The organism is Nostoc linckia z4 (genome assembly GCF_002608075.1).
GTDB lineage: Bacteria > Cyanobacteriota > Cyanobacteriia > Cyanobacteriales > Nostocaceae > Nostoc > Nostoc linckia.
Window position 1 is genome coordinate 1 of the sequence record NZ_LAHA01000046.1, and the last position, 57,671, is coordinate 57,671.

The 57,671-nt window shown below is 40.9% G+C and carries 48 protein-coding genes, 1 pseudogene and 2 riboswitches; of the genes and pseudogenes, 28 read left to right on the forward strand and 21 right to left on the reverse strand.

The window, feature by feature from the left end:
- Nucleotides 1–84: 84 nt before the first annotated feature.
- The 10 genes and pseudogenes from VF06_RS27510 (at nt 85) to VF06_RS27555 (ending at nt 10,593) form a co-directional block, all read left to right on the forward strand.
- On the forward strand, nt 85–951 hold the full coding sequence (locus VF06_RS27510) for a fructosamine kinase family protein (protein ID WP_099069233.1): 867 nt from the start codon (nt 85–87) through the stop codon (nt 949–951).
- A gap of 293 nt (nt 952–1,244) precedes the next feature.
- Entirely contained in the window at nt 1,245–1,862 is a 618-nt protein-coding gene (locus tag VF06_RS27515; protein ID WP_099069232.1) for a 2OG-Fe(II) oxygenase, read from the forward strand.
- 389 nt (nt 1,863–2,251) lie between these two features.
- Nucleotides 2,252–2,506, forward strand: coding sequence for a helix-turn-helix domain-containing protein (locus tag VF06_RS27520; protein WP_099069231.1), 255 nt, complete (start codon nt 2,252–2,254; stop codon nt 2,504–2,506).
- Nucleotides 2,496–4,505, forward strand: coding sequence for a PAS domain S-box protein (locus VF06_RS27525; RefSeq protein ID WP_099069230.1), 2,010 nt, complete (start codon nt 2,496–2,498; stop codon nt 4,503–4,505). Before VF06_RS27520 ends, VF06_RS27525 begins: the two co-directional genes overlap by 11 nt.
- Nucleotides 4,502–4,978, forward strand: coding sequence for a response regulator (locus tag VF06_RS27530; RefSeq protein WP_099069229.1), 477 nt, complete (start codon nt 4,502–4,504; stop codon nt 4,976–4,978). Before VF06_RS27525 ends, VF06_RS27530 begins: the two co-directional genes overlap by 4 nt.
- The gene (locus VF06_RS27535; protein ID WP_099069228.1) at nt 4,978–6,945 is read left to right on the forward strand and encodes a hybrid sensor histidine kinase/response regulator; all 1,968 of its coding nucleotides are present in this window, start codon (nt 4,978–4,980) and stop codon (nt 6,943–6,945) included. Before VF06_RS27530 ends, VF06_RS27535 begins: the two co-directional genes overlap by 1 nt.
- A gap of 599 nt (nt 6,946–7,544) precedes the next feature.
- On the forward strand, nt 7,545–9,059 hold the full coding sequence (locus VF06_RS27540) for a serine/threonine-protein kinase (RefSeq protein WP_218964157.1): 1,515 nt from the start codon (nt 7,545–7,547) through the stop codon (nt 9,057–9,059).
- 187 nt (nt 9,060–9,246) lie between these two features.
- Nucleotides 9,247–9,798: pseudogene (locus tag VF06_RS27545) on the forward strand (Rpn family recombination-promoting nuclease/putative transposase); the annotation flags it as partial.
- Nucleotides 9,799–9,866: 68 nt separating this feature from the next.
- A complete protein-coding gene (locus VF06_RS27550; protein ID WP_099069226.1) occupies nt 9,867–10,139 on the forward strand; it encodes a DUF2281 domain-containing protein in 273 nt (90 codons plus the stop codon).
- Nucleotides 10,140–10,146: 7 nt separating this feature from the next.
- Nucleotides 10,147–10,593, forward strand: a complete 447-nt coding sequence (locus VF06_RS27555) for a type II toxin-antitoxin system VapC family toxin (RefSeq protein WP_099069225.1) — start codon at nt 10,147–10,149, stop codon at nt 10,591–10,593.
- Nucleotides 10,594–10,635: 42 nt separating this feature from the next.
- Here VF06_RS27555 and VF06_RS27560 read toward each other — a convergent pair whose 3' ends face one another.
- From VF06_RS27560 to VF06_RS27575, 5 genes are all read right to left on the reverse strand, one after another.
- Nucleotides 10,636–11,889 (reverse strand): M20 metallopeptidase family protein, encoded by a 1,254-nt coding sequence (locus tag VF06_RS27560; RefSeq protein WP_099069224.1) that lies wholly within the window; start codon nt 11,887–11,889, stop codon nt 10,636–10,638.
- Nucleotides 11,890–12,095: 206 nt separating this feature from the next.
- Complete coding sequence (locus VF06_RS41330) at nt 12,096–12,239, reverse strand: hypothetical protein (RefSeq protein ID WP_180267394.1); 144 nt, start codon at nt 12,237–12,239, stop codon at nt 12,096–12,098.
- On the reverse strand, nt 12,220–12,462 hold the full coding sequence (locus VF06_RS27565; RefSeq protein WP_099069223.1) for a hypothetical protein: 243 nt from the start codon (nt 12,460–12,462) through the stop codon (nt 12,220–12,222). The genes VF06_RS41330 and VF06_RS27565 overlap by 20 nt, the downstream gene beginning before the upstream one ends.
- A 15-nt stretch (nt 12,463–12,477) precedes the next feature.
- Nucleotides 12,478–13,692, reverse strand: a complete 1,215-nt coding sequence (locus VF06_RS27570) for a DUF790 family protein (protein WP_099069222.1) — start codon at nt 13,690–13,692, stop codon at nt 12,478–12,480.
- Nucleotides 13,622–15,217: a DEAD/DEAH box helicase gene (locus tag VF06_RS27575; RefSeq protein WP_099069241.1), complete on the reverse strand. Its 1,596-nt coding sequence runs from the start codon at nt 15,215–15,217 to the stop codon at nt 13,622–13,624. The genes VF06_RS27570 and VF06_RS27575 overlap by 71 nt, the downstream gene beginning before the upstream one ends.
- Nucleotides 15,218–15,337: 120 nt before the next feature.
- Here VF06_RS27575 and VF06_RS27580 point away from each other — a divergent pair, with 120 nt between their 5' ends.
- Together VF06_RS27580 and VF06_RS27585 are read left to right on the forward strand one after the other, a co-directional pair.
- A complete protein-coding gene (locus tag VF06_RS27580) occupies nt 15,338–16,633 on the forward strand; it encodes an adenylate cyclase (RefSeq protein ID WP_099069221.1) in 1,296 nt (431 codons plus the stop codon).
- Nucleotides 16,634–16,870: 237 nt separating this feature from the next.
- Complete coding sequence (locus tag VF06_RS27585) at nt 16,871–18,709, forward strand: tetratricopeptide repeat protein (RefSeq protein ID WP_099069220.1); 1,839 nt, start codon at nt 16,871–16,873, stop codon at nt 18,707–18,709.
- A 264-nt stretch (nt 18,710–18,973) separates the two neighbouring features.
- On the opposite strand, the gene VF06_RS27590 is transcribed toward VF06_RS27585, so the two are convergent.
- Both VF06_RS27590 and VF06_RS27595 read right to left on the reverse strand, forming a co-directional pair.
- Entirely contained in the window at nt 18,974–19,264 is a 291-nt protein-coding gene (locus VF06_RS27590; protein ID WP_099069219.1) for a hypothetical protein, read from the reverse strand.
- Nucleotides 19,265–19,748: 484 nt separating this feature from the next.
- Nucleotides 19,749–22,844, reverse strand: a complete 3,096-nt coding sequence (locus VF06_RS27595) for a hypothetical protein (RefSeq protein WP_099069218.1) — start codon at nt 22,842–22,844, stop codon at nt 19,749–19,751.
- Between the two features lie 836 nt (nt 22,845–23,680).
- Here VF06_RS27595 and VF06_RS27600 point away from each other — a divergent pair.
- Together VF06_RS27600 and VF06_RS27605 are read left to right on the forward strand one after the other, a co-directional pair.
- Nucleotides 23,681–23,893 (forward strand): chlorophyll a/b-binding protein, encoded by a 213-nt coding sequence (locus VF06_RS27600; RefSeq protein WP_099069217.1) that lies wholly within the window; start codon nt 23,681–23,683, stop codon nt 23,891–23,893.
- Between the two features lie 41 nt (nt 23,894–23,934).
- Nucleotides 23,935–24,147: a chlorophyll a/b-binding protein gene (locus VF06_RS27605; protein WP_096537391.1), complete on the forward strand. Its 213-nt coding sequence runs from the start codon at nt 23,935–23,937 to the stop codon at nt 24,145–24,147.
- Between the two features lie 71 nt (nt 24,148–24,218).
- On the opposite strand, the gene VF06_RS27610 is transcribed toward VF06_RS27605, so the two are convergent.
- The 5 genes from VF06_RS27610 to ntrB form a co-directional block, all read right to left on the reverse strand.
- The gene (locus tag VF06_RS27610; RefSeq protein ID WP_099069216.1) at nt 24,219–25,556 is read right to left on the reverse strand and encodes an ArsB/NhaD family transporter; all 1,338 of its coding nucleotides are present in this window, start codon (nt 25,554–25,556) and stop codon (nt 24,219–24,221) included.
- Between the two features lie 112 nt (nt 25,557–25,668).
- A complete protein-coding gene (locus tag VF06_RS27615; protein ID WP_099069240.1) occupies nt 25,669–26,289 on the reverse strand; it encodes a universal stress protein in 621 nt (206 codons plus the stop codon).
- 236 nt (nt 26,290–26,525) lie between these two features.
- Nucleotides 26,526–26,745, reverse strand: a riboswitch (cyclic di-AMP (ydaO/yuaA leader).
- Nucleotides 26,746–26,782: 37 nt separating this feature from the next.
- Nucleotides 26,783–27,619, reverse strand: coding sequence for an ABC transporter ATP-binding protein (locus tag VF06_RS27620; protein ID WP_099069215.1), 837 nt, complete (start codon nt 27,617–27,619; stop codon nt 26,783–26,785).
- Between the two features lie 170 nt (nt 27,620–27,789).
- Nucleotides 27,790–29,232, reverse strand: a complete 1,443-nt coding sequence (locus VF06_RS27625; RefSeq protein ID WP_099069214.1) for an ABC transporter substrate-binding protein — start codon at nt 29,230–29,232, stop codon at nt 27,790–27,792.
- A 234-nt stretch (nt 29,233–29,466) separates the two neighbouring features.
- The gene (ntrB, locus tag VF06_RS27630) at nt 29,467–30,318 is read right to left on the reverse strand and encodes a nitrate ABC transporter permease (RefSeq protein WP_180267393.1); all 852 of its coding nucleotides are present in this window, start codon (nt 30,316–30,318) and stop codon (nt 29,467–29,469) included.
- Nucleotides 30,319–30,416: 98 nt separating this feature from the next.
- A riboswitch (cyclic di-AMP (ydaO/yuaA leader) is annotated at nt 30,417–30,657 on the reverse strand.
- Between the two features lie 467 nt (nt 30,658–31,124).
- Between ntrB and VF06_RS27635 the strand changes: the two genes are divergently transcribed.
- Nucleotides 31,125–32,324, forward strand: a complete 1,200-nt coding sequence (locus tag VF06_RS27635; RefSeq protein WP_099069238.1) for a sensor histidine kinase — start codon at nt 31,125–31,127, stop codon at nt 32,322–32,324.
- A 62-nt stretch (nt 32,325–32,386) separates the two neighbouring features.
- Here VF06_RS27635 and rnc read toward each other — a convergent pair whose 3' ends face one another.
- Entirely contained in the window at nt 32,387–33,070 is a 684-nt protein-coding gene (rnc, locus tag VF06_RS27640) for a ribonuclease III (RefSeq protein ID WP_099069213.1), read from the reverse strand.
- 100 nt (nt 33,071–33,170) lie between these two features.
- Complete coding sequence (locus VF06_RS27645; protein ID WP_099069212.1) at nt 33,171–33,404, reverse strand: HNH endonuclease; 234 nt, start codon at nt 33,402–33,404, stop codon at nt 33,171–33,173.
- A 620-nt stretch (nt 33,405–34,024) separates the two neighbouring features.
- Between VF06_RS27645 and VF06_RS27650 the strand changes: the two genes are divergently transcribed.
- On the forward strand, nt 34,025–34,282 hold the full coding sequence (locus tag VF06_RS27650; RefSeq protein ID WP_099069211.1) for a type II toxin-antitoxin system ParD family antitoxin: 258 nt from the start codon (nt 34,025–34,027) through the stop codon (nt 34,280–34,282).
- Complete coding sequence (locus VF06_RS27655) at nt 34,279–34,575, forward strand: type II toxin-antitoxin system RelE/ParE family toxin (RefSeq protein ID WP_099069210.1); 297 nt, start codon at nt 34,279–34,281, stop codon at nt 34,573–34,575. The genes VF06_RS27650 and VF06_RS27655 overlap by 4 nt, the downstream gene beginning before the upstream one ends.
- 132 nt (nt 34,576–34,707) lie before the next feature.
- On the opposite strand, the gene VF06_RS27660 is transcribed toward VF06_RS27655, so the two are convergent.
- A complete protein-coding gene (locus VF06_RS27660; protein WP_099069209.1) occupies nt 34,708–37,410 on the reverse strand; it encodes an MGH1-like glycoside hydrolase domain-containing protein in 2,703 nt (900 codons plus the stop codon).
- A gap of 547 nt (nt 37,411–37,957) precedes the next feature.
- A complete protein-coding gene (locus tag VF06_RS27665) occupies nt 37,958–38,656 on the reverse strand; it encodes a YdcF family protein (protein WP_180267392.1) in 699 nt (232 codons plus the stop codon).
- A 312-nt stretch (nt 38,657–38,968) separates the two neighbouring features.
- On the opposite strand from VF06_RS27665, the gene ctpB reads away from it, so the two are divergent.
- From ctpB to VF06_RS39615, 4 genes are all read left to right on the forward strand, one after another.
- Complete coding sequence (gene ctpB / locus VF06_RS27670; RefSeq protein ID WP_099069208.1) at nt 38,969–40,312, forward strand: carboxyl-terminal processing protease CtpB; 1,344 nt, start codon at nt 38,969–38,971, stop codon at nt 40,310–40,312.
- Nucleotides 40,313–40,667: 355 nt separating this feature from the next.
- Nucleotides 40,668–41,636: a glycosyltransferase family 2 protein gene (locus VF06_RS27680; protein ID WP_099069207.1), complete on the forward strand. Its 969-nt coding sequence runs from the start codon at nt 40,668–40,670 to the stop codon at nt 41,634–41,636.
- Between the two features lie 370 nt (nt 41,637–42,006).
- The gene (locus VF06_RS27685) at nt 42,007–43,992 is read left to right on the forward strand and encodes a sensor domain-containing protein (RefSeq protein WP_099076464.1); all 1,986 of its coding nucleotides are present in this window, start codon (nt 42,007–42,009) and stop codon (nt 43,990–43,992) included.
- Nucleotides 43,986–44,237 carry a hypothetical protein gene (locus tag VF06_RS39615; protein WP_143861778.1) on the forward strand — a complete coding sequence of 84 codons (252 nt, stop codon included), beginning with the start codon at nt 43,986–43,988 and terminating at the stop codon, nt 44,235–44,237. Before VF06_RS27685 ends, VF06_RS39615 begins: the two co-directional genes overlap by 7 nt.
- Before the next feature lie 13 nt (nt 44,238–44,250).
- Here the strand turns inward: VF06_RS39615 and VF06_RS27690 are convergent, their stop codons facing one another.
- The gene (locus tag VF06_RS27690; RefSeq protein WP_099069235.1) at nt 44,251–44,826 is read right to left on the reverse strand and encodes a Uma2 family endonuclease; all 576 of its coding nucleotides are present in this window, start codon (nt 44,824–44,826) and stop codon (nt 44,251–44,253) included.
- 192 nt (nt 44,827–45,018) lie between these two features.
- Here VF06_RS27690 and VF06_RS27695 point away from each other — a divergent pair, with 192 nt between their 5' ends.
- Entirely contained in the window at nt 45,019–45,714 is a 696-nt protein-coding gene (locus VF06_RS27695; RefSeq protein ID WP_099069206.1) for a response regulator transcription factor, read from the forward strand.
- 600 nt (nt 45,715–46,314) lie between these two features.
- On the opposite strand, the gene VF06_RS27700 is transcribed toward VF06_RS27695, so the two are convergent.
- Nucleotides 46,315–46,599 (reverse strand): Npun_R1517 family heterocyst differentiation transcriptional regulator, encoded by a 285-nt coding sequence (locus tag VF06_RS27700; RefSeq protein ID WP_099069205.1) that lies wholly within the window; start codon nt 46,597–46,599, stop codon nt 46,315–46,317.
- 965 nt (nt 46,600–47,564) lie between these two features.
- On the opposite strand from VF06_RS27700, the gene VF06_RS27705 reads away from it, so the two are divergent.
- The 5 genes from VF06_RS27705 to VF06_RS27725 all read left to right on the forward strand — a co-directional run bounded on the left by VF06_RS27705 (nt 47,565) and on the right by VF06_RS27725 (nt 53,575).
- Nucleotides 47,565–47,924: an NAD(P)H-quinone oxidoreductase subunit M gene (locus VF06_RS27705; RefSeq protein WP_099069204.1), complete on the forward strand. Its 360-nt coding sequence runs from the start codon at nt 47,565–47,567 to the stop codon at nt 47,922–47,924.
- Nucleotides 47,925–48,040: 116 nt separating this feature from the next.
- Nucleotides 48,041–48,436 (forward strand): hypothetical protein, encoded by a 396-nt coding sequence (locus tag VF06_RS27710; RefSeq protein ID WP_099069203.1) that lies wholly within the window; start codon nt 48,041–48,043, stop codon nt 48,434–48,436.
- A gap of 371 nt (nt 48,437–48,807) precedes the next feature.
- Complete coding sequence (locus VF06_RS27715; protein WP_099069202.1) at nt 48,808–51,054, forward strand: protein phosphatase 2C domain-containing protein; 2,247 nt, start codon at nt 48,808–48,810, stop codon at nt 51,052–51,054.
- 147 nt (nt 51,055–51,201) lie between these two features.
- Entirely contained in the window at nt 51,202–52,782 is a 1,581-nt protein-coding gene (locus VF06_RS27720) for a CHAT domain-containing protein (protein WP_099069201.1), read from the forward strand.
- 145 nt (nt 52,783–52,927) lie between these two features.
- Complete coding sequence (locus VF06_RS27725) at nt 52,928–53,575, forward strand: hypothetical protein (protein ID WP_099069200.1); 648 nt, start codon at nt 52,928–52,930, stop codon at nt 53,573–53,575.
- Nucleotides 53,576–53,909: 334 nt separating this feature from the next.
- Here VF06_RS27725 and VF06_RS27730 read toward each other — a convergent pair whose 3' ends face one another.
- The 3 genes from VF06_RS27730 to VF06_RS27740 form a co-directional block, all read right to left on the reverse strand.
- Nucleotides 53,910–55,292 carry a PrsW family glutamic-type intramembrane protease gene (locus VF06_RS27730; protein WP_099069199.1) on the reverse strand — a complete coding sequence of 461 codons (1,383 nt, stop codon included), beginning with the start codon at nt 55,290–55,292 and terminating at the stop codon, nt 53,910–53,912.
- A 534-nt stretch (nt 55,293–55,826) separates the two neighbouring features.
- Entirely contained in the window at nt 55,827–56,429 is a 603-nt protein-coding gene (locus VF06_RS27735; protein ID WP_099069198.1) for a DJ-1/PfpI family protein, read from the reverse strand.
- A gap of 270 nt (nt 56,430–56,699) precedes the next feature.
- Nucleotides 56,700–57,152, reverse strand: a complete 453-nt coding sequence (locus VF06_RS27740) for a nitrate reductase associated protein (protein ID WP_099069197.1) — start codon at nt 57,150–57,152, stop codon at nt 56,700–56,702.
- A 59-nt stretch (nt 57,153–57,211) separates the two neighbouring features.
- Between VF06_RS27740 and VF06_RS41335 the strand changes: the two genes are divergently transcribed.
- Nucleotides 57,212–57,493: a hypothetical protein gene (locus VF06_RS41335; protein ID WP_180267391.1), complete on the forward strand. Its 282-nt coding sequence runs from the start codon at nt 57,212–57,214 to the stop codon at nt 57,491–57,493.
- The last annotated feature ends 178 nt before the right edge of the window (nt 57,494–57,671 follow it).

Consider the following 57,671-nt stretch of genomic DNA (forward strand, 5'->3'; position numbering starts at 1 on the left):
CATCCCCATCCCCCCATCCCCCAACCATGTGGACTCAAATCGACGCGCATATTACCCACATCCCCATCCCCCCATCCCCCAACCATGTGGACTCAAATCGACGCGCATATTACCCAAATAACTGGTAAAACATTTCAAAGTCAGCAACGGCGATCTGTTGGTGGCGGGTGCATCAATCAAGGTTATGCTGTCTCTAATGGTGAAATAACCTACTTTGTCAAGCTAAACCAAGCCTCACAAGTTGCAATGTTTGAGGCGGAGGCGCTTGGTTTAGAGGAAATGTTATTAACAGCTAGTATTCGGGTTCCTAAACCTATTTGTTGGGGTGTAGCTGATAATTCTGCTTACATCGTCCTGGAATGGCTAGAAATGGGAAGCGGTAACACCAAATCATGGGAAGAAATGGGACGCCAACTAGCGGCGATGCACAAAGCTAGCAGTAGTGAAGGTTTTGGTTGGAAAATTAATAATACCATTGGTTCCACGCCACAAATTAATACTTGGACAGCAGACTGGGTGGAATTTTATGTAAAACATCGTCTGGGTTATCAATTTCAATTAGCAAGGCGACGGGGAGGGAGTTTTCCCCAACAAGAACGGTTATTAGCAATAATTCCCGAATTGTTAGCAAATCATCAAGTACAACCTTCCTTGGTACATGGTGATTTATGGGGCGGAAATGCTGGGTGTACTGTGTCAGGAGAACCGGTGATATTCGATCCTGCAACTTATTTTGGCGATCGCGAAGTTGATATTGCCATGACAGAATTGTTTGGTGGGTTCCCAGCAGCCTTTTACAAAGGTTATAACCAAGTGTTTCCTTTAGATGACGGTTATGAGCAGAGAAAAACACTTTATAATCTTTATCACATTTTGAATCACTTCAATTTATTCGGTGGTGGTTATGCTTCCCAAGCCAACCGCATGATTGACAAAATTTTACAAGGCTAAATCAATTGCTATTAATTGTACTTACTCAATTACTAACTAATCTGGAGTCACCCCACCCCGGTTTTGTCTAAAGCCAAAACCTCCCAGGGGATTGAGGGATGGGGTAAAACGGCTGTGGCACAAGAGTTTAAGCTTAAGTGGACACCAATGGCATCCTGCCCGCCCGGACGGGTGAGGACACCCATCCCACAATAAAATCTATTGCGACATTTAAGGCTTGTCACGCCACTACGTAGGGCTTGCAGAAATAAAATATGAGTTTCTATAAAGTAAATTACTGATTTTAACTTAGTATGAAACACTATCAACAACAAGCTAATGCATTTCCTGATGATTACTTAAATAATTTGTGGGGAGAAATCCAAGCTTGTCCTTATTTTTCCATCAACAACCTCAACCGTGATTTTATCGCCACTAAAGGATTTTCAGTAGTATTTCAGCGTTCTGGATTAGCAACAGTAGAAGAACAATTTCCCTACTTTAAGCTTTATTTGGATTTAGCTCTCCAGCCAAATTGTAATGCTTTTTACCTCAATCCTTTACAGTTAAAAGCAGGTTCCCGTGTCGATCCGCACATCGATCGCTCTTTACGTTCCTACTGCAAAACCATTGCACCACCTTTAGTTGTGAGTGTGCTTTATGTGCGAGTTCCTAGCAATATGGAAGGAGGAGAATTAGTACTGCGATCGCACAAACGTCAACTGGGACAAATCAAGCCACAGATTAATACTTTACTATACTTTCAAGGAGATTTAACTCATTCTGTAAACGCTGTCAAAACTTCTGGCGATCGCCTCAGCTTGGTTTGCGAACAATATAGTTTAACTGACGATGAACTCGAAGAAATCCCCCAGTTTACTATTGAGTCTAGAAAAACTCAATCTGCAAGTAAAAAAAGAAAATATACTTGAAATTTTGGGAAGAATTCAGCACTCAGGAGCCAGAATTCAGAATTTATAAAGAATTTAGTATAACTAGTATGATTTATTGATTATTGAAGAAGAATACAGAATTCAGAATTCAGAATTCAGAATCAAGACGCTCTCTACGAGACGCTACGCGTAGCTTGCTTAAGAGCAGGGGTACGCGGACACGGCTTAGCTGCGCTATCCGCCAGTCGTATAAAATACCCAACTGAATTCTGACTCCTGACTTCTGAATTCTGTTTTGATAAATCATTCAGAAGGTGGCAATCAACAGCCAACAATCAACAATTAACCTCAAAAATATTCCCTAAGTAAGAGACAAATGATAGGACAAGTGTCCTATTTTAGTCATACCATAGGAGTAGGAAAAGGAGATGTCCCCCACAAAACGATTAGAAATTTTAGATTTAATCCGGCAATTGCGGCAGCAACTCAACCTTTCTCAAAAACAGTTTGCTGCAAAATTAGGAGTATCATTTAAAACGGTCAATCGTTGGGAGAATGGCCATACAGTGCCTTCACGGTTAGCGCTAAAACTCATAGAAGAAATGATACGCCAAATGGGCGAACCCGGCAAAAGGCTGTTAAATCAGTATTTTCCAGAAGCAGAATCCGGTTATGATTCATAAAATGAGGGTTTTTCAACCCGAAAACACCCTTGTTGCTAAAGCAAAAAAAAGCAAAGTTATTCGAGAGCAGTTGCTACACTATTTTGTTGCTTTTTTATCTGTTGTCTTAGCATTAGGAGTCACTTTGTTGCTGAATCCATATATCAGCTCGACTCCTGCGGCGCTGCTTTTTGCGGCGGTAATGGTGAGTGCTTGGTATGGTGGCTTGCTTCCGGGATTATTCGCAACAATTTTGTCTACTTTGGCACTGGATTATTTTTTCTTGAGGCCGCTTTATCGAGACAGTACTACAAATCTCAATAGTCTAGTTCCTTTGGTTGTGTTCATACTGGCAGCCGCCATCATCAGCTACCTCAATGAATCACGGCGCACAGCTCAAGGTAAAGCCGAACAAAACTTAAAGTTTCTTTGGGACAGCAAAGCAAAATTCGATCGCTTTGTAGAGTCTAATGAAGAAGTACTCCGGCAACGGGAAACAGAACTGCGCTTAATTACTGATACACTGCCAGTTTTAATTTCCTTTGTGGATTCACAACAGCGCTACCGCTTCAACAATCGAGCTTATGAAGAGTGGTTCGGGGAACCGGCAGCAGAAGTCTATGGTAAGCATCTTTGGGAAGTTTTGGGCGAAGCCGCCTATGAAGTAGTTCGTCCCTATGTGGAACAAGTTTTAGCAGGAGTGCAGGTTAGTTTTGAAACTGAAATTTCCTATAAAGATGGCGGGACACGCTATATTAATGCAATTTACGTTCCCCAGTTTAATCAACAGGGAATCGTTGAAGGATATGCAGCATTAGTTAGCGATATGAGCGAACAGCAAGCAGCGTTACGCCATCGCCTGTTAGCGGAAGAAGCTCTGCGCGAGAGCGAAGAACGGCTGAGATTTGCCTTACAATCGGCACAATTAGGGGACTGGGATTTAGATTTGAGGACTCAAATTGCTCACCGTTCGGTACGACACGACCAAATCTTTGGCTACGATTCTCTGCTACCGGAATGGAGTTATGAAATGTTCCTGGAACACGTCTTACCTGAGGATCGCCCTTTGGTGGAAGCAAAATTTTTGAGTGCTTTAACTCATAATGAGATGTGGGATTTTGAGTGCCGCATTCGCCGCGTTGATGGAGAGTTACGCTGGATTTGGGGGCGCGGTCAAGTTTATTATAATGCTCAAAGAGAAGCAGTGCGGATGCTGGGACTAGTGGGCGACATTAGCGATCGCAAACAAGCCGAAACTCAACTACAACAATTAAATGAAACCCTAGAGCAACGCATTCAAGAACGCACAGCCCAGTTAGAAGCCGCCAACAAAGAATTAGAATCCTTCTCGTATTCAGTTTCCCACGACTTGCGAGCGCCATTTCGCCACATCGCCGGATTTGTAGAATTGCTTGCCAAGCAGCCTAGCTCTAAAAATCTAGATGAAACCAGTCAGCGCTATTTGAAGATCGTCGCCCAAACCGCAAAACAAGCAGGAGTATTAATTGATGAGTTGCTGACATTTTCCCGCATGGGGCGCGCTGAGATGCGTTATGCCAGCTTGAATATTGAAGAACTAGTGCAAGAAATCAAACGGGATTTGCTCGCAGAAACTCAAGAACGCGCGATTAATTGGCACATCGAGTCATTACCCCTAGTGCAGGGCGACCCGTCGATGTTGCGGTTGGTACTCCACAACTTGATGAACAATGCCGTTAAATATACTCGAAATCGCTCCACAGCCGAAATCAGCATTGGCAGTATCGATAATGAAAACGAAATAATCTTTTTTGTGCGAGATAACGGCATTGGCTTTAATATGCTATATGCCCACAAGCTATTCGGAGTATTTCAACGCCTGCACAGCGACCCAGAATTTGAAGGCACTGGTGTGGGATTAGCAAACGTGCAGCGAATTATTCATCGACATAATGGTCGAGTTTGGGGAGAGGGTGAAGTTGACACAGGAGCCACCTTCTATTTCTCACTGCCAAAGTTGTGGAAGAAGGAGAGGGAATGACAGAACTGAAGAGAATTCTGCTGATTGAAGACAGTGCTAATGATGCAGAATTAATATTGGCTGCCTTGTCAGAAAACCATCTGGCAAATGAAGTGGTGGTGGTACGTGATGGAGAAGAAGCCTTAGATTATCTTTATCGTCGCGGACTTTTTCGGTTGCGGATGGAAGGACATCCTGTTGTGGTGCTACTGGATTTGAAATTACCTAAAATCGATGGACTAGAGGTGCTAGCACAACTGAAATCTGACCCTGTAATGCAAGTAATTCCGGTGGTGGTGCTTACTTCTTCCCGTGAGGAACCGGATTTAGTTCGATGCTACAAATTAGGTGTTAATGCTTATGTTGTCAAGCCAGTAGATTATTATGAATTTGTCGATGCCATTAAGGGTGTGGGACTGTTTTGGGCAGTAATTAATCAGCCCCCCATTGGCGCTTTACCTCCTGCACCTAATCGTCAACAGGAGAGCAACTGATGAATGTCCTTCGTTTCCTCCTTTTAGAAGATAGTCTGTTGGATGCAGAACTAGTCCAAGCGATGCTAACCGAAGGAGGAATTAATTGCCAAATCATCAGAGTGGAAACTGCGGCTGAGTTTTTGGCTGCGATTTCCACAGAGGTTTTCGATTTAATCCTTGCCGATTATGTTTTGCCTACTTTTGATGGCATTTCTGCCTTGCAAATTGCTCGAAACAACTTTCCAGAGATTCCTTTTATTTTTGTTTCTGGGGTATTGGGTGAAGAATTAGCCATCGAAGCTTTAAAGAATGGTGCAACAGATTATGTTTTAAAGCAACGGCTGGGGCGGTTAGTTCCCTCCGTGCAACGGGCATTGCGGGAAGCCAAAGAACGCCGCCATCGCCAGTTCATAGAAGAATCTTTACAAAAAAGTGAAGCCAAGTATCGCCGAATTGTCGATACCTCCTATGAGGGAATTTGTACCATCGACTTCCAAGGACGAATCGAGTTTGTGAATCAGCGGATGTCACAAATGTTGGGCTATACAGCACAAGAAATGCTCGGTCGTTCCATATTTGATTTTATCGAGCGAATTGATGGTATTGATGTCCAACAACAACTCCAATGGCTCCAGAAACAAGAAAGTGATTTAAAAGAAGGTAGATGGCGCTGCAAAGATGGTTCTTACATTTGGACGTTGATTTCTGCCAGAGCTACTTTTAACGAAGAAGGTGAATTTTTAGGTGCGATCGCCATGTTAACCGACATCACCGATCGCAAACGCACCGAAGAAGAACGCGATCGGCTTTTGGAATTGGAAAAATCAGCACGTGCGGAAGCAGAAGCCGCCAACCGCATCAAAGATGAATTTTTGGCGGTGCTTTCCCATGAATTGCGATCGCCTTTAAATCCCATTCTCGGTTGGGCAAAACTCTTGCAGAGTCGTAAATTTCCCGACACAGCCCTGAAAAAAGCACTCTTAACCATTGAGCGCAATGCCAAATTACAAGCTCAACTAATTGAAGACTTGCTGGATGTTTCTCGCATCCTCCAAGGTAAACTCAACCTGAAAATGGCATCAGTGGATTTAGTATCCACCATTGAAGCTGCAATGGAAACAGTGCGTTTAGCAGCAGAGGCGAAAAGCATTGACATTCAAACAACCCTAGACCCCGCAGTGGGCAGCGTTTTGGGCGATCCCGCCCGCTTACAACAAGTGGTTTGGAATTTATTATCCAATGCCGTAAAATTTACACCTACAGGTGGACGAGTACATGTGCGATTGGAGTGCGTAGATGCTGACGCTCAAATTACCGTCATTGACACAGGTAAGGGAATTAGTCAAGACTTCCTACCACATGTGTTTGACTATTTCTGTCAAGACGACAATACAACAACCAGAAAATTTGGTGGATTGGGATTAGGATTAGCGATCGCTCGTCACTTAGTGGAAATGCACGGCGGTATAATTTGGGTTCAAAGTCCTGGTGAAGGAGAGGGAGCCACCTTCACAGTTAGCTTACCACTGATAGAGAACAGTGGAAAAATTAACTATATCAATACCAATTCTGTCACAAATGCCGTTTCTGCCTTTTCTCCCCTCACAGGGATACAAGTCTTGGTTGTAGACGACAATGACGACACCCGCGACTTTTTAAGCTTTGTACTAGAAGAGTTTGGAGCTATTGCAATGTCAGTTGCATCAGCAACTGAAGCATTAGAGACTCTAGCAAAATCAAAACCAGATATCTTACTCAGCGATATTGGAATGCCAGAAATGAACGGCTATATGCTGATAGAAGAAATACGCACCTTTGAGGTACAAACCGGGAGAGAAAAAATTCCCGCCATCGCTTTGACTGCTTATGCAGGGGAAATCAACGAACAACAAGCATTGCAAGCCGGGTTTCAACAGCACCTCGTTAAACCCGTGACACCAGAGGAATTACTCATGGCGATTTCCAGTTTAATTAATCAAACATAAGTGACTTCCAAGTAAAAAAATATTCCACAGAAGACTGTTAACTGTTGACCGTTGACCGTTGACCGTTGACACTCAGCAGTCAACAGTGAACAGTCAACGACCTGAATCGGAATAATTTATTTGCTTCCACGTTGCCTTAGCTGGGTAATGGTACGGAGTAAAACCCAACAAAGATAGGATTTTGAGGTGTTGGGTTGATTGAATTCGGGACATCGTTGATTGAATTCGGGATATCGTTKATTGAATTCGGGACATCGTTGATTGAATTCGGGACATCGTTGATTGAATTCGGGACATCGTTGATTGAATTCGGGACATCGTTGATTGAATTCGGGACATCGTTGATTGAATTCGGGGTATCGTTTATTATTTTTGTTCAATTTTAATTTGAGGAGGATAAAATCCTCAAAACTCAACAAACCTTAAATTGTAGTGGCGTGACAAGGCTAAAATGTCGCAATAAAATTTCTTGTGGGGTAAGCTCTCTAGCGCCCCGGACGGGCGAGACGCCCATCCCACAAGAGTCAAGCTAATGCACTATTTTAGCTGTGTCAGTCCACTACTTAATATTTACTTTATAAATAGGCTCTAATGTACATGTGTACGCCCCTACAGCCTTATTCAGCAACGCCAACCACCATAACCAACAAAAGCGTGTCAAAATCAACATTAGGCATCAACAAATCTGGTATATGTTCTGGCAAGACGGACAGCTAATATACAACGGTAAATACAAAATAGAAAAATACTTAGGCGGTGGCGGTTTTGCAGTCACCTACCAAGCAATGCACACCAAGCTAAACCGCCGAGTCGTCATCAAAACCCCCAACATTAGCGTCCAACAAGATCCAGAATATCCCAAATATATTGAACGCTTCAAAAAAGAAGCCCAAATGCTAGCAAAGTGTTGCACAGACTCACATCCTCATATTGTGCAAGTATTCGACTTTTTTGAAGCAGATGGCCGTTACTGTTTAGAAATGCAATACATAGCAGGCCAGAGTTTGTGGGACTATGTGCAACGCCAAGGCGCATTACCTGAAACTGAAGCTGTAAAATATATCCGCCAAATGGGTTTAGCTTTGGTAGAGGTACATCAAAAAGGAGTCTTACATCTCGATGTCACTCCTGTTAATATTATGCTCAACTTTAATTCAGCGATTCCTAACTCAGGTAAAGCAGTATTGATAGACTTTGGTATTGCTGGCGATATGTCCCCACCTAGTACGCTTTCCAGGTCTTTTGGTAACAAAGCATTTGCGCCTTATGAGTTAACATACAAAGGAATTCGTCATCCAGCAGTTGATGTCTACTGTTTAGCTGGATCATTGTACTATGCCATCACTGCACAACGCCCCACTTATTCGTTTAACCGCAAGTATGAACAAGAGGAATTAGTATTACCAAAGCAACTTGTCCCCAGTCTTAGCGATGCGGTAAATCAAGCGATTCTGCAAGGCATGGCATTAGAAGCAAAAGACAGACCCCAGACAATGGAAGAATGGTTGAATTTACTCTCCTCCTGCCAAGATAAAAATCAAACGATTCTGCAAGGAATGGCATTAGAGGCAAAAGACAGACCCCAGAGAATGAAAAAATGGTCAAATTTACTTTCCTTCTGGCAAGCTAATCTAACAAAAGTGATATTAGCTTCAGATGTAGGAATAGATTACCAAAACCTAGAGAATTTACTCAAAGTAGGGGAATGGAAAGCAGCAGACGAGGAAACCACCAGACTTATGCTGAAGGTAGCCAAAAGAGAACAGCAAGGCTGGCTTGATTATGAGGACATCGAAAATTTTCCCTGCACAGACTTACGCACCATTGACCAATTGTGGGTAAAATACAGCAATGGCCATTTTGGCTTTAGCGTACAAAAACGTATATGGCTAGAGTGCAGTGGCAAAATCAATTATCAAACGGAATGTTGTTTGCGTGATCGCGTAGGCTGGCGCGAAAACGAAGGCTGGCTATCCAAAGACAACTACAATTATTCCCTCAATGCCCAGCCTGGGCATCTCCCCGGAAATTTTGTCGGGAAGAATGGAAGCTATTTTGGTGGAAAAGAATGGACATGGTGGAGGTTATTTCTTCTCTCGCGTCCAGACTTGTAAATCTTAATCCATAAAGGTTTCAGAAATGTGTCAAAATTTCTAAACAACGTATATTCGAGGAAGCCTTGCACATTTTAGCTTTTCAATACCTGGCACTGCGACTGAGGCGCACGCCTCGCAAACACAAAAAGCTGCGACTGCCATTAGATAAAATATAAATCAATAGAAATTAGGTATAAATAGTATCCAGGTAGTAATTTTCTTGCAAGAGACAAGTAAGGAAATCGCTTTTACTGAAGAATATATAAATGAGATGACAAATCATCGCTATCGTGTTGTACGAATGTGGGAACAAGATTCAGCGTTATTTCTCGATAATCCTGCATTATTACCGTTAGCACCTTTAACACAGACAGATTCACCCCAAGGGTTATTATCCCAAGTTGCCAAGAGTGTTGCTAAAATTTCAGACAGGGAAACAAGGCAGAATATCGCAGCTTACACAGAAATATTAGCAGGTTTGCGATTTGAAAAGGATTTTATTCGTCAGTTATTGAGCGAGGATCTTATGCAGGAGTCAGTGATTTATCAAGATATTTTGCAGAAGGGCGAACAAAAAGAAGCGGTTAGATTCTGTATATCTTTACTCAATGAACGTTTTGGTGAAATAGATTCGTCAATTATTGAGAGAGTTCAAGTTTTAAACAAGGAAAAGCTAGAAGCATTAGGAAGGGCGCTTTTGAGAATTTCATCTCTAGCTGATGTATTTATTTGGTTAGATGGGCAGGAAAGTAATTAATTTCAAATGTCTATTAACTATATATAAATCAATACCCAGTTTTAAACATTGTAAACACAGCGGTAATAATGACTATTAAAGAACAAATTAATCAAGAACTAGAAAAATTACCTGAACCGTTATTACAGGAAATTTTAGACTTTGTGCAATTTTTGCAAGTCAAACATCAGACAAACAGTATATCTTCAGATAGCCAACCTGCTCAAACGCTTACAACAGAGCATACCTTAACAGGTTCTACTGCTGAAGATTTATTAGAATTTGTAGGCAGTTGGGAAGGTTCAGATATCAGAGAATGCTTGCAACTAGTTCATGACAATCGGATGCCCCTAGAGTTTTAATTTAATTATGTATCTATTGGATACTAACCACTGTTCCTTCTTGATGGAAGGTGTGCCTAGCGTTGTAAATCACTTGCGATCCCTTGGTCAAGTACAATTAGCAACCAGTGTTATTGTTGCTGGTGAGTTGCGCTTTATGGCACAAAATTCACACCAAAAAGCCGCTAATCTAATAAAAATTAATGCATTCCTTAAGCGAATTAATCTATATGGTATCGACAAAGAAACAACAGAAATATACGGCGATTTTAAATCAGAAATTATTAAACAATTCGGTCCAAAAGAAAAAAATAAACGTAAAACAACCAAACTAAATACCATAGGCATTAGTGAAAATGACCTTTGGATAGCTGCTACAGTTTTACGTCATTCCTTGACTCTTGTTTCATCTGACGGCAACTTTGAACGAATGCGACAAGTAAGAGAATTTTCTTGCGAAAGTTGGGTAAATTAAGCAGCCTCAAAGATTATACTTGTTGAAAACAGCTAAATTTCCTCAACTAAAAAACTTCTCCACGCATCTGACAAATATCTCCACACCCATTCCCAAGGCCGTTTCATCAAAATCAAACCGGGGGTGATGATGGGGATAAGCCAAATCTTTCTCTGCATTGGCAGAACCCAAAAAGAAATAGCAACCAGGCACTTCTTCCAAGAAAAATGACATATCTTCAGCAGCCATAGTCTGGCATTCTGGCACAATTCCCAATGGAGTTTCTACCACTTCTTCTGCTACAGAACGTACCAATTGAGCCATTTTCATGTCATTAATTACTGGTGGATAAAGTGACCAATAATCTAATTCATATTTCGCACCTTGACTTTGACAAATTCCGGCGATAATCTGCTCAACGCGTTGATGGAAAAAGGCTTTAAAATTTGGATTAAAATAGCGAACAGTGGCACTCATTCTTGCTGTGTCAGCAATTACATTCCGCTTCGTTCCAGCATGAAGTTCGCCCACCGTCACCACAGCCGAATCAATGGGATTCACATTTCGAGCCACAATAGTTTGCAAGGCATTGACAATTTGAGCTGCAACTACAACGGAATCCACAGTTTGATGGGGTAGTGCGCCGTGTCCACCTTTGCCCAAAATTGTACAATTAAAGCATTCCACAGCCGCCATCAGCGCACCACTGCGAACACCTACAGTTCCCAAAGGTAAGTTATTCCACAAATGCAAACCGATAATTGCGTCAACATCAGGATTTTTCAGCACCCCAGCTTCAATCATCGGCTTTGCGCCTCCTGGTGATTCTTCGGCTGGCTGGAAGATCATTTTCACCGTACCGGAGAAATCTTGACGATGCTGTTGTAAATAGTAAGCTGTACCCAACGCGATCGCAGTATGTCCATCATGTCCGCAAGCGTGCATTACTCCATCATACTGGGATTTATATGGCACTTCGTTAAGTTCTTGAATTGGCAAAGCATCCATATCGGCTCGAATTGCCAAAACTGGTAATTTTGGATTTTGGATTTTGGATTTTGGATTAGATTCTGGATTTGGTTTGTTACCTTTAATAGTAGCAACAATACCAGTTTGGGCAATGCCGGTTTGATGCTCAATTCCCCATTCTTGCAATTTTTGTGAGACAAATTCAGCAGTTAGTTTTTCCTGAAAACCCAACTCTGGTTGTTGATGTAATCGCCGCCGCCACTCTATCAATTGTGGTTGCAATGAACGGATTGAAAGTCTAATTCGAGATAAGTCAACAGAAAAAGGGTTGGGAAAAGTAGAAACCATTATTAATTAAGACAAAGTAGTTTCAGTAGAGCTAACTTGTGTTATTTTTCCACTGTAACGCAATCTGCCACGCATTTTTTGGGTTGATGGTTGACGGTTGACAGACTAGTAGTCTGCCAACCCAAAAATATTAGGTGGAGGTTGGGTAAAGGTTAAAGGGAAAAGGGGAAGAGATAAAAAACATGAGTCCCTTTCCCCCTGCCCCTTTAAAGAGCCAAGTTGCCTTGGCGTACTACTAGTAAACCTTGGATAGCCTCCATAGCAGGTTGGTGAAATGGAGACTGAATTTGACTAGCATACACCAAGATATTTGTGTCTAAAAAAACAGGATTACCTTCCCCAATTGTCATACATATCCTCGCGTCTTAGAGAAAGATTTTCAGGCCAAAGTCCACAATCATGCACAGGAAACTTGAGATGAGGACGCTTTTGCTTACTCTCTGCTTTTTCAACTAAAGGCTTTTCATCAATTACTATTACCACCTGATGTTCGCCCTCTGGAATATCCAATGGTAACTGCGCTGTAATTTTACCATCTTTGCTAACTGTGGCAATTGTTTCTATACTTTTCATCTCATTTCTCCTTGTTTAATCCATCACAGCTAACACTGCTTTTGGCAATAATTTATCTTTAAACCAAACAATTTTCGCGGGAACATCATTTAATTTTACTCCGGCTTTTTCTAAATTAAGTCGCTCGGAAATTGCCAAAATTAAATCATCACGTCCAGCACGCCGCACTTGAGAAAACTTTTTTTGTAAATATTCTGGACGCCAATAACCAACAATTTCTAATAAAAAGCTACGTCCATCTGAATGCACTAAGCGAAAATCTGGAATCATCACACTACCAGGAATTGGTATTAAATCAACTTCTCTCTCTAATGCCCAGCCACTTTTCAAAGCATCCCATTTATCAGCGAAGGATGCTTCTAGCATACTATCGTAGGGCTTTCCTGGTGGATAATGAGATACTAAACCACATTCGGAATTGAGAGTAAAACGTCCAGTTTTCCAAGTATTTGTATAGGCATCACGAGTTTGGAGAATGGAAGAAAGACTCCATTTTGTAACGTGAAGTAAAGCGGGGATGAGTTTGGCGATCGCCAACCCATATCGCGTACTAGGATTAAATAAACTCGTCGGCCCATCAATGGTAATTGTAAATCCGTGGTCGGCATCACCTTCAATATAAGCCATCAATTGAAATAACTTTAAATAGCGAAATAACAGCTTATATTCTCCCGGCACATTGCGGTGAGCATTTAACACTAACTGACTTGCTTTATAAAAAACTCCCTGTACCTGAGATAAGTTATAACGATTTAACAAATCTGATGGTACTGGCGCATCAAAAACCGTCAAAATTTTATTCTCAGCTAAATCAGCATATAATCCATTGCGGACTTGTTCTGGTAAAACTTCCCGTTCTAGTTCTTGAGTTAATTCATTAGCAATTTTATCCAAAGTAACTTGTGTAGATTCCCGACTCGAAACAGACTTCGCCGCCAAAGAAAACACCCGTTCTCTTAACATTTGTGGTTCCAAAGGACTAACCACCTCAAAAGTACAAAAACTGCTTTTGAGAATATAAGCTAATCCCCGCTTCACTCGATAATCCGTTGAATCTCCTTCAAAATCAGTCAGTTGTCGCTCAAGCACACCCTGAGTTTTTCCCACCGCTGATTGAAAATAATTAATCAACTCAATCGCCAACTCCGAAGTTTTATTATCAATCTTCAGTCTCTTCGGAATAATCTCCTCCCCGTTTTGGCGATGCATCAATAACTCTGTCGGTAACATCTGCTGAATTTTGGATTTTAGATTTTGGATTTTGGATTGAATAATTAATTTCTAACTGTTCCGCCGCCTTTAAACTCCTTCCCTTCCCACTCCCATACACAACCTGCAAATTCCCCTTCTTCTCCCCGCGTCCCCCTGTCCCCGCGTCCCCCCGTCCTCTTTCCCCTCTCCGCCTAGCCGAAGTCCCCTCTTCACTCGTATCCTCAGCCACCACTTCATACAAAATCGCCTGCTTATTCTCAATATTTCCCTTCCTTAAAACCCTCCCCAACCGCTGAATATACTCCCTCGCCGAACCAGTTCCCGATAAAATAATTGCCACAGAAGCCGCAGGTACATCAACTCCTTCATTTAACACATGGGAAGCCACCAAAGTGTTATACGTACCCTCCCTAAATTTTGTTAATATTTCATGCCTTTCTTTCACCGGCGTTTGATGAGTAATTGCTGGAATTAATAACTCTTGAGAAATGCGATAAACCGTAGAATTATCTGCGGTAAAAATCAAAATTCGTGCCGGATAATGTTCTGCCAATAAATTAGCTAAAATTCGCAACTTGCCATCAGTACCCAAGGCAATATCTTTGGCTTCTCGATGCGCTAACATGGCTCTACGCCCAGCTTGGGATCTAGCACTCATTTGCACGAACATTTGCCAACCTTGAAGACTCCCTAAGGAAATGCGAGATTGCTTTAAAAAGTCGTTGCGAGTTTGAATTAATTGGTTATATCTTTCTCGTTCTTGTTGCGATAACTTCACCTTAATTTGCACAATTTCGTGTTCTGCTAACGCCTTACCCGCCAAATCTTCAGCGCGTTTGCGATATACTTCTTGACCGATGAGAATATTTAAATCAGCGTGTTTGCCATCGGTGCGTTCTGGTGTGGCAGAAAGTCCCAAGCGATAAGGTGCGATCGCATATTCCGCAATCACCCGATTAAAATCTGTTGGTAAGTGATGACACTCATCAAAAACAATCAAAGCATATTGATTTCCAATTGCTTCGGCGTGAATTGCCGCACTATCATAAGTTGCCACCAAAATAGGCGTTTTATCCCGCGAACCACCCCCCAGCAATCCCACCTCCGCATCCGGGAAAGCCGCCACTAAATGTGCATACCACTGATGCATTAAATCCAAAGTCGGGACTACAATCAGCGTCGTGCGGGGGGTTGACTGCATGGCCATTTGTGCTAAATAAGTCTTTCCCGCCGCCGTGGGAAGCACAACCACCCCCTGCCTACCTCCTAGTTTCCAAGCCGCTAAGGCTTCACTCTGGTGGGGATAGGGTTCCATTTCTAAACTAGCAACCAAATCTAAAGGATAAAATCCCTTTGCTTCATCGATAAAGTTCACATCTTCCGCTTGCAGTGCTTCCACGAGCGATCGGTATTTAATGGCCGGAATGCGGAATTTTTCCACTCGATCGTCCCACGTAGCATAGTCCATCCAAGCTTTGCCGCGTGGTGGTGGATGCAAAATTAATGTGCCGCGATCGAAAGTTAACGTTGGGGTACGAACCATAATTGTTGGGCATGGGGCATTGGGCATGGGGTATGGGGCATGGGGCACATAAAACTCCTAACTCCTAACTCCTAACTTTTAACTCCCCACTCCCTTGATTACTAATAACGTAAAAAGTGCATGATTCATCCAAATCACTCTGACAAAACTCAATTAGATGCCCTCATGAGTCAAGGAATATCCCATTGGCAAATGAGCAATGGTCTTGGCGAATCCTACGAAGAACAGCGGCAGCGCTTTCTAGTGAAGCGATTGCAATTACAAGCTCAGATTATGTTGATTTCTGGGTTGACTTTGACTGCTTTTTTCCTTTGGGTAAATTCACAGGTAGAAGGCAAAATCTATGCCTTTAAAATTAGTTTTATTGTAGAATTATTCATTTTGCTTTGTTGGGCTTTATGTAAAACCTCTATAGGTCGCCGCCATCCAGATTTAATTTTTTTGAGTTTATGTTGGTCTGTAACTTGTGTTGTTCAAATAGATCTAGCATTGTTATTTAATAATCTCGAACCTAGAAACAATCTTTGGAATTTAATGTTTTTAACTCAAGCAACACTCGTACCGGTACACTGGTGGATGCATTTAGTATCACAAGTCGGGACAATTATCTGTTATTTGAGTTTGTATTTTTTATATAATCCCACACTCAAAAATCCCTTAGCTTTTTATGTCGAACACAGTATATATCTTTTTTGGACTTGCATCATTTGTGTTTTTTCTGTTTATTTATACGAACGGTTACAAAAAAATGAATTCGACGCCCGCAAAGCAATGCAAGTAGCACAGCAAAAATCAGAACGCCTGCTACTGAATATTTTGCCAGAAATGATTGCCGAACAACTAAAACAACAGCCCACAACTATTGCTGATAGCTTCATGGAAGTAACAGTGTTATTTGCTGATATTGTTGGGTTTACAGAACTTTCAACTCGCACATCTCCTAGTGCATTAGTTGATTTATTAAATACAATATTTTGTTTATTCGACCAATTGGCAGAAAATCATGGAGTGGAAAAAATCAAGACCATTGGTGATGCGTATATGGCCGTTGCTGGTTTACCAAATCAGTCTCAAAACCATGCCATAGCCATAGCTAACATGGCATTAGATATGCAAAATGCCGTAACTAAATTTAATGCAGAAAATAACCAATCTTTTCGCATTCGTATCGGCATCAGCACCGGCCCAGTAGTCGCAGGAGTGATTGGTTTGAAAAAATTTGCCTACGACCTTTGGGGAGATACAGTCAATATAGCCAGCCGCATGGAATCCCACGGAATTGCAGGTAGCATCCAAGTTTGTGAAGCAAGTTATCAACTTTTAAAAGATAAATATGTATTGGAAGAACGAGGTTTAATTAAAGTGAAAGGGAAAGGAGAAATGATGACTTACATATTAAAAGGAGTTGGGAGTTAGGAGTTGGGAGTTGGGAGTTGGGAGTTAGGAGTTAGGAGTTAGGAGTTGGGAGTTAGGAGTTAAGAGTTGAGAGTTGGGAGTTGGGAGTTAGGAGTTAGGAGTTAAGAGTTTGGAGTTGAAAGTTAAGAATTATTCTCCCTCATCCCCCTCATCCCCCTATCTCCCTATCTCCCTCATCCCCCCACGCCCCACGCCGTCGCAGACTAAAATTAGAATTGACGTACTCTAGTAGCTAAAGTGTCAGACTCTCTGCCATTGCGCGATCGCTATCTTGGTTTAATCGATGAAATTATCGAAACCACCCTCAAGGGCAAAATTAGCTCTGTGGAACAGGTGTATCAAATGCTGGTTAAAAATATCACTTCTGGAACGGGGGAGGTGTTTGAGCTAGCTTTGAGCGATCGCTTGAATGTTCTCCAAAGCCAAGTAGATGGCGAAAAAGACGAGCTGAAAAAAGCAAAAGCTACTCGCAGTTTGAGGGCTATTAAGACTATTCAAACTCAATGGCAACGCTGGCAAGAGCAAAACAAGGCTACAGAAGCGATCGCTTTTGCGGTTACAGAAATCACCACAGCTTCTCCTCATGAGCGTCTGGCAGCGTTTGTGCGTGTTACAGACCCAAATCAGAAGTATCTGCTAAATTTGGCGCAATTACAACAATTAGCAAAATCATTACAGCAATTTGCCCAGCTAGATGCTGATTTACAACAATTTTCTGAAGGTATTACCCGTGGTTTAGCTTCTTGGCAACGCCTACAAGAAAATTTGCTCAGTTGGATGTACGAACAAAAAGAATCTTTGGGATTTGGCGGCGTACCTGGGGAACGAGGCCCTTGGGCGAGTTGGGCGAAGCAAGTTAATGGTGAGTTACCCCAAAGGCTGTTTCGCACTTTAGCGATGGAGGAATCCATAATTCAATTTGCCGAACAGCAACGGGGAATCGCCCTCAAAGATTTGGTGGAAATGGCGTTGATTTTACAATTTTTGCAACGGGGCTTAATTAATTGGTTTGACCAACAAGCTTACGATGTTAAGGCCGGGCCAAAGTTGTCGATTTCCACTTTTTTGACCTTTGCAGTGATTTGGAGTCAGTTAGCCAGTGGTTTTCAAAGCATTGGTGCAGTGTATAGCGATGCTTGTTCTCAAATTATGCTCCAGATTTTGCGAACCTTTGCCCAACGTTCGTATTTTCCCCTTTACGGCGGCATTTTTGCTTCATTTTCTGGTAGTTACCTCCGGAATGCTCTGGATTATTTAGATGAACCACTGCGAGCTGTGGAGGGAACCCAAGAAAAAGCCCGGATTTTGACACTTTTAGGCTATTCTCAACGTGCCTTGGGACAATACGATCGCTCTGTTAATTTTCATCAACAGGCTTTAGAGATAGCCAGGAGTGCAGGCGATCGCCCTTGTGAAATTGCCAATCTTAACCACCTCAGTCGTACCTACGTACAACAGCAAAATTATGCTGAGGCAATTAACTACAGTCAACGAGGATTAATACTGAGTCGGCAAGCAGGCGACAAAACAGGAGAAGCAAACGCCCTGGTAAATTTAGGCTACAGCGAAGTGATGCAGGCTCAACAACTGGAAAACGTAGAACCAGAAATTTATGAATCAGCAATTAACTATTTGGAACAAGGTCTAAAGTTGTCAGAAAAATTAGGCGATATTCCCAGTAAAGCCTTATGTTTCAGTAGCTTAGGAATTGCTTATTTAGTCATTGGACAACATCAAACAGCAATTAAATATCTTGAAGATGGTTTTAAAATAGCGCAATTTTCCGGTGATTTGTATCTCCAAGGACGAAACTTAGCTTATTTAGCTGAAGCTTATTATCATTTACAAAATGCTGAAAAAACCATTTATACAGGCGCTTTAGGCATGTATATTTTGAATCAAATTGCTTCTCGTGAATGGCGTCAACCAGCAGGGCTACTAATAATTTTGCAAGGACAAATCGGCGTTGAAACTTTCCAAAAATTATTACAACAACATCGTCCTAAAATCATTGCCTTGATTGGTGTAGATGGTTATGATTACATTCCACAATTATTACAAGAATATCAGGGTTGACTGTTGATTGTTGACGGTTGACAGTGATACTAATTCAAAATATGGCGTTGCTGATTTCATGTATGAAAACGATTGTGCATAATATCAAAATCCTGTATAGATGTTGCAATTGCTAGTTTAGACCTCTTTCAAAAGTATCTTTTGCAAGAGGTAGGGTAAAGGGTAAAGGGTAAAGGGTAAAGGAAAAATCTATCGCTTTCTCCTTTAACCTTTCCCCCTTTCCCCTTTCCCTTTTCCCGACTTATGCAATAAGTCTATTCATATCTAGAGAATTTTGGAGGCGATAATAGCAATAAATACTGCAAGACCAAGCCCTCGGCGAAAATAATTAACGCCATCAAATAATTCCAGCCACGCCCAAGTAAACAACGAGCCATTTGCCAGTACATCTAAGACTGCATTGATTTTGCCAGTTGTAAAAACCAGAGATAATAAACTAGCTACTACCCAGAGAATAAGTGGTGGATTTGGTGTTTGAGCTATAACAATGTTGCCATTACTGTCACGGAAGATTTTATCCACTAATGTATTTTCTCTATTTTCTGTGTCTTGCATTATTTTCAATTCCTACTTAGCTCAAGATTACTAACTTTTATCGGATTGTTTGTTGCAAATTATGGCAAGGGACTGATGACTGGGTGAAAAATATTTCTGTGTCTAAGTTTTATCATCTGTTGATGTCCTAACCACCTTATTAATCAACTTAAAACATTTAATAAATCTCGAACAACTATCTAATTGCTGAAATTGCAGCAGAAAAACAAGAACGCAGTCAATACGGTTCGGTTAAAGGGGAAAGGGGAAAGGGGAAAGGTTTCAAATACATCCTTTACCCCTTACCCCTTAACCCCTTCGGGGTTCGCCAGTCGCTCATGGGGGAAACCCCCAAGACCGCGCTGGCTCACCTTTTCCCAGACCATAAGGGAAGTTCATACTGCTTATCCGAACAGTATTGAGAACGCAGTGATATATTCCAACAATAAATAAAAAAACCTCCCTTACGGGAGGCTGAAAATTTAGCGGAGACAACTTGCTTTCTTTACAGCAGAATTACAGCGATCGCTCCTCCGAATGCTGAGAAAATGGCGGAGACTACTGCTGTGGCAAACAACCACCAAGCTGCTGTGGCTGCCGCTTTGCGCGTTTCTTCTGCTTGCCGCTGTGCTTGATGTTTGATTTCTTCAAGGCGGCGTTGGGCTTCGCGCTGTAAGCGTTCTGCACGTTGCAATACTGTGTTGCGTGCCCGTTCAATTTGGTCTACGATCCGGTTGGCATCTTCCTGGGATATGTCCTCACGAGAACTCAGGATGGCTACTAGGGTATCGCGGTCAAAGGAAGACAGGCGATCGCGCAGTGCTTCAAATCCGGCTTGGGGATCTTCAAAAAGGGTACGGACATCACGCTTGATACTATCATAGTTCAGTTCTGGGCGATCTAGGGAGTTAAGGTAGTTGCGGATGCGGGCAAAAACTCCATCAATGGCATCTTGAACGCCTCGTTGAATGCTCCGTACTTGTTCGATAAATTGCTCCCTCACGGAAACAATGCTATCAGCAATGCGCGCTGCTTCTTCATCGGTGATGTCTTCACGGATTTTCAGCAGGGCAATAATGGTAGAACGGTCAAAATGAGCTAAGCGATCGCTCAAACTTTCTACCCCCACTCGCGGATCGTGCAACAGTAGTTGCAAGTCGCGTTTGATACCTTCTGGGTTGAGTTCTTCTTTACCAGTGAGGCGGAGATATTCTTCCAGATAAGCTTTGAATGTTTCTACTCTTTGCTGTGTTCTGGTGGCTAAACGACGAGGGGCACGTACAATGTTACGAATCGAGGTTTGTACGGAATCAATGATTTCATTGACTTGTTGTTCGCTCAAGTCTTGACGCTGACTGAGCAATTTCACCAATGTATCCCTGTCGATTTGAGACAACCTGCGACGTAGGGCAATGGCTCCATCTTGGGGATTTTCAAACAATCTATTCAAATCCCGTTGAATACCTTCTGGATTGAGTTCCTGTTTGCCTGTATTCCGCAGGTAATCGGCGATGCTGGTGGTAACGGATTCGTATTGCTCTTTTGCTCTGTGTGCTAAAGCTTGGGGCGCGTGGCGGATACTATGCCACGACTCTTCCACGGCGTTGATGATTTGATTAACTTGTTCTTCAGTCAAATCTTCGCGCTGGCTCAACAACTGTACCAAAGTATCGCGGTCAAAGCGAGACAATCGCGCTTGAATGGCAGCAATTCCAGCTTGGGGATCTTCCAGTAGCCTTTTGAGGTCGGCGCGGATGGCATCAGGATTCAGTTCTGATTTGCCAGTGTTACGCAGATATGATTCGACATTCAACCACAAAGTTTCAGCTTGATATTGTGCTTGTTCGGCCAGACTCTTGGATTCAATTAAAGCGCGATCGCGTTGTTTTTCCAACTCGTCCAAAATGCTGTCTACTTCATACAACTGGATATCACTACGTTCCAGTAATATCTGTCGCATTTCGTCACGTTGAATGTGCGCTAGTCGCAACACCAAAGTTTCATAATCTGCTTCTGGGTCTTGCAACAGTGATTTGAAATCGGCCTCAATGCCTTCTGGTGTTAAATCTGCTTTGGCGGTAACCAAGAGATAACTTTCAACTCGGCGTTGTAGGTCTTGGACGATTTCTCTTTCTTCTTCGGCTGTGACTCTCACCAGCACTTCTTTGCGAACAATTTCTAGACGGTCTGCAATGCGCTGAATTTGGGTTTGGGTAAGCAGTCCCCGTTGTTGCAAAATATTGATGAAATCGTTGCGGGATAGTCGTTCTAGTTCTCTACGGATTGTTCCAGGATCGGCAGCCGGGTCATAGATAACATCGGCAAATTCTTGAGCGATTCTTTCTTGGCTGAGTTGCCAAGCATAGGTGTTGAGTAGGTAATTTTCCACATCAACCCGAATTGGACTGTAGGGTTGGGATGGTGTGGGCAAACCTAGCTTATCTGCTTGTTCGGTAACTTTGTCTTTGGCGGTGGTCAGACTACGCAAGATTTTTTCTACATCCAAATCGGATAAATCAGTGCGTCCCAACACCACGCCGGTTAAAGCAGAAAGTCCTTGTTGCAGTGTGCTTTGGATTGGGCCAGCTGCGGCTTTTTGGGTGGATTCTTTAGAACTACCTATTTCTGCCACTAAGCGGTCAAGCTTGGCGTTGAGTTCATCTGTCTTGGTTTGTCCGGGTGGCAGTGATTTGAGATAATCGACTAATTCACCCAAACGGTCTTGGGCGGGTGCTTGCTGACGGACTACCTGTTGCCAAACTTTATACAAAGTATCAGCGATGCGGCTAGCATCTTTTTTAGAAATATCGGTACGGCTGCTGACTAAATCGATAAACTTTTGGCGATCGATGTTGCCTAGATCTGGACTAGCGGCGATCGCTTTTACTTGCGGATCGTTGAGTAAATTCTCAAAATCACTGCGAATCTTGGATAAATCTAGTTCTGGCGGACGCAGTTTATCTAAGTAATCTTCTATGTTTTCCCGGATGGTTACTGGGTCGATGGCGCTTCCTAGTTCCCGACGCACAGCGGCGGCGGCGGCTTCAGCTGTAGCTACAACTTGGTTGTTGACAGCTTTCGCCCCCAGTGCGGCGGTAGCAGTCCCCATAATTGTCTGAAATCCAGAGGTTGCAGTGTTAACAACCGAGCCAATTAAGGAACCCACGGTGGTGGAACTTACCCAAACCAGCAGCAAAAAGTAAGCACCCCAAATCACCAAACCAAGAATTGCTCCTAACCTTGGGTCTAAAATCACAAGGCTCAACTTGACAGCCAAAAAAGTGGCAATTAATAAAGCAATGGTGACAGTAACTAATGTCCAAATCCCTACTGCTGTGCCAACTTTACGAATAGTGCCGCCCAAATTTCCGACTTCGCCATCTGAATCTGAGTCGGATGGACGCCCCAGGTAGGAAATACCAGCTGCAATGGAGAGATTAGTAAGGACTAACTGAAAAGCAAAGGCTAAAATCACGCCAGAGATTAAAGCCACAAAAAAACGCGGCCCCGAAGGCGTGATGACTGAGGGATCTACTGGAACCTGCCCTACCCACAATAGTGGCTTGTAGAGTCCCAGCATGATTTCCATACTTTGAAACATTGTATTTCCTTGTCTTAGTGTTTTAATTTTTGGGCGGATTTAAGAATTTCCAAAGAACTAACTCTTAGTATTTTTCTCTAGTGCCTATGGCAATACCTAACTCTTTAGATCAGAATCGTGGAATTTAGGTGTTTAAAGCATCTCTCCAAAGATTGAAAGCTTTATCCAGCGAAAGATATAAATTTTCTTATCTCTTGGTTTGATTTTTAAAAAAATAATAGTTTCTATGAGAAAATCTAGTGATTTTTCAATAGTTAATTACTTTTATAAATTTTATTTTTGATTTAGTTATACAGTCATCCCAAATCAATTGTGAAATGTTACATGTTATGGTTGTTGACTGTTAACAGTCAACTTCTTCTGGGAATTCAAAATTCAAAATTACAATCCCCCATAAATAAATTTAGGGGCTTATATCCCTTTCTTCTGCGGTCAACAGTCAACAATCAACAATAGACCTCTTGCAAAAGTAACTTTTGCTCATAGGGGGAAAGGGACTCATGTTAAAGGGAAAAGGGTTTTTATTTGCCCTTTCCCCTTTACCCCTTACCCTTTTCCCCACTTTTGCAAAAAGTCTAATCAACACCGCAGTTTGCTCGCCAAGACCAAGCATTTGTGAAATTACCTATTATTATCACCTCCTCAAGGTTGATTTGCCTAGAGTAATATATTTTGATTCATCGTCCACAAGAAGTGCATGTAGTTTGTGCCCACAGGCAGAAAGCAGTTTAATTAAAAATAGCTACATTAAAGTTAACAAATCAATAATTAATCAATTAGTAACTTGTTAATTAACAATTACTAAATGCTGAATTTGAGTTTGAGAGGGAAAAATAATGGAAACTCGTGAAACTCGTCCATCTAGTGATTTACCACCTGTTGCTAAAGCTTATAACGGCCGCGATCGCAATGAATTTCTATTTGGCTGGACTCCCCAAGCCGAAATCTGGAATGGCCGTCTTGCAATGATTGGTTTTGTTGCTTATTTACTCTGGGATTTAGCTGGTTTTAGCGTCCTACGCGACATCCTACGGATAGTTGGCTATTAAAGGTTAAATGCCTAAAAAACACTAAGACTTTGGAGGGAAAAATGGTAAATAAAGAAACTCGTCCTTCTACTGATTTACCAGTAGTTGCACCAGAATATAACGGCGTAGACCGCAATGCCTTTTTGTTTGGTTGGACTCCCCAAGCCGAAATTTGGAATGGTCGCCTCGCGATGATTGGCTTTGTTTTCTATTTACTTTGGGATTTAGCCGGCTATAGTTTTGTGCGCGATGTATTGCACATCATCAGATATTAACAAATGATTTGTAGAGACGTTGCAATGCAACGTCTCCACATCTAATGCAACGTCTCTATTTGTAAATTATTCTACAGCAAAAACCGAACTAACACATAAAAAGCCGAAGTTACTAGCTGCAATAACATCACTGGAATACCATAGTGCAAAAAAGTTTTAAAGGATATTCGCCGTCCATGTTGTTCGGAAATACCGGCAGCAACGATATTAGATGATGCTCCCACTAGTGTGCCATTACCTCCCAAAGTCGCACCAAACATCATTGCATAAAACAGTGGTAAAACTTCTGGGGGAAACTGTCCTTGAAAATCTCGTGCTAGAACTTCTGGCGGTGCTAAACCAACGCTGACAAGATACTGTTTGAGTAAGGGCACCATTGCCACCACCAAAGGAATATTAGGCACTACACTAGATAATATCCCCACAACAAATAACAAAACCAGGGAACCAAGAATAATATTTTTTCCTAAAATAACCGCTAATACTCCGGATAAACTATTAATTACACCTGTTTTTTCTAATCCTCCTATCAGCACAAATATACTCATAAAAAATATCAATGTACTCCAATCTACATCCCGCAAAATATGACTAACTGAATCAATTTTACTATGATGAGATAACAGTAAAGCTAAAGCTGCTCCTAACAAAGCCACAGCAGCAGGAGAAACGGGAACTGGTAAAGATTCTCCAATTACAAAAAACAGCAGTACAAATAAAACAATAACTGCACCCACACTTAAAACTCGTGGATGATTAATTTGGGGATGTGGCAGTTCTTCGAGATTATCTAGTTGAGTATTCCAAATTTTACGAAACAAAAATGGTAGTGTTGCAATGACTGTAACAACAGCAATGACTCCCCCTAAACTCAATTTCAATAAATAATCAATAAAACTAATATTTACAGCATCACCAACAATAAATGTAGCTGGATCGCCAACTAAAGTTAGTAGTCCAGCACTATTAGCAATAAATACCATCAAAATTAATAAGGGTACAAAATTTATACCTATTTCTTGTGCCATTGGTGGAATTAATGGCGCTAACAACATCACTGTTGTAGCATTTGGTAAAACGGCACAAATTGGTGTCACAATGGCCACTATACCCAGTAATAAACGCTTACCTTGCCCTTTAGCAAGAATGACTATTTGAGTAGCTAAATATTCAAATATTTTCGTAGGCTCAAAAGCCCGTACTAACACCATAACTCCAAAGAATAAACCGAGTGTGCCATGACTATTGCCGATGTAACCAACAGCTTGTTCTAGGGTCATGACGTTACTAAAAACTAATAACAATGCCCCTAATAATGCAGCAATAGTAAGATGTACCCATTCTGTCATCACTAAAATAATGACGCCAATAAATGTAATTACACTGAGAATGGCTTGCCAATTTTCCACACCTTAACTCCCGAAGTTTCATGGATTAGCTATTAGCGAAAAAAGCCACCTAAATGTAGGTGACTTATCTAAGATTACAATTTGATATAGTTATTGAAATTCTGAATAGCGATTATTCATCAATACAGCGAGGAATGCCTACAACGGCGCAGGGAAAATCAGAATCTAGTGCTTCAATCATTGGATGATTGACAGATTGACAACCAACAAACAAAATATCGGCAGCTTCTAATTCCACAACTTTTTTCAATTCTGTGGAAATGGAACCAAACCGCAAATGAGATTTGAAACAACCTTGCCATTCTTCAGCCAAACTTCGTGCTTGCCAAAGAATTCTATCTGCTTCTTGCAAGGGAGTGATGGCTGTTTCCAATTTTGGTTGAGTCAATACTAGTGTGGGAGATTTTGATATTTCACTAATCTGGCATTCCAATGAAGGCTGCTGTCTGGGAAAATTCAAGATGTTGACATAGCGGCTGCTTTCATTGTCTTCTAACACATAAACAGCTTGGACTGTAACTTCTGTATTGGTAGCTAAACGGGTTTGATGGGCAATCCAAAAGGCAAGATCCAATGCCGTATGACTATTGGGAGAAGCATCATAAGCAACAATAAAGTTAACTGAATTTGTTGCGGGGGATTGTTGAGAAAATGGATTTTTGGGTTCTGGCAACAATACCATTTGTTCAATTAAGTCATCTCGACCTATGGCACTTTGCAGACGTGCTAACATTGGCTTAATTTTCACAGTTTTACTTCTCCAAATTAAATGAACAAGCAATGAGAAGCAGGGCGACCAATTTTGGATTTTGAGATTTCGCGGAAAGTCTGAATGGCGGCTTTCGTCGCTGAGAACTTTCCAAGACTGATTTTGGATTGTTCTGCAAAAATCGCAACCGAAAATCGAAAATCTAAAATTTACAATTGGTAGAGGAAACCCCAATAATAACTGCATTACAGCCAAGTGTTGGGGGTTCCTTCCATTGCCTACGGAGTTAGCTGACGGGCTAAGACTGGAAGGTGTCTCTCTCTTGGTAGTACTGAGTGTTGAGTGCTGATTGCTGAGTTAATATTCATAATTCTTAACTCTTAACTCCTAACTCTTAACTCTTGACTCTTAACTCCTCAGTTTTTAGGAGATTAGCCCCATAATATGGTTCCTCCGCCTCAAATCCAGCTTTAATGAATTTGAATTAGGCTACCCGCTAAAAGAATGATAATCTACTTTACTCGTGTTGCGTGAAATATCGATCTAGGAAATTGAGGGCGTGGTTGCGGAGTTCAAAATATTCTTTTGAGTTACGCATGGCAGCACGATCGCGTGGATGTTCAAAGGGAACTTCTAATATCTCGCCGATATTAGCCGCAGGGCCATTGGTCATTAATACGATGCGATCGGACATGTAAATTGCTTCGTCTACATCGTGGGTAATCATCATCACTGCTTGCCGATGATTTTCCCAAATATCCAAAACTTGCCGCTGCAATTTACCACGAGTGAGTGCATCTAGCGCCCCAAAAGGTTCATCCATTAGTAACATTTTCGGACGAATTGCTAAAGCTCTGGCAATACCTACGCGTTGTTTCATACCTCCAGAAAGTTCATCAGGATACTTATCAGCCGCCGCCGTTAAGTTTACCATTGCCAAGTGTTCGTTTACAATGCTAATTTTTTCAGATCGATTAGCATTTTTTAACACTTCATCTACAGCTAAACGGATATTTTCTCGCACTGTTAACCACGGTAACAATGCGTAATTTTGAAACACCATCATCCTCTCTGCACCTGGCTTACGGATTTCTTTTCCATCTAAACGTACTGAGCCAGAAGTTGCTTTTTCTAAACCTCCAATAATCTTCAGTAGTGTAGATTTCCCACAACCAGAGTGACCAATTACAGAAATATATTCATCTTCACCAATCGTTAAATTAACTCCATCTAAAACCACAAATTTATCTTTATCTGGTGTCGGATAAGACTTGACTAAATTTTCAATTTCTAAAAATCCAGGACGGGACATAACTTGAGTTTGGGTATCAATAGGTAATGAGGTATATTCCATCATCAAATGCTCCAACAATAATTTAATCAAGTTTAGATTTGGGATTTTCGATTAATTTTGAAAAAACAGTGCTTGTTTGCTAAGGATTTTAGATTTATTGCGCCCATAAATCTAAAATCTAAAATCCAAAATCTAAAGTCTAAAATTCCCACAGTCAAAGAACTTGGTATTTATGACATGAAAAAACTAGTGGGAGCATTAGCCCTGATAGCAAAACTATTCAGATAGCCCACTGGATCGCTGGGATCAAAGCTTTTCTTATCTATAAATACTTCTGACGGTTCTACTTTGTAATCATCCTTAGGACATTGAATGCCCATTTCATTTGCTATCTCTCGATATAAATCTGTTCTCCAACCTTTTTCGGCTAGTTTTTCAGCATCTTTAGGAAATGCTTTAATTTGTCCCCATCTTGCTGCTTGAGTCATTAACCAAATACTTCTAGATCTCCATAAAAATGTCGAATGTTCTCCTGGCTGTTTGGGAAGATTGTCTGGAATATCGTAGAAAATTGTGTTGTCAGCAGCTTGAATAGTGCGGTCTTTGCCATCAAAGCCGCCATAGTTGTAGTTACCAAGAATTGCCGGGCCCGTAAGCTTGGTAATTGGCGCATTTTTATTTTTCGGTTTTGCACCTGTAAAGGAACGGTCTGTTAGCAGTTCAGCAACTTCTTGGCGATTTTCTGCTTTGCTGCAATATTGGCAAGCTTCAATCATGGCTTTGACAAGGGAACGATAGGTTTTGGGATATTTTTCGATGAAAGATTCCATTACTCCCAAAAGTCTATCTGGGTGTCCCAACCAGACTTCTTTCCCTTGGGCGAAGGTGAAGCCGATGTTTTCGTTTCCTGTAATTGCCCTGGTGTTCCAGGGTTCTGCAACCATATAAGCTTGCATAGCGCCAATTCGCACATTGGTAACCATCTGGGGCGGGGAAACAATGATGACGCGAAATTCTTTGAAAGGATCGACACCAGCAGCGGCGGATATGTAACGGACAAAGTATTCGTAAATGGCGGAACTGAGAACAACTGCCCAAACTTTTTTTTCTGGTGGCTGGCTATCGAAGTAGCCCCGAAAATCTCTACCAAAAGCTTCTAGTGCGCCATCGCCATATTTTTCTTGATACTCGTACCAAGGACGCAGCCCATAATCCCACATCGCTTTGTTCATGGTCATGGCATTACCGTGGCGGTGAATGGTCATAGCTGCACACAACGAGGCGTGGCGTGCGCCTTCAGCGCCAATTCTGGCGTTGGTAACCGCACCGGATACTACAGGTGAAGCATCCAAGCGACCAAAAATGACGCCGTCGCGGGAGGTGGCCCAACTGGCTTCCCGGTTGAGGGTGACGTTTAAACCATATTTGCGGAACAAGCCTTTTTTCCAGGCGATCGCAAATGGCGCACAATCATTAACGGGAACGTATCCAACAATTAAATCCGGTTTTTCTAATTCGCTGGATTTAACTACTGGTTGTACAGCTAAGGCTTCTTCTGTTAATCCTTGGGCAGATCTATCTCCAGAAATTGCACAGGAAGAAAGGGCAATTCCAGCTGTGGTTGCTCCTATTCCTTTGATAAAGTCTCGTCGAGTGTAGTGATAGTCACTCATTTATGTGGCTCCGTTGGTGACTCAATTTGAGATTTTGGATTTGATATTTGAGATTGATTTCATGGATAATCAATCATTTTTGAATTGTTAAATTCAAAATCCAAAATTCGGTGATTAATTGCTAGCGTCAAGATGCAAACGCCCAAAGTTAAAAAGCGTCAATTACCCTATCTAACTCTCAAAGCTAGACAAAGAGACTATTTGAATTCTGAATTCTGAATTCTGAATTCTGATTTAATTAGAAGGTGTGGGGCGGCGAGTTACTATTTCTTGAATTTTACCGACGGCGTAATCAAGAATTAATCCAGTGACACCAATTACTAACACTGCTAGAAAAACTGAACTCAGGTTTAAGCGGCTCCATTCGTCCCAGACAAAAAAGCCTATACCAACACCACCTGTGAGCATTTCTACTGCCACAATAACTAACCAAGCTATCCCTAAACTAATTCGCAAACCTGTAAAAATATAGGGCAAACTTGCAGGCCAAATGATTTTGATAATCTGCCGCCAACGTGGCATTTCTAATACTCTTGCCACATTTAAATAATCCTTGGGAACGCTAGAAACTCCTAAGGCAGTATTAATAATTGTCGGCCATAGGGAAGTAATAAAGATGACAAAAATTGCCGAAGGATCTGCCAAATTGAAGATAGCTAAGGCAATGGGCAACCAAGCTAAAGGCGATACGGGTTTAAAAATTTGAATGATGGGATTGAGGGCTAGCATTGCCGGTCTAGACATGCCAATCAGAAATCCTAGAGGTATGGCTACTACTGCACCTAATAAAAAGCCTAGTATTACTCTTCGCAGACTTGCTATTAATAACCAACCAATTCCTAAGTTACCGGGGCCTCGCTGGTAAAAGGGATTTAAGATGTAGTCCAAATTAGCTGATAGTGCTTCTGGTGGGGTGGGCATTAATTCATGATTGGCAAGTGCAACAATCCACCACAGCACAATTATTCCTAAAAAACCCAAAACAGGTAAAAAGAAGACATCTTTACTGATGACGGGTTTTGTCTTTTTCCAAGCAGTTTGTCCAGCGATCGCGGCGATCGCTGCTAAATTTAATTGAAAGATCATTATGAAACCTCAACAGGTTGAAGTGCAGGTACAAAAAACCGAGCAGTACCAGCCTTGGACACTGATGAGATCGGAACATTGATAAAAATGCCGTCTCTTCAGTCTCCTCTCAATGCCTACGAAGTTAGCTGACGGGCTAGGGCTGAGAGATGCCCTTCTGAAGAAAGTTGTTAGTTGGGAGTAAAAAGTCAAGAGTGAGGAGTGAGGAGTTAATTAAAAACTCATAACTCATAACTCATAACTCATAACTCATAACTTTCTCCAAGATACGCCCCACAATTTGGTTCCTCCGCTCCAGCGTTATGCACTGTGATGCGCTGGATTAGGCTGACTTACTCTAAAAGGTACGAAATTACGCACAATATAACGTTGATGTGAAGAGTATAACATTAACGCTCAGTAAAAATCATCTCTTTTTTTTTAAATTTAGTTTTTTTAAATACTATTGTCAAGTTATTAACCTTGTTTTTACTTAATTCATAAATATTATAAATGTTAAAAAATTGAACTATCTTAGGATGAAAATTCTTACATAGTAAGGAATACAGCAGTAATATCATCAAGGATCTACATTGTTAACTACTATATTTTTATTTATAAAGACAATATAGATTATACATTAATATGTTGCGTACTGAAATTTGACAACGATACTTCAAGTTTTTGCTAATCTACGAGACGATAGATAAAATCTATTACTTTTGATAGGTGAATTTTGAATTTTTTTTTGGTAAAAAGTCGCTCTAGTGGCTAAACTAATTGCATATGGAAATTTACTCATCTCTCTGTTAGCTGAATTTAACATAATGGATTTTAGTCAATTCCTGGCTGACAAAACTGATATCATCCTAAACAAGTGGGTGAAAGCAGTTCGTAAAGATCAACGGATTGAAAGTGCTGATGATTTATCTTATACAGCCATTAGAAATCATATTCCCAGTGTTTTGAAAGCAATGGTAACGGTACTTTCAAAATCTGAGGAGAATGACATTCAATCGATAATTGTTGCGAGTTTTGAGCATGGGGCGATTCGAGCCGAACAAGGTTTTGATGCAACAGAAATTGCCAGAGAATATCATCTATTAAGAACAGTAATATTTGACACTATTCACGCAGATTTATTGAAAGGAACACCGGCAGAAATTATTCGTTCTATGCGTTTGATTGACGCTATTGTAGATGAAGCGATCGCTCGCTGTTTTAAGAGTTATGTTGAAGAACGGTTGCGAGAACTGAGGCAGTTACAAACATCATTAACGCTGCACAATCAGGAATTGACAAGGTTAATTAGCGCTAATCAAGAGTATATTTCCCAACTAGCCCACGAATTAAAACATCCCCTAACTTCAATTATTGGATACTCAGATTTATTTTTACGCCAACAACGCAAAAAAACCAAGATAAAAGACAACTATACCAATTTAGAACATATTGAGCGGGTGTTACGTAATGGTAGACAATTACTTCACTTAATTAATGATGTGTTGGAACTTTCGCGCTATGATGCGGGACAAATAAAACTGCAATTAGCACCGACGAATGTGCCGGAACTCATTCATAATGTCTGTGAAATGTTGGAACCTTTAGCTGTAGAGAAAAACTTGAAAATCGTATTCGATTGCCAGCGCGCTCCTCAAGATTTACTTACAGATTCATTTCAATTGCAACAAGTTGTTACTAATCTTATTAGTAATGCAATTCGTTATACAGAGTCTGGGACTATTATTGTAATGTGTCAAGTGTTGGAGAAACAGAAATGGGCGATCGCAGTTTCCGACACTGGAATTGGCATTGCACCAGAACACCAAGCCGAGATATTTGAACCTTATTTTCGGGTAAATGCTGGCGATCGTCCTTACCTTCCTGATAGTACAGGTTTAGGATTGGCAATAGTTTGGCGGTTAGTGAAATTATTACAAGGCGAAGTTAACTTAGTTTCTGAAGTGGGAGTTGGTTCGACTTTCACTGTAGTTTTACCCTTAGAATTAGAAGTAGAAAAAAGTTAATTTGACACCAAAATCTCACATCTCTCTCTGCGCCTCTGCGCCTCTGCGTGAAAAAATCACCTCTACACCAACCCTTGTTTTTTCAACTTAATCAACGCATCTTCAGCAGCAGCTTTTTCAGCATCTTTTTTATTACGTCCCTTACCTTCACCGTAGATTTTTTCACCTACAAGTACTTTGGCTACGAATTCCGGTGCGTGGCACAAACCGCCTGTTTGGACTGTAATATATTTAGGAGGAGTTTGGGTAACATTGCGTTGTACCCATTCTTGAAAGCGATTCTTTGCATCTACATTAGAACGGGAAATCACAATTTGTTCGGGTACAGAATTAAACAGTGGTTCTATAATTGCGCGAACTGCTTCAATATTTGAATTATTATCTAGATAATAAGCACCAATAACAGCTTCAAAGGTGCTGCTAAGTAAATTTGGGTTATGATATCCTCCGTCTTGAATAGCACCTTTTCCTAAGCGCATTTTAAAGTTTAAATCTACTTCTTCAGCGAATTTTGCCAGTTGCTTTTCATCTACCAATGCAGAACGCCGCCGCGTTAATTCATCTTCTCCCTTTTCTGGGTGACGGCGATAGAGATATTCACCACTTAAGAAATTTAGCAAAGCATCGCCAAGAAATTCTAGGCGTTCGTTATGTTCCCCTTCTCCTGGGTTCTCATGAACATAGGAACGGTGAGTCAGCGCACGGCGTAGAAGTTTTTCATCGCGGAATATTAGAAGTTTGTGCATTTTTATGTTTTGTTTTTTGTCTTAGCTAATTGATTGAGAAGGGTAGATAAGATACCTACCCTGTAAGATACAAATACTCAAAAATTTGAGGTGCTATTTATCAAAAGTTACCTTTTATCAAGATAGGCGGATAAATACTGTTTCCACGAGTGTTATTACACTGAAAACAAGAAAGGCGCAAGTTTTCAAAAGAATTAGAACCTCCACGACTCTTAGGTAAAAGGTGTTCAATCGTCAGCTTTTCTTGTGGTAAATTCTGGCGACACCACCAACAATTAGAGTCATACAAATCAAGAAGTTGCTGTTTTTTATTACGTTTTTGTCTTGAATTCATTGTTTTGATTTTCCATTTTAGTTAATGTTTGCAACAGCAATGGAATATCACACATCTAGTGTTAGCAAATTTATTTTGAGGAAAATTATCAAAAATGAATCTTACTCTATGAAAAAATTTGCTACCGTCGCTTGAGTTTAGTTAAAGTCTCAGCAGTAAGAATTCCTGGCTTCCTACCAAGTTTCGCGTCATCCCTTCCTCTGAATATTTATCCGAACATCTTGTCTTTCCATTGAAAGTTTAATCAATTACTAGACTAAACTTTTGGCTAAATACTCAGCCGAAGGGATGACACGAAGCTCGGCAGGAAACTAGGAATTCTTGCTGCTGAGACCACTACCAAAAACCTGCGCTTTATAGTGCGGTTATTTATGCTTGTCTTACAATAAACAATTGCATACCTAATCTGAGATTGTCAATATGGCGATTTATGAAGATTTGTCAAAGCGATCGCTTGATATAATCCTACTTAAAAGGAGCAGGTAACAAGCAAGCTGAAAATAACATCAAATCTAGCAAACTCACACAAGCGAGGTAGCTATAACCAACAATTGCTTTTTATGTGTCAATGTTGTTAGAACAAAGATAATAACAGTATTAATTATATAAAGTGAGAAAATATGTACATCCAAATTAAGCCAGAATTAGAGCAATTTATTCAGGCGCAGCTTGCAACTGGTAGATTCGCTAGTGCAGATGATGTAATAAATGAAGCCTTTAAACTGCTACAAGAAAGAGAGCAGCGAATTGAAGAATTACGACAAAAAATTGCTTTAGGAACTGAACAAATTGCTAAGGGACAAGTAACTGATGGTGAAGTTGTATTTGCCAGATTCCAAGAAAAAATTCGTCGAATTACTGAGGAGTCTTCTGAATGAACAATTATTCACTTTCAGATGCAGCAATTCGAGATTTAGACGAAATTTGTGAATATATTGCTCGTAGTAACCCAAAAGCAGCTAGTAAGCTTTTTGATGATATTCGCCAGAAGTGTAAATTAGTAGCTAATTTTCCTAATATGGGAAAAAGTTATGCAAGGTTTGTACCGAATTTGCGCGGTTTTGTTGTAGATGATTACATTATATTCTACTATCCAAGAGAAGACGGAATTAGTATTACTCGTGTTGCCAGTGGCTATCGAGATTTAGAGTCTTTGTTTGCTGATGAATAATTAAACCATAACTATTCAAAGTGACTAATTTTTGTTAATGAGGAATTTGGTTATAACTCAACAAAGATATTTCAAATCTCCGACTTTTCAAAGAAGCTGGAGATTTGTTGCTTGATATAAATTAACGTATTCTTATGCTAAAGCGATCGCTTTTTTACCTTCATCATTGTTTTGTCCATGATATTGTGTTTTATATTCGCCACATTCCTGGATTAAGTTAGCAACTAAACCAGTCCATCCTGTTTGGTGACTGGCTCCAATTCCGGCACCATTATCACCATGAAAATATTCATAAAATAAAATTAAATTCTGCCAATGGGGGTCATTTTGAAACTTTGATGTTGCACCATAAACAGGTCTTTTTCCAGAGGAATCTTTTAAGAAAATTCTCATTAACCTTTGAGATAGTTCTAATGCAATTTCGCGGAGTGTCATCATCTTACCAGAACCGGTTGGACATTCCAATTGAAAATCATCTCCTAAATAAGAATGAAACTTTTGTAGAGATTCAATTAATAAAAAATTCACTGGAAACCAAATAGGGCCGCGCCAATTAGAATTTCCACCAAATAAGCCACTACTAGATTCAGCAGGTTCATAATCTACACGAAATTGACAACCGTTGACATCAAAGATATAGGGATGTTCGGCGTGAAATCTGGAAAGTGCGCGAATACCGTAGGGACTGAAAAACTCGCTTTCATCTAGCATTTTTTGGAGAATACTTTTGAGTTTATCTCTAGAAGCGATCGCGAGCAATCTCCTAGCACCAATTCCCTTTGTTTCCATGCAAGCTACATTTTGTCGTAAGTCAGGACGGTTGCGGATAAACCATTCCAAACGCTTTTTAAAACCCGGAAGCATTTTTAATGTTTCTGGTTCAATTGTTTCAATGGCAAACAGAGGAATTAATCCTACCATTGACCTGACTTTTAAGGTAATCTGCTGCTCATTTAAATGTAGTACATCGTAGTAAAAACCGTCGGATTTGTTCCATAAACTAACTTCCATTTCGCCAATTTTATTCATGGCATCAGCAATATACAGAAAATGCTCAAAAAACTTAGTAGCGATGTCTTCATAAACAGGATTAGTCTTGGCTAATTCTAAGGCAATAGCTAACATATTTAAACAATACATTCCCATCCAACTTGTACCATCAGATTGGTCTATATGTCCGCCCGTAGGAAGTTCTGCACTGCGGTCAAATACACCAATATTATCTAATCCTAAAAATCCACCTTGAAAAACATTATTACCTTTGGCATCTTTTCGATTTACCCACCAGGTAAAATTCAGCATCAACTTTTGAAAAACTCTTTCTAAAAACTGTCTGTCTGTTCGTCCATAAATTTTTTGTTCAATTTGATAAATTCGCCAAGTTGCCCATGCATGAACCGGGGGATTAACATCACTAAATTTCCATTCATAAGCAGGAATTTGCCCGTTAGGATGCATATACCATTCCCGCGTTAAAACATCCAATTGATATTTAGCAAATTCTGGGTCAATCATTGCCAAAGGAATGGTATGAAATGCTAAATCCCAAGCAGCATACCAAGGATATTCCCATTTATCAGGCATAGAAAGAATATCTTCATTATATAGATGAAACCATTCTTGATTTCTGCCATTTTGGCGTTCTGGTGGTGGGGATGGAGCGTTACCATCGCCTTTTAGCCAATCCTCTACAATGTAATGATAAAATTGCTTGCTCCACAACATTCCAGCAAAAGCTTGTCGCTGTACATTCCGCATATCTTCGCTCAAAGAATGTGGTACAATTCGCTGATAAAATTCCTCTGCTTCCTGTTGTCGTTTGTTAAAAATTTCATCAAAATCTTTGCCCAATGGCTCAACTAAATTTGGTATATTACTGAGTCGCAATTTCACAATTTTAGTTTCACCTGCACCAATTGTTAATATATAATTAGCAGATGCTTTAGTACCTATTTTATCTGGATTTACAGCCGCTTTTAATCCTTGAACAATATAATCATTAATACCATCTTTTACATAAGCAGATGCATTACTATAACCAAATAATTTTTGGGAATTAGTTTCATTTTCTGTAAATAAAACCTCGGTTGGTTTTTGACAATAAAGCCACCTCATTCCTAAAGTTAAATGAGATGCTTCAATGATATTACAAGTATCACTGAATTTAACTTCTTTTAAAATAGGTTTGTTATCATCCCCATTCCAAGACCAAGTATTGCGAAACCAAAGAGTAGGTAGAAGATGGAGTGTTTTTGCCTCTAGTCCTCGATTCACTACTGTAATTTGGATGAGAATATCTTCCGCAGAATGTTTGGCATACTCTACAAAAACATCAAAGTAGCGGTCATCATCAAATACACCCGTATCTAGTAATTCAAATTCTAGTTCTTGACGACTGCGGCGTTGATTTTCTGCAACTAATTGCGAGTAAGGAAATGCTGCTTGTGGATATTTATACAGCATTTTCATATAGGAATGAGTGGGAGTATTATCTAAATAAAAGTAATATTCCTTGACATCTTCGCCATGATTGCCTTCATTGCCGGTGAGACCAAAAATTCGTTCTTTGAGAATAGCATCTTCACCATTCCAAAGGGCAATGGCAAAACAAAGTCGTTGGTGATTATCTGAAATTCCAGCAATTCCATCTTCTCCCCAACGATAGGCGCGAGAACGGGCTTGGTCATGGGTAAAATAATCCCACGCAGTACCATTATGGCTGTAATCTTCGCGTACTGTTCCCCATTGGCGATCGCTCAAATATGGCCCCCATCTTTGCCAATGAACTATGCGATCCAAAGCTTGTGCTAATCTAATTTCTTCCTGAGTCGTCATAATATCATCCCGTGCATATCTGCACTTTCATTAATTTACTATGTGGAGTATCACTTTTTTAGCCCAAACCCAGCTGAAGTTTTAATGAAAAATTTGCCAGGAAAATTTGTAAATAAATTTAGGATATACTCATGCAAAAATTATATTAATTTTTATAAGTTTATGCGTAGATCCAAAAATTAGTTAAATAGAATACTACTGTTGCCACACAAACGTTAATAACTTTTAATCTTCAAAAGATTTGATTTGTAAAATGTAAAATTTTGTCATGCAAATTTACAACATTATTTGCTACGTTAGTCAAAAATTGAAAATTTTCTAAATTCAACAACTAATAGAAAAAATCAACGATTTCTATTAACAGACGAGAACTGTAAATCTATACAAAAAATAGCTCAGTACAGCTTTGGGTAATATGGTGCTGGAAATTAAACGCAAAGGGCGCAAAGTCAACGCAGAGGTACGCAAAGGATTCTCATGAAATGCTGTAGTAAGTAAAAGAAAAATTCATAAGTAAATGATAATAGTTATAGGTATAGCCATCTTTTTATCTCCCCACTCCCCCTTGATGTTCGCATCTAAAACCCCGACTTTGCCAAGCTTGTATATCCACATCAGCAAGCCTGGTAACGTTGGAGCATTGTGGTTGAATAATTTGACTTAAAATTGCCCAAAATAAGCTGCGGGTTAAATCTAGTGCAGTTTTGAGCCAAGATTCCCGATTACCAGGAACACCTGATTCTTGAACGATTTCTGGCTCTACCCAAATCCCATGAGCGCCTAAGAGAATCTGCGCCATCCATTTAGCCCTTGGTAAATGGGTTGGAGATGTAATCAGTTTTACTTTATGTACGCGCCATTTACGCAATAAAGGAATACTATAATAAAAATTTTCAAAGGTAGAATTTGCACACTTTTCTAACCAAACGTTTTCTAAGCTGGCAAATTCCCGCTGAAAAATTAACCATATACAAGGATCTGGAGAGCCATGAGAAATTAAAATTGGGATTTTGGGGTATAGTTTTGCTTGTTGGGCAACATAAGTTTCTCGACGAATACTGCCACCAAGCACAAAAAAGGTGTCTACTGGCTGCGAAGAAGCATAAAGTAAGGTTATAGTAGTAAAAATCAACCAAGCACCCAGAATAAAGCAAAATCCAACAGTTAGTTTTTGTAACAATTGCCACAAATTAACCAAACTTCTTTTAATGTAAATACATGATTTGATAATAGATTTATGTTTCATTACTGATATCAAAAAAGTAAATTTAGATGACTGTCCAACACACGGCAATTAAGCGATTGAAGTGCTATCTTATAAAAGTAATCTAAACTACAAACATGACGGCGACCAAAGTGTCACATCGTCAGTATAGCCTTCCGGAGAAGGCAAACAAACTCAGAAATCGTTATTGATAACTAATGCAGTATTTTTGGCATAATTACAATGTCAAAGAATCCAGAGAGCATAGCTGAGTTTGGGGTATAAAAACTTAAAAATTTTCAGAAAGCCTGATTGCTAAACTGTCAACAACACTATTATTCCAGCTAAATATACATGAACCAATCTGCGAAAAGTTACTCGCCGCTCCAAGTAGCCTTGATTGGTGGAGCGATCGCTACGACTGCTACCATATCTGTGTTCGGTTCTGCTTGGACTCGCGGTGTACGCGCAGCCCTAAGTCTACAGGACAGCCCAAAAGCGATAGTTGACCAAGTTTGGCAACTGGTGAATCATGAATATGTTGATGGTAAATTTAATCAACAAGATTGGCTAGCAACTAGACAAAGCTTGTTGAGTAAAGACTATTCCTCTCGTGAAGAAGCTTATGCCGCCATCCGGGAAGCTTTACAAACCTTGGGAGATCCTTATACTCGGTTCATGGATCCCAAACAGTTTGAAGCCCTCACTAGCCAAACCTCCGGGGAAGTCTCTGGTATCGGCATTCGGATGGAAGTTAACGAAAAAACTCAACGTCTGACTGTTGTTGAAGCCATAGATAATTCTCCCGCCCTGAGAGCTGGAATCAAAGCAGGGGATGAAATTTTAGCCATTGACGGCAAAGCCACTCTCAAAATGAAAGTGGATGACGCCTCTAAACTGATTCGCGGTAAAGCCGGTACTCCCATCAGCTTAAGACTCAAACGCGCAGGGCAAAATCCCTTTGAACTCAAGCTGACTAGAGCAAATATAGAAGTACCAACAGTACGTTATACCCTCAGACAAGAAGGAAATCGCCGCGTTGGCTATATCCGTTTGCGGGAATTTAGCGCCCACGCCGCAGAGCAAATGCAAAGAGCCATCCGCGATTTAAACAATCAAAAAGTAGATTCTTATGTTTTAGATTTGCGGGGAAACCCAGGCGGTTTGTTACAAGCCAGCATTGAAATTGCCCGTATGTGGTTAGATAATGGCGGCATTGTCAAAACAGTAGACCGTGTGGGAGGCACTGAGGAAACTAAAGCCAATCGCACTGCCTTAACAAATCGTCCCTTGGCAGTATTGGTAGACGGTAATTCAGCTAGTGCTAGCGAAATCCTCACAGGCGCACTCAAGGACAATAAGCGAGCTGTGGTAGTTGGCGGTCAAACCTTTGGCAAAGCCTTAGTACAATCAGTTCACGAACTAGCCGATGGTTCCGGCTTAGCAGTCACCATTGCTCACTACTACACGCCTTTAGGGACAGACATCAACCATAAAGGAATTACGCCAGACATCAAATTAGACTTGACAGAGGCACAAGAGCGTCAGTTGGCTTCTAATCCAGATTTAATCGGAACTAAGAGCGACCCGCAATATGCCAGAGCGATCGCAATTTTATCAGGAAACAACTTCGCTCAACCGCCAAGCAATCAACTCAATCAACCCATGAGCGTCCGTGCTGGGGATTTGCAATTTTAGAATTCAGAAGTCAGAATTCAGAATTCAGAAGTAATAAAAGCGTTTAATTCTAACGTCTTAGCAAAGGTTCTTTAGCTTTGCTGTTAAATTACAACTCCTGAATTCTGACTCCTGAGTTCTGACTCCTGAGTTCTGAATTCTGAGTTCTGAATTCTGACTCCTGAATTCTGACTTCTGAGTTCTGAATTCTGAATTCTGAGTTCTGAATTCTGACTCCTGACTCCTGACTCCTGACTCCTGAGTTCTGAATTCTGAGTTCTGAATTCTGACTCCTGACTCCTGACTCCTCGATTCTGACTTCTAATTGAGATTGGGAATACTAGTTAGTAGTTCCATTTCTAAAATTTCTAATTTTATGAATTATCAGCCAATTGATGCAACCACCGCCACCAGCTTTTTACCAATGGTATCGGTGGTTATTCCTATTTATAACGGTGAGGCAGATTTGCCAGATTTGCTCAATTGTCTGTTATCTCAAACTTACCCAAAACACCGAGTAGAGTACTTATTAGTAGACAATAATAGTAGCGACGGAACTTTTAATTTACTCAAAACAACTGCCGCAAATAGCCCGATTACAATTCGCCCCTTGAGCGAAAATCAAATTCAAAGCTCCTATGCAGCTCGTAACACCGGAATTCGTGGAGCTATTGGCGAAATCATAGTTTTTACTGATGCAGATTGCCGTCCCCAACCACAATGGTTAAATGCATTAATACTACCTTTTGTCAATTTAGAAGTAGTAATTGTTGCTGGGGAAATTTTGGCATTACCAGGCAAAACTTTGTTAGAACAACACGCAGACCGTGAAGAAACCCTGTCGCAAAAACACACCCTCGGTCATGCCTTTCGTCCCTATGGACAAACAGCTAATTTGGCAATTCGCCGCATCGCTTTTGAAAAAGCCGGTTTATTTCGTCCCCATTTAACTACCGGCGGCGACGCAGACATTTGCTGGCGAATTTTAGCCGAAAACATCGGGGGTTTGGAATTTGCCCCCAACGCCATCGTTCAGCATCGTCACCGCACCACACTGTTAGAACTACAAAGTCAATGGCGGCGTTATGGGCGCTCCAATCGCTATTTACACGAATTGTATGGTATTGATTTAATGCGAGATATTACACTGAGTGAATGCGGCTATCGTTTGGCGCGTTGGTTATTGAAAGAAGTACCAAGAGATATAAGAGGGGCGATCGCTGGTAAAGCCACTTTGGTAGATTTATTAAATACTCCCATTGGTCTGTTTACAGCCAGGGCCCGTACAGCTGGACAAAGAGAAGCTAAACTACCAGAAAAGGCCAAAATCGTTGCTCGGTTATAAAAATACTAAAAAACTTGCTCGGATAACTCTAATTTTGTTGTAGTATATTTATAGTATTACTTGTTACCACTCAACAAAGACTTTTATCAGTGCGAAAAAATTTGCAATATTAAATTTTATCCGACCAAAAGTTTTTCATTTCTTAAATGTATCTTAAGAGATAGATTCAAAAATAAGCAAAGCAGATATAATGTTAATAACATAATACTAAATTATCAACAAAGTTACATTCTGTTCTATTTATTTAGAAACTGTCTAGTATTGTAACTAACCGTTGCTAACCTCGTTAATACAGTCCCAAGCTAAAGGAAAGCGTAGAACTTGCCCATCCTTTAGAACTACCCTTCATAATTTTCCGATATCGAGCCGCATGAACGTAGACGGCTTTAGCCAACATATAAAAAAATTGCGCTCACAAGTACAGGAATTACTGCAACGCAGTGCAAACAAGACCTATTTAGAACAAGAAATAATAACAGAAGCTTTTGAAGAACTCCACACTACAGTGGAAAAACTATTACTAGTCTCTCAAGAGTTAGAGTTAACACGAGCAGCATTAGACAAAGAGTGCCGACGTTACCGAGATTTGTTTGAGCTAGCTCCAGATGCTTATTTAATAACTAATAATACAGGGACAATTGAAGAAGCTAATTATGCAGCAGCAACCTTGTTTCATGTCCGCCACAAGTATTTAGTAGGTAAACCATTAATTCTCTTTATTGCTCAACAAGATCGTCAATTGTTTAGCTCCCACATGAACAATTTACAGCAGCTACTCAACTGGGAAATTAATCTCCAGCCACGGAGGGGAAAACCTTTCCCTGCTAGTGTGAGGTTATCTGCGGTATACGACGAAAACGACAAGCAAATTGGCTGGTGTTGGCTGCTGTGCAACATCACAGAACGGAAACAAGCCCAAGAAATGTTGCACCGAGCTTATGAGGAGTTAGAAATACGCGTAGCAGAACGGACAGCAGAACTGGTAAAAGCCAATCACAAATTACTCACTGAAATTACAGAGCGTAAACGAGTAGAGTCGCAACTACTACACCTTGCTTTTCATGATGCATTAACAGGTCTGCCAAATCGTGCTGCATTTATTGACCGTTTAAGACATGCGATTAATTATTCTAAAAGGCATTCAGATTATTTATTTGCTGTACTGTTTATCGATTTGGATCGATTTAAAGTAATTAATGACAGCTTTGGACATCACAAAGGAGACCAATTTCTGCTTGCCATTGCAAGTAGGTTAGAAATATGTGTACGCTCCATAGATACAGCAGCGCGGCTTGGGGGAGACGAATTTACAATCTTGTTGGAGGGAATTCAAGATGTGTCAGACGCCATCAAAGTTGCTGAGCGCATTGAACAGGAGCTAAAGTTACCCTTTGAGCTTGACGGACAAGAAATCTTCACAACAGCAAGTATTGGTATTGCCTTGAGTTCAACAATAAATTATGAACGACCAGAGGATGTGTTGAGAGATGCTGATACGGCGATGTATCGAGCAAAAATCCTGGGTAGAGCGCGTTATGAACTATTCAACTCAAATATGTATGCTAATGCTCTAGCGAAATTGCAGTTAGAAACTGATTTGCGCCGAGCAATTGAGCGTCGAGAGTTACGAGTTTATTATCAACCAATTGTTTCCCTGACTAGTGGCTTGATGTTAGGTTTTGAAGCTTTGTTGCGCTGGGAACATCCAGAGCGTGGTTTGCTGAGTCCAGCAGACTTTATTTCTATAGCCGAAGAAACTGGATTAATTTTCTCCATTGGTAAGTGGGTGTTACAAGAGGCCTGTAGTCAAATGCAAGCTTGGCGAGCGTCTCATCCTGCCAACTTGCTCAAGAAAATCAGTGTCAATCTCTCCTTACAGCAATTTTCCCAACCGGATTTGATTGAGCAAATTGAGCAAATATTAGAATCCACTGGTCTGAATGCTGACAGTTTAGTGCTGGATATTACTGAAAGTGTAATTGTGGAAAATGGCGATCGCGTAATTGCCGTACTCTACCAACTTCGAGAAATGGGGATTCAGTTATCAATTGACGACTTTGGTACAGGCTACTCTTCATTAAGTCGTCTTTATAACTTTCCCATCAGTTTATTGAAGATAGACCGTTCTTTTATCAGTTCAATTAACACTAGTAGTAGGGATTTAGAAATTATTGAAATACTTGTGACATTGGCACACAAGCTGTGTGTGGATGTGCTTGCCGAAGGAATAGAGACTAAAGAGCAACTAGCACTGCTCAGAAAAGTCAACTGTGAATATGGCCAAGGACATTTTTTCTCGGTTCCATTAAATAGTTCAGCAGCAGAAGCATTAATTAAGGCAAACCCACAGTGGTAGATGAGGAAGTGGTGGGGAGACAAGGGAGAAAAATTGCTACCTTGTCTCCCTTGTCCTCCTTGTCTCTTTCATCTCCCTCATCCCCCGATGCCCAATGCTGGACAACTTTGCGGTCAGCTTGTCCCTACGAAGGCACGATTATTACAGACATTAAAGGGTTAACTGAGGCAGAGGTGTCAACTTCAAAAGCTTTAGGGGCGGTAGAGGTGAAATCACGTTGTTCAATCCCTGTCAACTTTCGCTAAATGGGGAGAATTATCAAAAAATTCCTTGTAAATCCAAGATAAAACCTGGTAGTACGTCCTCCCCTGATAACCGATTTGGGGAAATTAGCACTTCCTTTTGTTTTTCTTGGCGATAAATCTCTACTTGCTTTCCTTTAGGGTCAATCAGCCAGCCCAAGCGCGTACCATTCTCCATATATTCTTGCATTTTGTCTTGGAGAGACTTGAGCGTGTCAGAATCAGACCGCAACTCTACCACAAAATCGGGACAAATGGGAGGAAAAGTCTTTCTTTCTTCAGGAGCTAGTGCTTCCCACCGCTCCAAAGGAATCCAAGCTGCATCAGGGGAACGCAAAGCTCCATTGGGAAGCTGAAACATCGTTGAAGAGTCAAAAGCTTCTCCAGTTCCGTCTTCATCTGTCCAAGTTCCCAATCGCTGGGTTAACCTGCGGTTTCGGCTACCAGTTTCTCCACCAGTCGGTGCCATGACGACTAATTCCCCTAATGCAGTGCGTTCCAGTTTAGCATCAGGGTTGACTCGACACAGTTGATAAAACTGCTCAGCAGTGAGATTGATTACTGGTTCTAAGTTCAGGGTAATAGCAGTCATAGCTTCTCCCATCTTCATAATCACATAATAACTGGAGAGGGGATGAGGGGGCACGGGAGGCAGGGGGAGAATAATTTTTACTCTTAACTCCTAACTCCTAACTCCTAACTCTTAACTCCTAACTCCTAACTCCCGTTCAATCCTTGCCAACTTTCGCTAAATTGGAAAAAGGTAAGCTTAAGGAAATTTTAAATGTCAGCACAATTATTACTGGTGGACGATGAACCAGGGATACGAGAAGCCGTAAAAGACTACTTGCAAGAGAGCGGTTTCAACGTTCAAATCGCCAGTAATGCCGTCGAGGGTTGGGAATTAATGCAGGTGAATACACCCGATCTAGTGATTTCCGATGTGATGATGCCCCAAGTAGATGGCTATCAGTTCCTCAAGCAACTGCGAGAAGACCCCCGTTTCCAAGCACTCCCCGTAGTCTTTTTAACCGCTAAAGGTATGACAGGCGATCGCATTCAAGGTTATCAAGCTGGTGTCGATGCTTATCTTCCCAAACCCTTTGACCCAGACGAGTTAGTCGCCATAGTCGAAAATTTACTAGCCCGCCGCGCTGCTAAACCTCCAACCACAGCAGATGACCTTGAAACCCCCGACATAGCTGAACTAGCCAATCAGATAGCCCAAATCAAGGCTTTGTTAACTCAAAGAAATGCCATTTCTCAATCACCAGCGCCTTTCAAAATTGATTTGACCCCCAGAGAACAAAGTGTTTTAAACTTAGTCGCTGAGGGGTTGATGAATAAAGAAATCGCCCGTCGTTTGGAAACCAGCGTCCGCAACGTAGAAAAATATGTCAGCCGCTTGTTTAGTAAAACCGGCACCAATAGCCGTACAGAGTTAGTTCGTTTTGCTCTAGAACATGGTCTTGCTAAATAAGTATTATTGGGTATTGGGCATTGGTTATTGGACATTGGGCAGGGGAAAAGGTTAAAGGGAAAAGGGAAAAGGAATAAATTTAATCTTTCCCCTTTTCCCCGCTTGGTGAGCTTGTCGAACCATACCCCTTTCCCTTTCCCCTTGTCCTCTTCCTATGCCCCATACTCAATTGGTAATAGATAAAACATAACTATTTCAGCAAATCAGGTACTTAGTTAAAGCAAAAAGCCAAAAGAAAAGCTATTTATTTTTACTTTAGTCTTTTAGATTTTTATGTGATTTGCGCCTGTTATCTAACGCGGAATCTGTAAAGATACAGGGTTTTGTTTTTCGCAATGTTTTGATGTTAACTCGGTAAAATGCACCCAGGTGAATTTGCTTTCAGATTCTACCAGTAACCTTTGCTACAAACTTTTTTAATTAAGGAAACTGTTCCTGGGACTTTGTGCTGCTAAATAAGACTTTCACAAAGCAGAAATCAAAATATTTTATGAATTCTACTTACTGCTGAGTTTTTATTGCAACGAGTGTATTGACTGTATAAGATCCCTATTTGATTTGATACTTAATTCACGATTTTTCGCTACTTAAATTACACCTTTAAACTTGGGGATTTTCAGCAGCATTACGCAAGCGCATCAGCTGGCGTCGCATTTGAGGTGAGGCTTTGAACTCTGATATTTCCTGGGCTTTAACGGACGCTTGTAGCGTCTCTAGAAAATCGTCAGACCCCTCGGTCAAAGCATCGAGTAGCACCTGTAAGAGTTGCTCGCGATCGCCCAATAGACTCTTTTCCTCAATCAACCGAAATTTGAGATGTACTTCACACTCATAAACACCTACTTCGAGATTATTGATTTGGCGTGGTAATGCTTTGGAGTTCATAGCTATTGAGATTCCTTTACTTGGTAGTCATGAGGGTAAGGAGGTAGATGTCCAGCAAAAGTTCTTTATATCTTTTTTGAATCCAAAGTGCTTGAATTAAGAATTTTTCTTCATCAAACACCAATGTATTCCATTTCACTCTCCTGTGTTTTGTTTTCAAGCTCAATTTTCACTGTCTAGATTTTGGTCTAACTGTGCCAGATGTAGCTTATGGTAAGCCATAACTATTATTCAGTTTTTAAGATTCTACACAATAAAGTTTCTGTAAGAAGTTGTCCTAGCTTTTTAAAGCTTTTTACATCAACTTTATGGGAACGTCAATAACAGTTTGACTTGTTACTTGATTTTTGGTGTTTTTACGTAAGTAAAAGCCCGGAAAATTTTTCCTTTTATTAATGCCAGAGGTATGTGTAGCGATATTCAGTAAAATTACGAGATGTACGTTTTTTTCAAAAGCAATTTGAGGAAAAATTGATTCACATAGTTATTAACGTAAAAATTTTTATTCCCGAACAAAAATGTACACACATGGAATTATTGCCGCCCGAAAGCTTATACCACCGTCTCTTAGACTTAATAAATACAAAAACTTTAGCAATAAGCAAGATTAGCATAGCACTGAGACTGGTAAATCAAAATACTCTACCCAGTAATTTAGGTTTGAAAATCACCAGGATACTGACAGTACTAGCAACAAACTGAGACTCCAACTACTAATACAAGTAAAAGCAGTAATCAGTACAGACAATATTTTTACTTACACCCAAGCAAATTTTTTTGTGTTGGTTGTTGAGTGTTGAGAATTAACCGTTAATGGTCAACGCCATAAATAACTGGGCAATTTCAAAGCCCAATAGCTAACTCTTTTGAAACTGCCCTCAAAGCTTCTAAATTAAGAGCATTTAAGCATGAATATAGGGTTTACAATAATTTCAGTGTAATTCACCCAAACCTGACACCTTTTTATGGATAATCCGACGCTGCTCAAGTCAACAACCCGACATATCCGCATTTTTGCGGCTGAAATTGACCAAGATGGCGAACTCCTTCCAAGCGATCAGGTCTTAACTTTAGATATTGACCCAGACAACGAATTTAACTGGAATGAAGACGCGCTGCAAAAGGTTTATCGAAAATTCGATGAACTAGTAGAAGCTTCTAGTGGTGCAGACCTCACAGACTATAATTTACGGCGCGTCGGCTCAGACTTAGAACATTATGTGCGATCGCTCCTACAAAAAGGCGAAATCAGCTACAATCTCTCTGCCCGTGTAACTAACTACAGTATGGGAATTCCCCAAGTGGCAATTGACGATCGACAATAACTGATTGATGGCTGTTGACTGATGACTGTTGACTGTAAACAACAGCATATTTTTTTGGAAGTTCCTCAGGTAGAGAGTTATTACCAGACGGGCTAAACTATTTGGGAAATGGGGAGATGAGGAGCAAACGGCAAGTGTTAGTCAGTTTTTCCCCTCTAACCCACCCATCTGCTGTTCATCCTCTTCCTAGCCAAAAACAGGAAACAGCATTTTTGCAGCAACTTGATTCGTCAGCTAGTTTTGCCACCAGGAACTTGCAAGTAAACAAATCTTCCATAGAAGACTGTTCGCCGTTGACTGTTGACGGCGAACAGTTAACAGTCAACGGTCAACGCTTAAACCCAAATCATTTATTTTTTGGAGTTCCCTTACTTGTAAAACTTCTATTTGATTGCAAAGAAAAAACTCATCCTCAAGTTGAAAAACCTCCAGCCCTATTCCCTACTCCCCGCTCCCTACTCCCTAGCTACACAAAACAAGCTCAAGATTCAAAACCGATGCCTATATCTTAATTCTTAATTAAAGTTAATTATTGGTCTCTTACTTATAAACTAGATAAATACCAAGATTATCTGCCTATTAGACAGGGAGAAATTCACTAAAAGCAAACAGCACAGTTATGCTTGAGTTATCTTTGGTGAAACGGTTGGAGTTAGTTGCTTTAGCGATGGAGAGTCACACAGCGATAGAAGCTATGATGAGGCTGTAGGTTAACTTAGAAGCGTAATCTTTAGATAAGTTAAATATTAGCATCTGTTGATAACGGCCAGCTAAAATCATCATCTAAAGTCTGGATATGTCAAGTTTAGGAAAGACGAGCGGTCTAGATTGTTCCTAGTAATGCTATTAAAGAAATTGCCAATCTGCGATCGGTGGGAAAACTATGGAAAATGATGCGGCAACGCTCCAGTGTCCACATGAAAATTGTCAGGCTGCCAACCCCCTGACTCATAAGTTTTGCCAGCGATGTTCTACGCCCCTACCCAAAAATTACCTTTGGGCTGTGGTGGACAGCCAGGGTTTAGGTAGTCCTGGAAAAATATTAGCCGATCGCTATTTAATCCTTGATAAATTTGTTTTATTGGATACAAAGCCTGGTTTATTAACCCTAACGCCAGAGCTAGAGAATTTACAAATTCCCAGAGCTTACTTAAGGCTAATTCCCTATCGCCTACACGTGCCGCAGGTACATGGAGTACTTTCTCTAACCAAGGACTCCCGCCAGCGAGAAATATTGCTTTTAGAAAAACCACCAGTAATGGTGGATGATACAAAAGAACAAGTGCATCTCGGCAGTGAATTAACCAATGCTTGGCGGGATGCTACATCCATGCGCCAACTGAATTGGTTGTGGCAAATAGCTCATTTATGGCAACCTTTGGCTAGTGAAGGTGTGGTTTCTAGCTTGCTTGACTCCCATGTTTTACGGGTAGAAGGCTCGTTAGTCCGTTTATTGGAATTGCGCTTCGACGATGCCACATCACCAAAATTACCTCAATTAGGGGAATTCTGGCAGCAATTGGTTGCTAACGCCAAACCAGCCGTAGGAGAATTTCTCGAACGCGTCAGTGTTGGGCTGATTGAAGGTGAAATTCACTCATCCGAACAATTAATCACAGTTTTAGACCGCGGACTAGCAGAATTAGGGCGATCGCAAACCCCTACAATCAAAATCATCACCAAAACCGATACTGGGCCGAGTCGCCAACGTAATGAAGACGCCTGTAGCCCACCCAGTGGTACCCTGGTGAGCAAGCCACCCCAACCTACAGCCTTAGCAATTGTCTGTGATGGCATCGGCGGACACGAAGGCGGCAATGTAGCATCAAATTTGGCCATTGAAACAATCCAGCAACAAGTACAGCAACTCACCAAAGTTCCCTACGACCACATAGACCCCTCACTGCTGCTCAATGACTTAGAAAAAGCTGTGGCCTTGGCTAATGACAAAATTAGCCAGCGCAATGACAGTGAAAATCGCCAAGGGCGTCAGCGTATGGGTACAACTTTAGTCATGGCACTACCTGTAGCTCACGAAATGTACATTACCCATGTCGGTGATAGTCGTGCCTACTGGATTAGCCGCCAAGGCTGTTATCAAGTTACCCTTGATGATGATGTTGCTTCCCGCGAAGTGCGCCTGGGCTATGCCATTTACCGGGAAGCTGTGCAACAAAGTTCTGCCGGTTCTCTAGTGCAAGCTTTGGGAATGGGCCCTAGCACTTCATTGCATCCCACATCTGCACGATTTATGCTTGATGAAGATGCAGTTTTTCTGCTGACATCCGATGGCTTGAGTGATTTCGATCGCGTCGAAGAATACTGGGAAACAGAAATCTTGCCGATTTTGCTTGGGGAAGCAAACATCGTCAATGTAGCAGATAGATTAATAGAAATTGCTAACACCAAAAACGGACACGATAATGTCACCGTAGCTTTAGTACACTATCAAGTCCAATACTGGGAACCAGAAATCACCATTAAAGCAGTCATTCCAGAAAGTTATTCTGCAAAAACAGTCGATTTGGCATCCAGAGGGACAAATAAACCAGTTTTAAGCAACCCAAACCACAAAACTCAGGTGATTGAAGAAAATCAGCCTGCCAAAACTCGCCAATTGCCCCTACAGTGGATAGTTCCATTACTATTTGTACTAGCAGCCGGTACTGGCGGATTGATCATTCAACAACTGCGATTAAAATCTGGCCAGCTTCCAGTTGCTTCTAATCCCACACCACCTACTCAAACCCCCACTGTTGCAGTTACAGAACCACCGCCACCCCTTACTAACCTTGCTCCTGGCTTGGTAATTCAAACCACCAACGAAATCACCTTGCCCAACCAATCGCTTCCTGCTAAAAGTTTTTTAAAAGTTATCAACACCGACCCAAATCCCAAACCTCCATCTGGAGATTTTTTAGTTCGGATGCAAGTCTGTACCACACCTCCAGCATCCTCCCAACTACCACCTCCATCAAAACCTGGGTTGAAACCAGGCCAAGAGGTATCGATTAAATTTTCCGAACTCAAACGTTTTGGAGTCTCTGTTTTGCCATCAAGTGCATCAAATACTTGTAAAACTAACAGCCAACCGCCAACTAATCAACCAGCTGACACTGGTCAAACTTAATTAAATACTCGATAAACTAGTAAAAACCTGGAATAATAACAGGTAAGAATCAGACTCAAAAACTGAAAAGGTCAAAAAGTAAAAATTTTTACCTTTAAGAAATGTTATTGGAAATTATTTGTTTTTAGCTTTTAGTTTTATGAATCCATGCCATCCCTGATTTTGGCGATCGCCCGTCTCTTAAACACTGGCACTGACAACTTCGCCATTTGGGTGGTCAAGGCTCCCTATCCCAGTGGCTATGTTTTACGTGACTGTGTGTGGCCTGTTGAACTTACCCAAGTCTGGCAAGAATGGCAGCAGATGTTTGCTGGCTATAACCAGTTAGCTGTTCCTCCAAACTCAACATCTCAAAACAGCAATTCATTGCTCACTGATTCGATTTCATTCTCTTCAGGCCAGACCACTGGCCCCTATAGCAGTCGCCTGATGCAATATTTGGGAATGCTTTTATGGCGCTGGGTTTTTGATGGACAAATTCTCGGTAGTCTAGAACGCAGTCGCGGAATTGCTATGGGCCAGCATACACGTCTGCGCTTTCGATTGGAAATTCGCGACCCCGAACTTGTTGCTTTCCCTTGGGAAATTATGCAGCGCGAGCCTGGTCAATCGGCTATGTCCCTTTCCCAAGATTTGCTATTTAGCCGCACTAGCAGTGAAGTTGACCCGTTACCGTATTTGCGAACAGACCAGGCTTTAAGTATCCTGTTGGTTTTAGGTCATGACGAGAACCTGCAACTAGAACAAGAAGCGCTAATTTTACAGCAAACTCTGACAGATACCCCACTAGATAGTAATTCCCAAAAATATGCACCCTGCACAGTGAATCAACTCTTACAACCAACACCAGAAGAGTTGATTCAAGAATTAGAAACTAAAGCATACAATGTTTTCTTTTATGCTGGACACGGGTTGCCAGATCCAGACGGTGGGTTACTGTTTTTGCAACCAGGCATGACTCTCAATGGTATAGAACTAGCCCAAGCATTGAACCGCACAGGGGTGAAGTTAGCAGTTTTCAACGCTTGTTGGGGAGCTAGGCCAGCTGTTAGCAATAATCAAGCCATACCCGCCAGCAGTTTAGCAGAGGTGTTAATTCGGCATGGCGTACCAGCGGTTTTGGGAATGCGCGATGAAATCGCCGATCGCGAAAGCCACAGTTTTATTCAAGCCTTTGCGGAAGCTTTGCGATTGTATAAGCCAATTGATGAAGCTGTAACCCAAGCTAGGAAAGAATTGTTAACACTGTATAGATTCAATCAACCTGCTTGGACTTTACCCGTTCTCTACCTACATCCAGATTTTAATGGCGAACTCGTGAAAAACCTGGATGAAGGAATTACCGAATTACCAGATACAGCCATTCCTGATGTAGGTTCTGGGGTTCCTAGTGCAAGTTTACGATCGCTATCTTCAAAAGATAAAACCTGGTTCTTGCGTTATGGAGTCACTCGCATCGGCCGTACCAAAGATAACGATATTGTCATCCCGGAACCGTCTGTTTCTAAACGCCACGCGGAAATCTTCTGCCGCAATACTTTGACTGATGCTACACTGGTGCGAACTTATTATTTACAAGATTTTTCCACTTACGGAACAACGTGGTTTTTAGGGCCTAATGGCTGGCAACAAATCCTCCGAGAGGAAGTCCCCTTAAAATCGGGTATGCAGTTAAAGTTTGGAAGTGCTAAAGGTGAAACCTGGGAGTTTATTATTGAAGACTCCTAGTGCAGTGATTACAGAAATAAATTTTAGTCTTGAGTATCAATTTTTCAAATCTGTTTTTACCAAGAGAAAAAATCAACTTTTTTGCGGAAATCTCTTCTGGGCGATTGTAGCTGTCAATACCACTAAATAATCGTGAGGCAAGAAAATGACTAATAAAATTAACGGCTCAGACACTTTCTATTCTTTGCAGTCTCAAGTAGATTTAGAGTTATTAGAAGCGTTACTAGAACCAGAGGATGCTACCTATCCTTGGAATATGGCTGACGAAGAATCAGAAGCTTATTTTCAAGAATTAGAACAACAATTTGAGAGCGAACATTTAATTGATGAAGATCTGACAAAGCGATCGCAAGATTTTTACAACCATTTAGATACACTTTGGTCTGGTATCTCTTTTCATGAAAGCGAGGAAGGCAATTCCCAACAATCAGTAGTACTTAATCTCCAAGAAACGTTACGCACCACTTTTTGCACCTGTGTTCCGCAAACATTACTAAACACCATTGCCACTAAAGCTGCTGAAATATTTGCCCGCCACCAATTAAGGGGCGAACAACTAGTTGAGTGCGTTCAGGCAGTACTGCCAACTTGGGGAGAAGAAGATCTTTTAGTCTTAGCCCGTCCTTTTGCTTATGCTATGCGAAGTAACGAATCACATAATCCAGGATCTACCATCGCTAACCTGAACAATCGTGAATGGACAACTTTATCGGACATCGAACAAGCAAAGGTGAGTTTGGCCATCGCCTACTACGCTTTAACTCAACTCAATAAATACCAGTCCCAACCATAACTTTAGTCTGCTATTTATTTTTTAAATAATTGAATCTTCAAGATACCTACGGTTATCTGATAGTATTGTCTTGCTTTTTGAACATTGATTACTAATTTACGATTCACAGACTTTAAATGCCGCAACACTTTGCTGATTTACTTTGTTGCTTGATTTCGGAGAGTTGGCACTAGTTTCTAAGTATGCACACCATAAGGTAGATTAACGATAGCCTAATTTAATAATCAGACCATCTATCCCAAGATATATATTTATAGTCCATAGGAACTGGGAATTGGGCATTGGTTATTCGCCCTATCTCCCCATCTCCTCATATCCTCATCCCCCTTATTTATTATTTGGGGCCAAGAAATCGGGTAGCAAAGTTTTGCGATCGCGTCGGTGAAAGCGCCCGTGCCTTGAGAATTGCCGCCATCAAAAAGGCGTAAGATAGCACTCCAACAACTACTAATAGCAAGGCATTGATCGATCCAGTGGCATTCCAGAGGGCGTGGAGTGCAGAAGCACTTAGATAACCAATGGAAAGAATTTGCCAACTTCTACTAGGTTTGAGGACGGCCAAGCCGATAAAATAGCCCAAATAGCCACTATAAGCCATGTGTCCGGCCACAGAACCTAAAATTCTCGGAATTAGCAGTTGTAAACCCGCCAGTTGACCGGCAGCACCAATACCCACCTGTTGCGTAACATTTTGAGTGATATCCGGCACATACTGACCGAGAGTTTCCAACAAAGTGAAGCCCACAGCCGAAGCTGTTCCTAAGAGAATCCCATCTAGAGGTTCCCAAACACCTATGCGTTCTCGCCAAGGTGAAGACAACATTCTACCGATGGCGAATACTGCAAGTACAGGCACTGCTTTGAGTAATTCTTCCATCAAGCCAGCGCCAAAAAACATTCGTACTAGTAGCTCTGTGAAGGTGGTAGATTCTTGGGGTGAGGGCAAGTTTCCTGGGAGGATGCCGCGAAACACGAAGATAAATAAATCTAACAGCGGACTGAGCAAAATCAGCGTCGTACCCAATGCCGTAGCCATTAACACCCACCACGGCTTTTCTTTACCGCAAAGTTGGTAAACAAAATAATAGGCAGCAAAGGCGATGTAAGTTGCAACAATTACTTGATTGTATTGGGGACGACCGACTGTAGCAAACATCAGCACTACGAAGATGACAGTCAGTATTCCTGGTACTAAGTAAGCTTTACGTGTTAAATCTTTACCAGTGGAAATAATCGGAAAAAGCTGAGTGAAGCTAACAGAATCGGGCTGCTTTAATTGGGTGTGGTTATGGTAGTTGGTTGCTGAAGGCAGTGGTGCCAGTTGGTTCACTGTGGTTGCTGGGGCTTGCGAGGTCAACTCGTACTCAAAAACGTATTGCGGCCCATCAGAACCGAGAGAAATGCGATCGCCTGGGTGCAATTCTTGACATTCATACAACCGTTGTCCATTTAAATAAGTGCCATTAGCACTATTCAAATCACAAAGCACCCAGCTAAATTTGCTATCTGGAGATAAAGACAGGGGACGAACCACCGCATGACGACGAGATACCATTCGGTACATCATGGCATCCAAGACAACTTGGCAGCTGGGGTCGCGTCCAATTACTATCTCTTTACTGGGGGGAAGCGAAAAGCGAGATTCCGATCCCGAAGTTGCTCCGTTACCAGACACTAGCCGCAGAAATGCATTATGTCTTGCGTTTTTGCCTGTCATTGAGTTAGAGTGCGTTTCTAAATTAATTCTTAAAATTATTTGGCAGCAGGACTAACCTTAGCCACATCAGCAGCAGCATTGCTAAATCCACTATAGCTTCACTTACTGCGAATAAATTTAAATTTCTCGACGCAAAATTTCAAATTTTTTCATTCATCTCATGTTAATAAGTATTTTATCCACTGACACTTTTTCCTTAAACTCAGTTGTTAGGCAGATCGATTCAGATTTGATGGCGGATCTACTCTTGAGATCCTAGCTGTAAATTAAACCGACGGCAATTTATTAAAAAATAGTAGTTTTTACTGCAATTAGTTACATTAAGAAAATATATAATTGCTACTGGTGTATTGTCAGTTATTTTTGCCACTAATAATTGACTCAGGTGTTTTGACATAGGGAGTAATTAAACAAACTTCCTCAACGGTTATTTATTAAGTAAAAATAAATTTTTTGTATGGTGTGTTAGGCGCAGATTTCAACATGATTTTTCATAAAAAATACTTAAAAAGCGCCTAACGCACTATTTAGTCTTTAAACGACTCCAGCCAGTTCTGGGTGTTCAATCTTAGTTCCAAGGACTTTCAGGAATTCTGCTAGCCAACGCGGATGGGCAGGCCAAGCTGGTGCTGTTACCAAGTTACCGTCAACCACAGCTTCATCAACAGGAATATCGACATAGATACCTCCAGCACTTCTGACATCTGGGCTACAAGCAGGGTAAGCAGTACATTTTTTGCCTTGTAAGACATCAGCAGCTGCCAATAACTGCAAGCCGTGACAAATGGCTGCTATCGGTTTATTGGCTTGAGCAAAGTGACGAGTAATTTCTATTACCTGCTGATTCAAACGAATATATTCTGGTGCCCTGCCTCCAGGAATTACCAAGGCATCGTAGGTTTCCGCTTTTACTTCTGCGAAGGTAGCATTTAAAGTGAAATTGTGGCCTGGTTTTTCGCTGTAGGTTTGATCTCCTTCAAAGTCGTGAACTGCTGTTCGTATTTTGTCCCCGGTTTTTTTGTTGGGGCAAACTGCATCAATACTGTGTCCCACCATTTGCAATGCCTGGAAAGGAACCATGACTTCGTAGTCTTCTACATAGTCACCAACTAACATTAAAAGTTTCTTTGCAGCCATATTTTTACTACCCTCGGTTATTAATTAATTATTTATCATTGGTCACTTGCAAAACACAAATGACACTGTTAACGTCTAAATTTCCTATTTAGACGCATATTAGATGATGCCTTTCTACGCGAATTCATCGATATATTACAGCATTAACTTTGCCAGAATGCACCTTTTGAGGGCTACGAGTTAACAAAGTTTAACGCATTATTGTATATGATTTGCTAGTTAGGAAATGTATGTTGCCTATAACTAGCTATAATTAATGGCTGTGGTTCATCAAAGCAAATGAAATTCAGCGATCGCTTTGTTAAAGTTTTTGTTTTCATGTCCTGGACGACTGAGTTTAATTAAAGCAAAACGCTGTAATGGTCTTAAAGATGCCCATTTTTGTTGCGTTATGACTACTCCAATTTCTTGAGCTTTTTCCTGGACAGTGGTTGGTATGCTATCCGAGTCAAGCCATGCAGGATGACGTTCTACAGGTAATTTGCCAACTGGTATCCCCGTAAGCTGTAAAATCAACTCTTGGATATATTGGCGGTACAACTGAATTTCTGTGTCTGTAGTACAAGGCAATTCCACTAAAGCTTGACGCTCTTGTGTAGTCATTTGATTCCAATCAGACAATTTTAGCTTAATACCGCAGGTATCTAATTTGCAACGTACCTGCATAGGAATACAACGCAGCGAATCCACAAAATCCGCTTCAAATTCAAAAAAATCTGTCATAAAAAATTCTGGAAAATTAACTTCTTATATCAATTCTGTATGAAGATGCGCCAAACTATATGAGGAACAAACCGCAAAGGGCGCATTCGCGCAGCGTCTCGTCAGAGAAGGACACAAAGAAAGAAAGAAAGAAAGAAAGAAAGAAAGAAAGAAAGAAAGAAAGAAAGAAAGAAAGAAAGAAAGAAAGAAAGAAAGAAAGAAAGAAAGAAAGAAAGAAAGAAAGAAAGAAAGAAAGAAAGAAAGAAAGAAAGAAAGAAAGAAAATTTGGCGCAGCCTCACAAAGAAATGGTATTAGAATGTTGGTTGATTCAGAGACCATTTATAAAGTAAATCTTAATTAGGGTGTGTTACGACTATGAAAGGATTTGGCACTTAAATACAATTAAATTGAGCCGTAACGCACCATCCATGCGGCGGTGCGTTAGGGGTTAAGATACTTATTTAGTCACCAATTATATCGAAAATATGCACCTAACACCCCACTACATTAATTTGAGTTTCGCTTTATAAATAATAGCA

Coding starts and splice junctions, on each gene's coding strand:
- VF06_RS27555 (WP_099069225.1), top strand. CDS start 10,147: ATGTATCTATTGGATACTAACCACTGTTCCTTCTTGATGGAAGGTGTG.
- VF06_RS27575 (WP_099069241.1), bottom strand. CDS start 15,217: ATGGTTCGTACCCCAACGTTAACTTTCGATCGCGGCACATTAATTTTG.
- VF06_RS27720 (WP_099069201.1), top strand. CDS start 51,202: ATGCCATCCCTGATTTTGGCGATCGCCCGTCTCTTAAACACTGGCACT.
- VF06_RS27605 (WP_096537391.1), top strand. CDS start 23,935: ATGGTAAATAAAGAAACTCGTCCTTCTACTGATTTACCAGTAGTTGCA.
- VF06_RS41330 (WP_180267394.1), bottom strand. CDS start 12,239: ATGACAATTGGGGAAGGTAATCCTGTTTTTTTAGACACAAATATCTTG.
- VF06_RS27520 (WP_099069231.1), top strand. CDS start 2,252: ATGTCCCCCACAAAACGATTAGAAATTTTAGATTTAATCCGGCAATTG.
- VF06_RS27655 (WP_099069210.1), top strand. CDS start 34,279: ATGAACAATTATTCACTTTCAGATGCAGCAATTCGAGATTTAGACGAA.
- VF06_RS27620 (WP_099069215.1), bottom strand. CDS start 27,619: ATGGAATATACCTCATTACCTATTGATACCCAAACTCAAGTTATGTCC.
- VF06_RS27515 (WP_099069232.1), top strand. CDS start 1,245: ATGAAACACTATCAACAACAAGCTAATGCATTTCCTGATGATTACTTA.
- VF06_RS27550 (WP_099069226.1), top strand. CDS start 9,867: ATGACTATTAAAGAACAAATTAATCAAGAACTAGAAAAATTACCTGAA.
- VF06_RS27530 (WP_099069229.1), top strand. CDS start 4,502: ATGACAGAACTGAAGAGAATTCTGCTGATTGAAGACAGTGCTAATGAT.
- VF06_RS27650 (WP_099069211.1), top strand. CDS start 34,025: ATGTACATCCAAATTAAGCCAGAATTAGAGCAATTTATTCAGGCGCAG.
- VF06_RS27730 (WP_099069199.1), bottom strand. CDS start 55,292: ATGACAGGCAAAAACGCAAGACATAATGCATTTCTGCGGCTAGTGTCT.
- ntrB (WP_180267393.1), bottom strand. CDS start 30,318: ATGATCTTTCAATTAAATTTAGCAGCGATCGCCGCGATCGCTGGACAA.
- VF06_RS27715 (WP_099069202.1), top strand. CDS start 48,808: ATGGAAAATGATGCGGCAACGCTCCAGTGTCCACATGAAAATTGTCAG.
- rnc (WP_099069213.1), bottom strand. CDS start 33,070: ATGCACAAACTTCTAATATTCCGCGATGAAAAACTTCTACGCCGTGCG.
- VF06_RS27660 (WP_099069209.1), bottom strand. CDS start 37,410: ATGACGACTCAGGAAGAAATTAGATTAGCACAAGCTTTGGATCGCATA.
- VF06_RS27705 (WP_099069204.1), top strand. CDS start 47,565: ATGGATAATCCGACGCTGCTCAAGTCAACAACCCGACATATCCGCATT.
- VF06_RS27700 (WP_099069205.1), bottom strand. CDS start 46,599: ATGAACTCCAAAGCATTACCACGCCAAATCAATAATCTCGAAGTAGGT.
- VF06_RS27680 (WP_099069207.1), top strand. CDS start 40,668: ATGAATTATCAGCCAATTGATGCAACCACCGCCACCAGCTTTTTACCA.
- VF06_RS27710 (WP_099069203.1), top strand. CDS start 48,041: ATGAGGAGCAAACGGCAAGTGTTAGTCAGTTTTTCCCCTCTAACCCAC.
- VF06_RS27725 (WP_099069200.1), top strand. CDS start 52,928: ATGACTAATAAAATTAACGGCTCAGACACTTTCTATTCTTTGCAGTCT.
- VF06_RS27615 (WP_099069240.1), bottom strand. CDS start 26,289: ATGTTAGCACGTCTGCAAAGTGCCATAGGTCGAGATGACTTAATTGAA.
- VF06_RS27685 (WP_099076464.1), top strand. CDS start 42,007: ATGAACGTAGACGGCTTTAGCCAACATATAAAAAAATTGCGCTCACAA.
- VF06_RS27595 (WP_099069218.1), bottom strand. CDS start 22,844: ATGTTTCAAAGTATGGAAATCATGCTGGGACTCTACAAGCCACTATTG.
- VF06_RS27535 (WP_099069228.1), top strand. CDS start 4,978: ATGAATGTCCTTCGTTTCCTCCTTTTAGAAGATAGTCTGTTGGATGCA.
- VF06_RS27590 (WP_099069219.1), bottom strand. CDS start 19,264: ATGCAAGACACAGAAAATAGAGAAAATACATTAGTGGATAAAATCTTC.
- VF06_RS27645 (WP_099069212.1), bottom strand. CDS start 33,404: ATGAATTCAAGACAAAAACGTAATAAAAAACAGCAACTTCTTGATTTG.
- VF06_RS27625 (WP_099069214.1), bottom strand. CDS start 29,232: ATGAGTGACTATCACTACACTCGACGAGACTTTATCAAAGGAATAGGA.
- VF06_RS27600 (WP_099069217.1), top strand. CDS start 23,681: ATGGAAACTCGTGAAACTCGTCCATCTAGTGATTTACCACCTGTTGCT.
- VF06_RS27580 (WP_099069221.1), top strand. CDS start 15,338: ATGATTCATCCAAATCACTCTGACAAAACTCAATTAGATGCCCTCATG.
- VF06_RS27695 (WP_099069206.1), top strand. CDS start 45,019: ATGTCAGCACAATTATTACTGGTGGACGATGAACCAGGGATACGAGAA.
- VF06_RS27740 (WP_099069197.1), bottom strand. CDS start 57,152: ATGACAGATTTTTTTGAATTTGAAGCGGATTTTGTGGATTCGCTGCGT.
- VF06_RS41335 (WP_180267391.1), top strand. CDS start 57,212: ATGAGGAACAAACCGCAAAGGGCGCATTCGCGCAGCGTCTCGTCAGAG.
- VF06_RS27635 (WP_099069238.1), top strand. CDS start 31,125: ATGGATTTTAGTCAATTCCTGGCTGACAAAACTGATATCATCCTAAAC.
- VF06_RS27560 (WP_099069224.1), bottom strand. CDS start 11,889: ATGGTTTCTACTTTTCCCAACCCTTTTTCTGTTGACTTATCTCGAATT.
- VF06_RS27665 (WP_180267392.1), bottom strand. CDS start 38,656: ATGAAACATAAATCTATTATCAAATCATGTATTTACATTAAAAGAAGT.
- VF06_RS27565 (WP_099069223.1), bottom strand. CDS start 12,462: ATGAAAAGTATAGAAACAATTGCCACAGTTAGCAAAGATGGTAAAATT.
- VF06_RS27570 (WP_099069222.1), bottom strand. CDS start 13,692: ATGTTACCGACAGAGTTATTGATGCATCGCCAAAACGGGGAGGAGATT.
- ctpB (WP_099069208.1), top strand. CDS start 38,969: ATGAACCAATCTGCGAAAAGTTACTCGCCGCTCCAAGTAGCCTTGATT.
- VF06_RS27690 (WP_099069235.1), bottom strand. CDS start 44,826: ATGACTGCTATTACCCTGAACTTAGAACCAGTAATCAATCTCACTGCT.
- VF06_RS27525 (WP_099069230.1), top strand. CDS start 2,496: ATGATTCATAAAATGAGGGTTTTTCAACCCGAAAACACCCTTGTTGCT.
- VF06_RS27510 (WP_099069233.1), top strand. CDS start 85: ATGTGGACTCAAATCGACGCGCATATTACCCAAATAACTGGTAAAACA.
- VF06_RS27735 (WP_099069198.1), bottom strand. CDS start 56,429: ATGGCTGCAAAGAAACTTTTAATGTTAGTTGGTGACTATGTAGAAGAC.